At 71.4% G+C, this 55,281-nt stretch carries 55 protein-coding genes and 3 tRNA genes (2 of these 58 only partly in view); 23 read left to right on the top strand and 35 right to left on the bottom strand.

Annotated elements, in window-relative coordinates:
• From ACWAUO_RS11925 to radA, 7 genes are all read left to right on the top strand, one after another.
• On the top strand, nt 1-1,108 hold the 3' portion of the coding sequence (locus tag ACWAUO_RS11925) for an ABC transporter ATP-binding protein (RefSeq protein ID WP_460775660.1). It extends 425 nt beyond the left edge of the window; 1,108 of the gene's 1,533 nt are visible here — the last part of the coding sequence; its start codon lies off the left edge, out of view; its stop codon occupies nt 1,106-1,108.
• A complete protein-coding gene (locus tag ACWAUO_RS11920; protein ID WP_460775658.1) occupies nt 1,105-2,916 on the top strand; it encodes an adenine deaminase C-terminal domain-containing protein in 1,812 nt (603 codons plus the stop codon). Before ACWAUO_RS11925 ends, ACWAUO_RS11920 begins: the two co-directional genes overlap by 4 nt.
• Nucleotides 2,913-4,094: an ABC transporter permease gene (locus ACWAUO_RS11915; RefSeq protein WP_460775656.1), complete on the top strand. Its 1,182-nt coding sequence runs from the start codon at nt 2,913-2,915 to the stop codon at nt 4,092-4,094. Before ACWAUO_RS11920 ends, ACWAUO_RS11915 begins: the two co-directional genes overlap by 4 nt.
• On the top strand, nt 4,091-5,005 hold the full coding sequence (locus ACWAUO_RS11910; RefSeq protein ID WP_460775655.1) for an ABC transporter permease: 915 nt from the start codon (nt 4,091-4,093) through the stop codon (nt 5,003-5,005). Before ACWAUO_RS11915 ends, ACWAUO_RS11910 begins: the two co-directional genes overlap by 4 nt.
• Nucleotides 5,006-5,050: 45 nt before the next feature.
• Nucleotides 5,051-6,166, top strand: coding sequence for an acyl-CoA dehydrogenase family protein (locus tag ACWAUO_RS11905; protein ID WP_460775653.1), 1,116 nt, complete (start codon nt 5,051-5,053; stop codon nt 6,164-6,166).
• A 178-nt stretch (nt 6,167-6,344) separates the two neighbouring features.
• Entirely contained in the window at nt 6,345-7,706 is a 1,362-nt protein-coding gene (locus tag ACWAUO_RS11900; protein WP_460775651.1) for an amidohydrolase family protein, read from the top strand.
• 160 nt (nt 7,707-7,866) lie between these two features.
• Nucleotides 7,867-9,240: a DNA repair protein RadA gene (gene radA / locus ACWAUO_RS11895; protein WP_460775649.1), complete on the top strand. Its 1,374-nt coding sequence runs from the start codon at nt 7,867-7,869 to the stop codon at nt 9,238-9,240.
• A gap of 12 nt (nt 9,241-9,252) precedes the next feature.
• Here the strand turns inward: radA and ACWAUO_RS11890 are convergent, their stop codons facing one another.
• The 6 genes from ACWAUO_RS11890 to ACWAUO_RS11865 all read right to left on the bottom strand — a co-directional run bounded on the left by ACWAUO_RS11890 (nt 9,253) and on the right by ACWAUO_RS11865 (nt 14,847).
• Entirely contained in the window at nt 9,253-9,660 is a 408-nt protein-coding gene (locus ACWAUO_RS11890) for a dehydrogenase (protein ID WP_460775648.1), read from the bottom strand.
• 177 nt (nt 9,661-9,837) lie between these two features.
• Nucleotides 9,838-10,554: a FadR/GntR family transcriptional regulator gene (locus ACWAUO_RS11885; protein WP_460775646.1), complete on the bottom strand. Its 717-nt coding sequence runs from the start codon at nt 10,552-10,554 to the stop codon at nt 9,838-9,840.
• Nucleotides 10,555-10,589: 35 nt separating this feature from the next.
• On the bottom strand, nt 10,590-11,363 hold the full coding sequence (locus ACWAUO_RS11880) for a 3-oxoacyl-ACP reductase (RefSeq protein ID WP_460775644.1): 774 nt from the start codon (nt 11,361-11,363) through the stop codon (nt 10,590-10,592).
• A gap of 25 nt (nt 11,364-11,388) precedes the next feature.
• Complete coding sequence (locus ACWAUO_RS11875; protein WP_460775642.1) at nt 11,389-12,750, bottom strand: aldehyde dehydrogenase family protein; 1,362 nt, start codon at nt 12,748-12,750, stop codon at nt 11,389-11,391.
• Nucleotides 12,747-13,511 (bottom strand): gamma-glutamyl-gamma-aminobutyrate hydrolase family protein, encoded by a 765-nt coding sequence (locus ACWAUO_RS11870; RefSeq protein WP_460775640.1) that lies wholly within the window; start codon nt 13,509-13,511, stop codon nt 12,747-12,749. The genes ACWAUO_RS11875 and ACWAUO_RS11870 overlap by 4 nt, the downstream gene beginning before the upstream one ends.
• On the bottom strand, nt 13,492-14,847 hold the full coding sequence (locus ACWAUO_RS11865; RefSeq protein ID WP_460775638.1) for a glutamine synthetase family protein: 1,356 nt from the start codon (nt 14,845-14,847) through the stop codon (nt 13,492-13,494). The genes ACWAUO_RS11870 and ACWAUO_RS11865 overlap by 20 nt, the downstream gene beginning before the upstream one ends.
• 199 nt (nt 14,848-15,046) lie before the next feature.
• Between ACWAUO_RS11865 and ACWAUO_RS11860 the strand changes: the two genes are divergently transcribed.
• On the top strand, nt 15,047-16,606 hold the full coding sequence (locus tag ACWAUO_RS11860) for an amino acid permease (RefSeq protein ID WP_460775636.1): 1,560 nt from the start codon (nt 15,047-15,049) through the stop codon (nt 16,604-16,606).
• Here the strand turns inward: ACWAUO_RS11860 and ACWAUO_RS11855 are convergent.
• Genes ACWAUO_RS11855 through mftR form a run of 3 tightly spaced genes read right to left on the bottom strand, consistent with a single transcriptional unit; the run spans nt 16,600 to nt 19,447 of the window.
• Nucleotides 16,600-17,247 carry a hypothetical protein gene (locus tag ACWAUO_RS11855; protein WP_460775635.1) on the bottom strand — a complete coding sequence of 216 codons (648 nt, stop codon included), beginning with the start codon at nt 17,245-17,247 and terminating at the stop codon, nt 16,600-16,602. The two genes, ACWAUO_RS11860 and ACWAUO_RS11855, sit on opposite strands and share 7 nt — an antisense overlap.
• 59 nt (nt 17,248-17,306) lie before the next feature.
• Nucleotides 17,307-18,821 (bottom strand): mycofactocin dehydrogenase MftG, encoded by a 1,515-nt coding sequence (gene mftG, locus ACWAUO_RS11850; RefSeq protein WP_460775633.1) that lies wholly within the window; start codon nt 18,819-18,821, stop codon nt 17,307-17,309.
• Nucleotides 18,818-19,447 (bottom strand): mycofactocin system transcriptional regulator, encoded by a 630-nt coding sequence (gene mftR / locus ACWAUO_RS11845; RefSeq protein WP_460775631.1) that lies wholly within the window; start codon nt 19,445-19,447, stop codon nt 18,818-18,820. Before mftR ends, mftG begins: the two co-directional genes overlap by 4 nt.
• 136 nt (nt 19,448-19,583) lie before the next feature.
• Between mftR and mftA the strand changes: the two genes are divergently transcribed.
• The 6 genes from mftA to mftF all read left to right on the top strand — a co-directional run bounded on the left by mftA (nt 19,584) and on the right by mftF (nt 24,824).
• Complete coding sequence (gene mftA, locus ACWAUO_RS11840; protein ID WP_460775630.1) at nt 19,584-19,679, top strand: mycofactocin precursor MftA; 96 nt, start codon at nt 19,584-19,586, stop codon at nt 19,677-19,679.
• A gap of 19 nt (nt 19,680-19,698) precedes the next feature.
• Nucleotides 19,699-19,968: a mycofactocin biosynthesis chaperone MftB gene (mftB, locus tag ACWAUO_RS11835; RefSeq protein ID WP_460775628.1), complete on the top strand. Its 270-nt coding sequence runs from the start codon at nt 19,699-19,701 to the stop codon at nt 19,966-19,968.
• Nucleotides 19,965-21,296, top strand: coding sequence for a mycofactocin radical SAM maturase (gene mftC, locus ACWAUO_RS11830; protein WP_460775626.1), 1,332 nt, complete (start codon nt 19,965-19,967; stop codon nt 21,294-21,296). The genes mftB and mftC overlap by 4 nt, the downstream gene beginning before the upstream one ends.
• Before the next feature lie 84 nt (nt 21,297-21,380).
• Entirely contained in the window at nt 21,381-22,643 is a 1,263-nt protein-coding gene (gene mftD, locus ACWAUO_RS11825) for a pre-mycofactocin synthase MftD (RefSeq protein WP_460775624.1), read from the top strand.
• Between the two features lie 10 nt (nt 22,644-22,653).
• Complete coding sequence (gene mftE / locus ACWAUO_RS11820; protein ID WP_460775622.1) at nt 22,654-23,406, top strand: mycofactocin biosynthesis peptidyl-dipeptidase MftE; 753 nt, start codon at nt 22,654-22,656, stop codon at nt 23,404-23,406.
• A complete protein-coding gene (gene mftF, locus ACWAUO_RS11815; protein ID WP_460775620.1) occupies nt 23,403-24,824 on the top strand; it encodes a mycofactocin biosynthesis glycosyltransferase MftF in 1,422 nt (473 codons plus the stop codon). The genes mftE and mftF overlap by 4 nt, the downstream gene beginning before the upstream one ends.
• 9 nt (nt 24,825-24,833) lie before the next feature.
• On the opposite strand, the gene ACWAUO_RS11810 is transcribed toward mftF, so the two are convergent.
• From ACWAUO_RS11810 to ACWAUO_RS11785, 6 genes are all read right to left on the bottom strand, one after another.
• Nucleotides 24,834-25,337, bottom strand: a complete 504-nt coding sequence (locus ACWAUO_RS11810) for an amino-acid N-acetyltransferase (RefSeq protein WP_460775618.1) — start codon at nt 25,335-25,337, stop codon at nt 24,834-24,836.
• A gap of 102 nt (nt 25,338-25,439) precedes the next feature.
• On the bottom strand, nt 25,440-27,968 hold the full coding sequence (locus ACWAUO_RS11805) for an ATP-dependent Clp protease ATP-binding subunit (protein ID WP_460775616.1): 2,529 nt from the start codon (nt 27,966-27,968) through the stop codon (nt 25,440-25,442).
• 234 nt (nt 27,969-28,202) lie between these two features.
• Nucleotides 28,203-29,144: an endonuclease domain-containing protein gene (locus ACWAUO_RS11800; protein ID WP_460775615.1), complete on the bottom strand. Its 942-nt coding sequence runs from the start codon at nt 29,142-29,144 to the stop codon at nt 28,203-28,205.
• 175 nt (nt 29,145-29,319) lie between these two features.
• Nucleotides 29,320-30,048: a hypothetical protein gene (locus tag ACWAUO_RS11795; RefSeq protein WP_460775613.1), complete on the bottom strand. Its 729-nt coding sequence runs from the start codon at nt 30,046-30,048 to the stop codon at nt 29,320-29,322.
• An 86-nt stretch (nt 30,049-30,134) separates the two neighbouring features.
• Nucleotides 30,135-31,598, bottom strand: a complete 1,464-nt coding sequence (gene cls, locus ACWAUO_RS11790; RefSeq protein WP_460775796.1) for a cardiolipin synthase — start codon at nt 31,596-31,598, stop codon at nt 30,135-30,137.
• 81 nt (nt 31,599-31,679) lie between these two features.
• Nucleotides 31,680-31,871 (bottom strand): hypothetical protein, encoded by a 192-nt coding sequence (locus ACWAUO_RS11785; RefSeq protein ID WP_460775612.1) that lies wholly within the window; start codon nt 31,869-31,871, stop codon nt 31,680-31,682.
• 131 nt (nt 31,872-32,002) lie between these two features.
• On the opposite strand from ACWAUO_RS11785, the gene ACWAUO_RS11780 reads away from it, so the two are divergent.
• Nucleotides 32,003-33,130 (top strand): DUF4192 family protein, encoded by a 1,128-nt coding sequence (locus ACWAUO_RS11780; RefSeq protein ID WP_460775610.1) that lies wholly within the window; start codon nt 32,003-32,005, stop codon nt 33,128-33,130.
• Nucleotides 33,131-33,151: 21 nt separating this feature from the next.
• Here ACWAUO_RS11780 and lysS read toward each other — a convergent pair whose 3' ends face one another.
• The 13 genes from lysS to tilS form a co-directional block, all read right to left on the bottom strand.
• Nucleotides 33,152-34,690, bottom strand: coding sequence for a lysine--tRNA ligase (lysS, locus tag ACWAUO_RS11775; protein WP_460775609.1), 1,539 nt, complete (start codon nt 34,688-34,690; stop codon nt 33,152-33,154).
• A 47-nt stretch (nt 34,691-34,737) separates the two neighbouring features.
• Complete coding sequence (locus tag ACWAUO_RS11770) at nt 34,738-35,496, bottom strand: formylglycine-generating enzyme family protein (RefSeq protein ID WP_460775607.1); 759 nt, start codon at nt 35,494-35,496, stop codon at nt 34,738-34,740.
• Nucleotides 35,493-36,194, bottom strand: coding sequence for a DUF2520 domain-containing protein (locus ACWAUO_RS11765; protein ID WP_460775606.1), 702 nt, complete (start codon nt 36,192-36,194; stop codon nt 35,493-35,495). Before ACWAUO_RS11765 ends, ACWAUO_RS11770 begins: the two co-directional genes overlap by 4 nt.
• The gene (locus ACWAUO_RS11760) at nt 36,191-37,765 is read right to left on the bottom strand and encodes a PH domain-containing protein (RefSeq protein WP_460775604.1); all 1,575 of its coding nucleotides are present in this window, start codon (nt 37,763-37,765) and stop codon (nt 36,191-36,193) included. The genes ACWAUO_RS11765 and ACWAUO_RS11760 overlap by 4 nt, the downstream gene beginning before the upstream one ends.
• Nucleotides 37,762-38,352, bottom strand: a complete 591-nt coding sequence (locus tag ACWAUO_RS11755) for a PH domain-containing protein (protein ID WP_460775795.1) — start codon at nt 38,350-38,352, stop codon at nt 37,762-37,764. The genes ACWAUO_RS11760 and ACWAUO_RS11755 overlap by 4 nt, the downstream gene beginning before the upstream one ends.
• Nucleotides 38,297-38,794 carry a DUF3180 family protein gene (locus ACWAUO_RS11750; RefSeq protein WP_460775602.1) on the bottom strand — a complete coding sequence of 166 codons (498 nt, stop codon included), beginning with the start codon at nt 38,792-38,794 and terminating at the stop codon, nt 38,297-38,299. Before ACWAUO_RS11750 ends, ACWAUO_RS11755 begins: the two co-directional genes overlap by 56 nt.
• Nucleotides 38,791-39,297, bottom strand: a complete 507-nt coding sequence (gene folK / locus ACWAUO_RS11745; protein ID WP_460775601.1) for a 2-amino-4-hydroxy-6-hydroxymethyldihydropteridine diphosphokinase — start codon at nt 39,295-39,297, stop codon at nt 38,791-38,793. Before folK ends, ACWAUO_RS11750 begins: the two co-directional genes overlap by 4 nt.
• Nucleotides 39,294-39,656 carry a dihydroneopterin aldolase gene (gene folB, locus ACWAUO_RS11740; RefSeq protein WP_460775599.1) on the bottom strand — a complete coding sequence of 121 codons (363 nt, stop codon included), beginning with the start codon at nt 39,654-39,656 and terminating at the stop codon, nt 39,294-39,296. Before folB ends, folK begins: the two co-directional genes overlap by 4 nt.
• Entirely contained in the window at nt 39,653-40,453 is an 801-nt protein-coding gene (gene folP / locus ACWAUO_RS11735) for a dihydropteroate synthase (RefSeq protein WP_460775598.1), read from the bottom strand. Before folP ends, folB begins: the two co-directional genes overlap by 4 nt.
• Nucleotides 40,450-41,040, bottom strand: coding sequence for a GTP cyclohydrolase I (gene folE, locus ACWAUO_RS11730; protein WP_460775596.1), 591 nt, complete (start codon nt 41,038-41,040; stop codon nt 40,450-40,452). Before folE ends, folP begins: the two co-directional genes overlap by 4 nt.
• A 9-nt stretch (nt 41,041-41,049) precedes the next feature.
• Entirely contained in the window at nt 41,050-43,053 is a 2,004-nt protein-coding gene (gene ftsH, locus ACWAUO_RS11725; protein ID WP_460775594.1) for an ATP-dependent zinc metalloprotease FtsH, read from the bottom strand.
• A 124-nt stretch (nt 43,054-43,177) separates the two neighbouring features.
• Nucleotides 43,178-43,729, bottom strand: coding sequence for a hypoxanthine phosphoribosyltransferase (hpt, locus tag ACWAUO_RS11720; protein WP_460775593.1), 552 nt, complete (start codon nt 43,727-43,729; stop codon nt 43,178-43,180).
• A gap of 71 nt (nt 43,730-43,800) precedes the next feature.
• Entirely contained in the window at nt 43,801-44,787 is a 987-nt protein-coding gene (gene tilS, locus ACWAUO_RS11715) for a tRNA lysidine(34) synthetase TilS (RefSeq protein WP_460775592.1), read from the bottom strand.
• Between the two features lie 67 nt (nt 44,788-44,854).
• On the opposite strand from tilS, the gene ACWAUO_RS11710 reads away from it, so the two are divergent.
• Nucleotides 44,855-45,388 (top strand): inorganic diphosphatase, encoded by a 534-nt coding sequence (locus tag ACWAUO_RS11710; RefSeq protein WP_460775590.1) that lies wholly within the window; start codon nt 44,855-44,857, stop codon nt 45,386-45,388.
• A gap of 108 nt (nt 45,389-45,496) precedes the next feature.
• On the opposite strand, the gene ACWAUO_RS11705 is transcribed toward ACWAUO_RS11710, so the two are convergent.
• Nucleotides 45,497-46,897 (bottom strand): M23 family metallopeptidase, encoded by a 1,401-nt coding sequence (locus ACWAUO_RS11705; RefSeq protein WP_460775589.1) that lies wholly within the window; start codon nt 46,895-46,897, stop codon nt 45,497-45,499.
• A gap of 217 nt (nt 46,898-47,114) precedes the next feature.
• On the opposite strand from ACWAUO_RS11705, the gene ACWAUO_RS11700 reads away from it, so the two are divergent.
• From ACWAUO_RS11700 to ACWAUO_RS11690, 3 genes are all read left to right on the top strand, one after another.
• Nucleotides 47,115-47,187: transfer RNA gene (locus tag ACWAUO_RS11700), tRNA-Glu, on the top strand.
• Nucleotides 47,188-47,218: 31 nt separating this feature from the next.
• Nucleotides 47,219-47,292 (top strand) — tRNA-Asp (locus ACWAUO_RS11695).
• A gap of 82 nt (nt 47,293-47,374) precedes the next feature.
• Nucleotides 47,375-47,447: transfer RNA gene (locus tag ACWAUO_RS11690), tRNA-Phe, on the top strand.
• A 136-nt stretch (nt 47,448-47,583) separates the two neighbouring features.
• On the opposite strand, the gene ACWAUO_RS11685 is transcribed toward ACWAUO_RS11690, so the two are convergent.
• A complete protein-coding gene (locus tag ACWAUO_RS11685) occupies nt 47,584-47,958 on the bottom strand; it encodes a tyrosine-type recombinase/integrase (protein WP_460775793.1) in 375 nt (124 codons plus the stop codon).
• A 111-nt stretch (nt 47,959-48,069) separates the two neighbouring features.
• Here ACWAUO_RS11685 and ACWAUO_RS11680 point away from each other — a divergent pair, with 111 nt between their 5' ends.
• Nucleotides 48,070-48,621 (top strand): hypothetical protein, encoded by a 552-nt coding sequence (locus ACWAUO_RS11680; RefSeq protein WP_460775587.1) that lies wholly within the window; start codon nt 48,070-48,072, stop codon nt 48,619-48,621.
• A gap of 23 nt (nt 48,622-48,644) precedes the next feature.
• On the opposite strand, the gene ACWAUO_RS11675 is transcribed toward ACWAUO_RS11680, so the two are convergent.
• The 3 genes from ACWAUO_RS11675 to ACWAUO_RS11665 form a co-directional block, all read right to left on the bottom strand.
• A complete protein-coding gene (locus ACWAUO_RS11675) occupies nt 48,645-48,806 on the bottom strand; it encodes a hypothetical protein (protein ID WP_460775586.1) in 162 nt (53 codons plus the stop codon).
• Between the two features lie 446 nt (nt 48,807-49,252).
• Entirely contained in the window at nt 49,253-50,680 is a 1,428-nt protein-coding gene (locus ACWAUO_RS11670; RefSeq protein ID WP_460775584.1) for an MFS transporter, read from the bottom strand.
• Between the two features lie 1,192 nt (nt 50,681-51,872).
• The gene (locus ACWAUO_RS11665; protein ID WP_460775583.1) at nt 51,873-52,232 is read right to left on the bottom strand and encodes a hypothetical protein; all 360 of its coding nucleotides are present in this window, start codon (nt 52,230-52,232) and stop codon (nt 51,873-51,875) included.
• Nucleotides 52,233-52,304: 72 nt separating this feature from the next.
• Between ACWAUO_RS11665 and ACWAUO_RS11660 the strand changes: the two genes are divergently transcribed.
• The gene (locus ACWAUO_RS11660) at nt 52,305-52,799 is read left to right on the top strand and encodes a hypothetical protein (protein ID WP_460775581.1); all 495 of its coding nucleotides are present in this window, start codon (nt 52,305-52,307) and stop codon (nt 52,797-52,799) included.
• A gap of 178 nt (nt 52,800-52,977) precedes the next feature.
• Here the strand turns inward: ACWAUO_RS11660 and ACWAUO_RS11655 are convergent, their stop codons facing one another.
• The gene (locus ACWAUO_RS11655; RefSeq protein WP_460775580.1) at nt 52,978-53,262 is read right to left on the bottom strand and encodes a WXG100 family type VII secretion target; all 285 of its coding nucleotides are present in this window, start codon (nt 53,260-53,262) and stop codon (nt 52,978-52,980) included.
• Entirely contained in the window at nt 53,259-53,738 is a 480-nt protein-coding gene (locus tag ACWAUO_RS11650) for a hypothetical protein (protein ID WP_460775579.1), read from the bottom strand. The genes ACWAUO_RS11655 and ACWAUO_RS11650 overlap by 4 nt, the downstream gene beginning before the upstream one ends.
• Nucleotides 53,739-54,652: 914 nt before the next feature.
• On the opposite strand from ACWAUO_RS11650, the gene ACWAUO_RS11645 reads away from it, so the two are divergent.
• Nucleotides 54,653-55,048, top strand: a complete 396-nt coding sequence (locus ACWAUO_RS11645; RefSeq protein WP_460775577.1) for a hypothetical protein — start codon at nt 54,653-54,655, stop codon at nt 55,046-55,048.
• 109 nt (nt 55,049-55,157) lie between these two features.
• Nucleotides 55,158-55,281: the 5' portion of a hypothetical protein gene (locus ACWAUO_RS11640; protein WP_460775576.1), read on the top strand. Its footprint extends 50 nt past the window's final position; 124 of the gene's 174 nt are visible here — the first part of the coding sequence; it begins with the start codon at nt 55,158-55,160; its stop codon lies off the right edge, out of view.

The raw sequence follows: 55,281 nt of genomic DNA, 5'->3' as shown, positions 1-55,281 counted from the left end.
CGCGACCCTCAGCCAGGCGCACCGCCAACTCGGCGAGATCGTCGTCGCCCTCGCAGAGGGCGCGACCACCCTCATCCTGGACGAGCCCACCGCCAGCCTCGGCCCGATCGAGGTCGGCGGCCTGTTCGACCACCTCCGCGCCCTCTGCGACCTGGGTACGGCCATCGTCCTCATCACCCATCGCCTCGACGAGGTGCGTGCCGTCGCCGACGACGTCACCGTGCTCTCGCACGGGCGGATGGTGCACCACGGCCCGGCCCGAGGCCTCAGCGCTGCAGAGGTCGCCCGCCTCATGGTCGGCGAGTTGCCCGAACCTGCCGTCCGCGCGGCACGCGTCCGCGGCGAGGCGGTGCTGGAGCTGCGCGACGTGCGCGCCGCATCCGACCTCGACGCGGCGCTCGACGGCGTCTCGCTCGCGCTGCACGCGGGCGAGATCGTCGGGGTCGCCGGCGTCGCCGGCAGCGGCCAGAACACCCTGCTCGACGTGCTCGCCGGCGTCCGCGCCGCCGCATCCGGGTCCGTCGTGTTCGACGGCACCGCGTCGCCGAGCGCGGTCGACCTGCTCCGCGGCGGCGTCGCCTGGATCCCGGAGGAGCGCGCCGACGCCCTCGTACCCACAATGTCGCTCGGCGACACCCTCTCGCTCTACGACGCCGCCCGAGGTGCCCGACGGGTGAAGGGGACGACGTCGGATGCGGCCGCGCAGCTGCGCGCGTTCGACGTGCGCCCGCCCGTGCCCGCCCTCGCCGCCGGCGGCCTCTCCGGCGGCAACCAGCAGAAGCTGCTGGTCTCCCGCGAGCTCGGCCGGACCTGGCCCGGAACCCCGGCCGGCGCACCCCGGGTGGTGCTGGCGTACGGGCCCACCCAGGGCCTCGATCTGCGCGCCTCGCAGGCGATCCGGGAGCGGCTCGTCGCCGCGGCCGAGGCCGGCGCCGCGGTACTCGTGGCATCCCACGACCTCGAGGAGGTCCGCGACCTCGCCGACCGGGTCGTCGTGCTGTTCTCCGGCCGGGTGGTCGCCGACCTCCCCGCCGCCGAGGCCACGACCGCACGCGTCGGCGCCGCGATGGCCGGCCTCGACATCCCCGATGAGGAGACGACGACATGACCGAACTCACCGACCTGCTCCCCACGACGGCCGAGCTGGTGCGACTGCGAGCGGTGGCCGCGGGCCACGAGCGTCCCGACCTTATCGTGCGCGGCGGACTCGTGCAGTCCCCCGGCACGGAGGAATGGCTGGAGCGCGACGTCCTCATCGCCGGCCGCCACATCGCCACCCTCACCCCCTGGGGGCACGTCGCGGAGGCTGCGGCAGAGATCGACGCGAGCGGATGCCACGTCGTGCCCGGCTTCATCGACGCGCACCTGCACATCGAGTACACGAACCTCACCCCGGGCGAGCTCGCCCGACTCTCGGTGGCACGCGGCACCACGACCGTCCTCACCGACCCGAACGGTGCCGCGAACGTGTGGGGCGCACGCGGCATGGACTTCCTGCTGCAGACGAAGACCCCGCTGCACGTGTTCCAGCAGGTGTCGCCTACGACCCCCGGCTCCGCCGATCTCGAACTCGGTGGTGCCGTCATCCCCGAGGAGACCGTGCGGGCACGCCTGCACGACGACGTCACCGTCACCCTCGGCGAGAGCAACCCGTTCGACTACGGCGAGGTCTCCACCGGCCGCTTCCGCGAGGCCCTCGCCGCCGGCCGCCGCATCACCGGGCACACCGCCGCGCAGACCCACGAGTCGCTGTGGGGCTACCTCGCGGCCGGTGTCGGCGACGACCACAACGCCGCCACGGTCGACGAAGTGCTCGAGCGCACCCGGCTCGGCGCCATGATCACGATCATGGGGTCGTCGCTCACGGACAACACCGTCCCGCTGTTCGCCGACCCCGACGCGATCGCCCCGGCGCTGCGGCACCTGTGCTTCTGCGCCGACGACAAGCACGCCTTCGACCTGAGCTCGCAGGGGCACATCGACCACCACGTCCGCCAGGCGATCCGGTTCGGGGTCGACCCGCAGCTCGCGTACCGGATGGCGACCACGCAGCCCGCGCACTACTACCGGCTCGACCAGGTGCTGGGCCTGCTCGCCCCTTCCCGGCTCGCCGACCTGCAGATCATCCCCGACCTGGCCGAGGTGCGTCCGAGCACCGTCGTCGTCGCCGGCGAGGTCGTCGCCCGCGACGGCGTCTCACTGTTCGAGAACACCGACGAGGTGCCGGACTGGGTGCTCGGCACCGTGCACCTGCCCGAGACGCTGCCCGCCGACCTCTTCGCGGTCCCCGCACCCGAGGGCGTGGCGACCGTGCAGGCGCGGGCGATGGAGATGTACAACGGCTACTTCAAGCGCGCGTTCACCGCGACGCTGCCGGTCGTCGACGGAGTCGTCGCCGCCGACCCGTCGCAGGACGTGCTGAAGATCGCGGTCGTCGACCGCCACCACGGCCGCGCACTCACCGGCATCGGGTTCGTGCGCGGCTTCGGGCTGCGCACCGGCGCGATCGCGATCTCGATGAACTGCCCAAACATGAACATCTCGGTCGTCGGCGCGGACGACGCCGACATGCGCCTCGCGGTCGAGGAGCTCGGCCGCATGGGCGGCGGGTTCGTCACGGTGGCCGACGGCGAGGTGCTCGCCCGGGTGCCGCTCGAAGTGGGCGGCATGATGAGCGCGGCCCCGTTCGAGCAGACCGCCGCGGCGCTCGCCCACGGGCACGCGGTCACGGCCGAGCTCGGCTGCCCGATCGCCTCGCCCTACATCATCCTGTCGTTCGTCGGCCTCTACGCCGTGCCCGACCTCGGTCTCACCGAGCGCGGCCTCATCGACGCGTACACGCAGCGATTCGTCGACGTGCTGCTGCCCGGCCCGGTCGACGTGTGCGGCCACACCCACGACGAGGACACCCCGTGAGGCGGATCCGCCCGCGCACCGTCGTCGTGACCGCGGCGGTCGTGGTCGCGGTGCTCCTCGTCGCGACGGCGCTCATCCTGCTCGCCGGCGCCGACCCGGTCGTGGGCCTGCGCGGCCTCGTCGAGGGCGTGTCGAGTTCGCCCTACCGCGTGGGCGAGCTGCTCGTGGGCGCCGTGCCGATCGCGATCGTCGCACTCACCCTCATCCCGGCCCTGCGTGCGGGGATCTTCTCCGTCGGCGCCGAGGGCCAGGTGACGTTCGGCGCGATCGCCGCCACCGCCGTGATCCTGGGGCTGCGCGACCTCACCGGCGACACCGCCCCGGCCGCCCTGTACCTGCCGCTCGGCGCCCTCGCCGGCGCGGTCGGCGGTGCACTGTTCGCGCTGCTGCCCGCGTGGCTCGCCGCCCGGTGGCGGGTGAACGTCATCCTCTCCACCCTCCTGCTCAACTACGTCGCCACGGGCTTCCTCGGCTGGACCCTCCGCACCTGGCTCGCCACGCCCGAGACCACCGCGACGCCGCAGAGCGAGAAGCTGCCGGAGGCCTCCGCCCTTCCCGACCTCATCACCGGCACACGCGCGCACGTCGGCATCCTGCTCGTCCTCGTCGCCCTCGTGGTGTTCGAGTGGTGGCGCCGCACGCCGTCGGCCACCCGCGTCTCGGTGTTCGCCGAGCGTCCCGCGCTGGCGCTGCGGCTCGGCGCCACCCGCACCCGCACGCTGTACAGCACGATGCTCGTCTCGGGCGCCGGCGCCGGCCTCGTCGGCTGGATGCAGGTGGCGGGCGTGAACGACCGCCTCATGGGATCGGTCTCCGGCGGTGTCGGGTTCTCCGGCCTCGCGGTCGCCCTCCTGGGCGGGATGCTGCCGGTCGGGATCGTGCTCGCGGCGCTCTTCTTCTCCGCGCTCACCGTGGGCGCCGTCGGGATGCAGTCGGCCACCGGCACGATCCCCTCCTCGATCGCCGACGTGATCAAGGGCGTGCTGCTGCTCGGCGTCGCCGTCATCGCTGCGCTCCGTCCGGGCGTCGTCCCCTCCGCGCACCCCGCGCCCACGCCGGCCCCCGACGACGGCGCCTTCGCCCCGGACGAGCTGGCGCAGACCGCCGAGGACGCCCCCGCCCCGGACGAGGACGTCGTCGCCCCGGCCGGGTCCACCACCGAGGAGGCCACCCGATGACCCTCGAACTCTGGGCCTCGATCCTCGCCGGCGCGCTCGCGCTCGCGGCGCCCCTGGTCATCGCCGGCGTCGGCGAAGGCTTCGTGGAACGCGCCGGGCGCCTGAACCTCGGCATCGAGGGCATGATGATCCTCGGTGCACTGACCGGCGTGTTCGTCGCGAACGTCGCCGGTCCCGTCGTGGGCCTGCTCGCCGCCGGCGTCGTCGGTCTCGCACTCGCGGCGCTCATGAACGTGCTCGTGTACGCGCTGAAGGCGAACGAGATCGTCGTCGGCCTCGCGATCACGATGCTCGGCCTCGGCCTGTCCACGTTCCTGTACCAGCTGTGGATCCCGGCCGGCACGACGAACGTGAGCGTGCCGACCATCTCCAAGGTCGACCTGGGCGTCCTCACCGACATCCCGCTCGTCGGCCCCATGCTGTTCGGGCAGAGCCCGATCGTCTACGGCACCGTCGTGCTGCTCGTCGCCGCGTGGGCGGTCATGCGCTTCACCCGCTTCGGCCTGCAGGTGCGCGCCACCGGTGCCGACGCCGCATCCGCCGCCCTCCGCGGCGTCCGCCCGCGCCGCGTCGGCGAGCATGCGCTCCTCATCGGCGGCGTCCTCGCCGGCATCGCCGGCGGCACCGTCGCGCTCGCGGTGATCGGCTCGTTCACCCCCGGCATGACCGCGGGCCGCGGCTACATCGTGCTCGCGATCGTCATCATGGGGCGCATGAGCCCGATCGGCATCGCGCTCGGCGGGCTGCTGTTCGGCTTCCTGCAGAGCTTCTCGCTGCTGTCGCAGTCCACCAGCATCCAGCTGCCGAGCGAACTGTTCACGACGCTGCCGTACCTCGTCACGCTCATCGTGCTCGTCCTCACCTCCCGTGCCGAACTGCGCCGCCACGCGGCGCGGCTGCGGCTGTCCTGACCCGACCCACCCGGCCGACCCGAACGGCCCCCGAAAGGAGCCATCATGCTCACCCGTCCCTCCCCCGTCGCCGTCCCCGAGGCCGAGCAGCACTGGGTCGACACCGTCGCCGCGCTCGCGCCCGCCTTCGCCGAGACCGTCGCCGCCGACGACCGCGACGCGCGCCTGCCGATCGAGCACCTCCGCGCCCTGCAGGAGACCGGCCTGGATGCGGCGTTCCTCCCCCGCGAGCACGGCGGCGAAGGCCTGTCGTACGCCACGCTCGGCGCGGTCGTGCGCACGCTCGCCGCGGCCCACCCGGCCGTCGCCACCGTGTGGCTCATGCACCTGGGCGCCGCGCACGCGCTCGTGACCCTCTCCTCGCCCGAGGAGGCCGCGTTCTTCGCCGCCGAGCTGCGCGCCGGCAAGCGCTTCGCGAACGCGCTGTCCGAGCCTGCGGGCGGCAACTTCTTCCTCGCCTCGCAGCAGGACGCCGCGCCCGCGGGCGACGACTGGTCGCTCACCGGCCGCAAGGTCTTCGTCTCCGGCTCCGAGGCCGCGGACTACCTGTTCCTCAACACCCGCCTCGACGGGAACCCCGCGTTCTTCGGCGTGACGGTCGACGAGACGGTCTCGTTCCCGCCGATCGACGAGACCATGGGCATGCGCGCCACGCGCAGCCGCACGGTCCTGTTCGAGGGCACCCCGCTCCTGCGCTCGCGCCTGTGCGCCCCGCCGGCGCCGGAGTACGCGAACCTCATCACGGTCGGCTTCGCGTTCCTCTCCATCGGCATCGCCTCCGCCGCGATCGACGCGATCGCCGCCACCGCGAACAAGGAGAAGGGCGGCTCGAAGCTCGCCGACGTGCAGTGGGTGCGCCAGCAGACCGCCGCGGCATGGGCCGAGATCGAGGCCGCGCGCCTGCTCGCCGAGCGCACCACCTGGCTCGCCGACCAGCGCTCGCCCGAGGCGATGCTCGCCGCGACCGAGGCGAAGATGCACGCGAACGAGGTCGCCAAGCGCGCGGCCGAGGTCGCGGTGCGCATCGGCGGCGGCGGCGGCTACCTGCTCGCCTCGCCGATCCAGCGCATCTTCCGCGACGCGCAGGCCGGCGCCCTCATGGCGTACTCGGTGCCGTTCAGCCAGGACGTCGTCGGAGGCTGGGTGCTCGCCGCCTCCTGACCCCAGACGCCGGGGTCGGCGACGAGCCCCCAACCTTCCGTCGCCGGCCCCGGTCCAGCGCGGCCCGCGTTTCACGGTGCGGCATTCTTCATGCCCCGGAAACGCGGGCCGCGTCTTTTCGTCACGGCGACCCGGTCGAATGGTGGCGCCCCACCGTTCCACCCAGATTGGCCGCCCCATGCCCATCCAGCTCCTCACCGCCGACGTCGTGGTCCCCATGAACGACGCCCACGACGTGCTCACCGACGCCGGCGTCGCGATCGACGGCGACGTGATCGTCGCGGTCGGCCCCGCATCCGATCTCCGCGCCGCCCACCCGGACGCCGTGCACCGGCACCTCGCCGACCGCGTGCTCATGCCGGGGCTGATCAACGCGCACCACCACTCCGGCCTGCTGCGCGGCACGGCCGAGCACCTGCCGGTGTGGGAGTGGCTGCGGCTGCACATCGACCCGATGCACCGGGTGCTGCTGCCGGAGGACGCCGAGGCCGCCGCCTGGCTCTGCTACGCCGAGGGGCTCCTCTCCGGCACCACCACGGTCGTGGACATGTGGCGCTACATGGACGGCGCCGCCCGCGCCGCCGACGCCCTCGGCAACCGCGTCGTCACCGTGAACTACGTCGGCGAGCACCCCGACTACGACTACTTCGACACCCTCGACGACAACGAGCGGATGCTGACGGCCTGGGCCGGGCACGACCGCGTCATGCCGTGGGTCGGGCTGGAGCATCCGTTCTACGCCGACGACGCCGGGCAGCGGCGGGCGATCGCGCTCGCCCAGCAGTACGGCACCGGGCTGTACACGCACTGCAGCGAGTCCGAGCTCGACGTGCAGCTGTTCGCCGAACGCACCGGGGCGCGGCCGATGGTCGCCCTCGAGCGGCTCGGCTTCTTCGACACGCCGCGCACGATGATCGCGCACGCCGTATGGCTCGACGACGACGAGATCGCGCTCATGGCGCGCCGCGGGGTGAGCGTCTCGCACAACCCGGTGAGCAACATGAAGCTCGCGAGCGGCTTCGCGCCCGTCGCCGAGCTGCTCGCCGCCGGCGTCGCGGTCGGGCTCGGCACCGACGGCGAGAAGGAGAACAACAACCTCGACATGTTCGAGGAGATGAAGGTCGCGTCCCTCATGGGCAAGATCCGCAAGATGGACGCGGCCGCGATGGACTCGTGGCAGGTGCTCGGCATGGCCACCACCGGCGGCGCCCGCGCCATCGGGCAGGAGCACCGCCTCGGCTCGCTCGAGGTGGGCAAGCAGGCCGACCTCGTCGCGGTCCGCACCGACACCCCGCGCATGACGCCGCTGTTCCCCGCGGGCGGCTACGCGAACATCCACCACAACCTCGTGCACGCGGTGCGCGGGAGCGACGTCGACCTCACGATGGTCGCAGGGCGCGTGCTCGTCGACGGCGGCGAACTCGTGAGCGCCGACCTCGGCGACATCATCGAGCGGGCGCGCCGCCGCATCCCGGACCTCTTCGAGCGCCGCAGCGCCTACCTCGCCTCGGTCGCCGAGCCCGAGGGCCTCATGCGCTGAGCCGGGCGCGTTCGTCGCGCTGTGCAGAACTCAGGACATCCTGCGGCGGTCGCCGCCGTTCCGCGGGCTGCGGGGCGGGGTGCGCGGAATGTCCTGAGTTCTGCGCACGGCGGCGGGGGGCGGAACCGAGGATGTCGGGGGCGCCGCGTAGCCTGAGGGCATGGCCACGAAGCGTCCCGCCCCCGCCCCGTACCGGTGCACCGAGTGCGGCTGGACCACCGCCAAATGGGCCGGCCGCTGCGGCGAGTGCCAGCAGTGGGGCACGGTCGTCGAAGCCACCCAGCAGACCGGCGTCCTGCGCGGGTTCACGCCCGCCGCGCCGTCCGGCGAACGGCGGGCCCGGCCGATCACGCAGCTGTCCACGATCGACTCGCCGCGGCGGGCGACCGGCGTCGCCGAGTTCGACCGGGTGCTCGGCGGCGGCATCGTCCCCGGCGCCGCGGTGCTCCTGTCCGGCGAGCCCGGCGTCGGCAAGTCGACGCTGCTGCTCGAGGTCGCGGCCCGGGCGGCCCGCGACGGCTACCGCGTGCTGTACGTGAGCGCCGAGGAGTCCACCGCCCAGGTGCGGCTGCGGGCGGAGCGCACCGGCGCCCTGCACGACGAGCTCTACATCGCGAGCGAGACCGACCTCGCGGCGCTCGTCGGACAGGTCGACGAGGTCGATCCGGGCCTGCTCATCGTCGACAGCGTGCAGACCGTGTCGTCCGCCCTCAGTGAGGGGCTCGCCGGCCACCCCAGCCAGGTGCGCGAGGTCGCCGCCACGCTCGTCCGCGTCGCGAAGGAGCGCTCGCTCCCGGTGCTCATGGTCGGGCACGTGACGAAGGACGGCACGATCGCCGGCCCGCGCCTGCTCGAGCACCTCGTCGACGTGGTGTGCCACTTCGAAGGCGACCGGCAGACGTCGCTCCGGTTCGTCCGTGCGCTGAAGAACCGGTTCGGCCCGACCGACGAGGTCGGCTGCTTCGAGATGACCGGCGACGGCATCGCCGAGGTCCCCGACCCGTCGGGACTGTTCCTCAGCACCGGTTCCCCCGTCAGCGGCACGTGCGTCGCGATCGCCCTCGAGGGCAAGCGGGCGCTGCCGGTGGAGATCCAGGCGCTCGTGGTGCCCGCATCCGGTCCGAATCCGCGCCGGGTGGTAAACGGCGTCGAGTCGTCGCGCGTCGCGATGATCCTCGCGGTGCTCGAGCGCCGCGCGCGGCTGCGGCTCAGCGAGCGCGACGTGTACGTGTCGACGGTCGGCGGGGTGAAGCTCACCGAGCCCGCGACCGACCTCGCCATCGCGCTCGCGATCGCCAGCGCCGCGACCGACCAGCCGGTGCCGCACAAGGTCGCCGCGTTCGGCGAGCTGAGCCTCACCGGTGAGATCCGCGCCGTGACGCAGCTCTCGCAGCGGCGCACGGAGGCGAGGCGACTCGGCTACGACGAGCTCGTCGACGCGTCCATCCTCGACGTGACGAACGCACTCATGCTGCTGCAGGTCATCGCGCGGCAGACCGATCCGGAGCCGCCCGCGGCGGTCGCCGGGTTCTGACCCGGGCCGCGCTCAGGCCTCGATGGTGAGCGCGGCGATGATGTCGTCGGGGGTCGCCTGCATGGGATGCGGCCCGGCGATGTCGAAGAAGACGGTGGTGATCTCGTCGCGGTGCGCCCTGAGGAAGCGCAGCAGCGTCTGCGGGTCCTGCAGTGCGACCGCCGGCGGCAAGGTCTCGGGCTTGTGCAGCGCGTCGCTGAACAGGAGCAGCGCGACCTGGCCGGTGTTCGGGTCGCGGTAGGTCCACACCTCGCCCTGGTCGAGCGGGTTGTCCTTGGCGCCCGGGCGCATGAGCGGCACGACGGTCGGCCCGTGCCGGAGCGCGAAGGCGACCGCGGCCATGTCCTGCGTCTGCAGTGCGTCACCGAGCGCCGTGTTCCGGAACTCCGGCTGCGGCTTCTTCCGCTTCTTCCCCGCCATGCCTCCAGCGTATCGTCGGCGCCCGCGCCCCCTGCCGCGCCCGTCGCCGCCGCATCCCTCCGCCGCATACCGCACACCCACCCGCTCACCTGTCGCGAACTGCGGCGCGCAGCAGCACCAAGCGACAGGCGAGCCGGCCCACCGGCCGACCACCGGCGTGCGGACACGCGGGCGCGGTCAGGCGAGGAAGCCCCGCATGAGCGTCTCGGATGCGGCGAGGTGGTCGAGCATGGCCGCCTCGGCCGCATCCGCCCGCCCGGCGAGGATCGCCTGCACGATCCGCTCGTGCTGCGCCTCCGAGTGCTCGATGGCGCGCGGGAGCAGCGGGAACGCGTCGAGCCAGGTGTTCACGTGCGCCCGGTTCTCGGCGATGAGCGGGACGAGCGAGGGGATGCCGGCGGCCTCGGCGATCGTGAGGTGCAGCAGCGAGTCCAGGCGCCGGTACTCGGTGAGTCCCGCCTCGGCCGCGGTCGTGTGGCGGCGCCACAGGGCGTCCCGCTCCTCGGCCGTCATGGTGCGCTGCGCGGCCGCCCGCGCGGCACCGCCCTCGAGCACGCGCCGCATCCCGAGCACGTCGTCGATCTCGGCGGCGTCCACCTCGAGCGGGTCCTCGGGCCGGGGCAACGGGTCGGCGACGAACGTGCCGCCGTACCGGCCGCGCCGGGGCACGAGGAATCCGGTGTCGGCGAGCTCGCGGATCGCCTCGCGGACGGTGTCGCGGCTCACGCCGTACATCTCGGCCAGCGTCCGCTCGGGCGGGAGCGCCTCACCCGGGGCGACGATGCCGATGCGGATCGTCTGCGCGAGCCGCGAGACGGTGTCCTCGAGCGCGTTCGTGCGGCGGACCGGTCGGTAGACGGCGCGCCGCACGTCTTCCAGTCCCTCGGTCCCCATGCTCCCATTCTCCTCTGTGCGTCCCGCACCTCCCGCTACAGCGGGGTGACGTAGGCGTTCGAGATGCCGCCGTCGACGACGAAGGCGGTGGCGGTGATGAACGACGCGTCGTCCGACGCCAGGAACGCCACCGCGGCCGCCAGCTCCTCGGGCTCGGCGAACCGCCCCACCGGCACGTGCACGAGGCGGCGCTGCGCGCGCTCCGGGTCCTTCGCGAACAGCTCGCGAAGCAGCGGGGTGTTCACGGGTCCCGGGCACAGCGCGTTCACGCGGATGCCCTGCCGGGCGAACTGCACGCCGAGCTCCCGGCTGAGCGCGAGCACCCCGCCCTTGGATGCGGTGTAGGAGATCTGCGACGTGGCGGAACCGAGGAGCGCCACGAACGACGCGGTGTTGATGATCGAGCCGCGACCGGTGGGGACCATGTGACGCAGCGCCGCCCGCGAGCAGAGGTACACGCTCTTGAGGTTGACGTCCTGCACCCGCTGCCAGGCGGGAAGCTCCGTCGTCTCGATCGAGTCGTCGTCGGCGGGTGAGATGCCGGCGTTGTTGAAGGCGATGTCGAGCCGGCCGTGATCGGCCGCGACGCCGTCGAACAGGGCGTCGACGGATGCCTCGTCGGCGACGTCGACGGCACGGAACTCGCCCCCGACCTCGGCCGCCGCGCGCTCCCCCGCCCCGGGGTCGAGGTCGGCCACGACGACGCGTGCACCCTCGGCGGCGAAGCGTCGCGCGGTGGCGAGCCCGATGCCGGAGCCCGCGCCCGTGATGATCGCCACCCGGTCCTTCAGCCGCTGGGTCAGGTCCATGTGCGCTCTCCTTCTCTCGGGCCGCTCACGCGGGGTCGGTGGCGTAGAAGACGTTCTTCGTCTCGGTGAAGTGCTCGGCCGCATCCGGGCCGAGCTCGCGGCCGAGGCCCGACGCCTTCATGCCGCCGAAGGGCGTCCAGTAGCGAACGGAAGCGTGCGAGTTCACCGACAGCACGCCGCTCTTCACGGCGCGGGACACCCGCACCGCGCGGCCGAGGTTCTCGGTCCAGAGCGACCCGGCGAGCCCGTACACGGTGTCGTTGGCGAGGCGGATCGCGTCGGCCTCGTCGTCGAACGGCAGCACCGCGACCACCGGGCCGAACACCTCCTCCCGCGCGATCCGGTCACCGGGGCGCGCGAGCACGACCGCGGGCGCGAACCAGAACCCCTCCCCGTCGGGGGCGCTGCCGCGGAACGCGACGTCGGCGCCGTCGAGGAACCCGGCGACCCGCTCACGGTGCGCGGCGGAGATGAGCGGCCCCATGTCGGTGCCCTCCGCCGACGGGTCCCCGACCCGCCAGTCGCGCACGGCCGGCTCGAGCAGCTCCAGGAAGCGGTCGTACACGCGCCGCTCGACGAGCAGGCGGCTCCGGGCGCAGCAGTCCTGCCCCGCGTTGTCGAACACGGATGCGGGGACCGCCGCCGCGGCCCGCTCGAGGTCGGCGTCGGCGAAGACGATGTTCGCGCTCTTGCCGCCGAGCTCGAGGGTGACCGGTTTCAGCATCCGCGCGCAGTCGGCGGCCACCGAGACGCCGACATCGGTCGAGCCGGTGAACACGACCTTGCGCACCTCCGGGTGCGACACGAACCGCTGCCCGACGACCGATCCCGCACCGACGATCACCTGGAACAGCCCCTCGGGGAGCCCGGCCTCGAGCGCGAGCTCGCCGAGCCGGACCGCGGTCAGCGGGGTGAGCTCGGCGGGCTTGAGCACGACCGCGTTGCCGGCGGCGAGCGCCGGCGCGAACCCCCACGACGCGATCGTCATCGGGAAGTTCCACGGCACGATGACGCCGACGACGCCGTAGGGCTCGTGGTAGGTCACGTCGAGGCCACCCGGCACCGGGATCTGCGCTCCGATCAGGCGTTCCGGCGCCCCCGCGGAGTAGTTCAGCACCTGCGCGACGTGCTCCGCCTCCCACCGGGCCGACCCGATCGGGTGGCCGGAGTTGCGCACCTCCAGCCGCGCGAGCTCCTCGGCGTGCTCCCCGACCGTCCGGGCGAACGCACGCAGGGCGTCGGCGCGGGCACCGGGCGCGAGCGCGGCCCAGTCGCGCTGGGCGGCGACCGCGCGCGCGACCGCGGCATCGACGTCCGCCACGTCGGCGCGGGTGAGCGTCGTGATCGGTTGCGCGGTCGTGGGGTCGACGACGGTGAGCTCGGTCATGCCGGCACGCCCTTTCCTCGTGTGGATGCGGCCCGGTGCGCGGCCGCGGCGGCGACGAGCCCGAGGAACAGCCGCCGGTCCTCCGCGTTCTCCTCCGGGTGCCACTGGACGGCGACGAGGTAGTCGTCGCCGGGGAGCTCCAACGCCTGCACGAGGCCGTCGTCGCTGCGCGCGGTCACCGTGAGCCCGTCCGCCACCCGGTCGACGCCCTGGTGGTGGTAGCTGTGCACCGTCACCTCCCCGGCCCCGACGAGCCCCGCGAGCCGGGTGCCGTCATCGACCTTCACGGTGTTGCGGGCGAACACCCCGCGCCCCGGCTTGTACCGGTCGGAGCCGACGAGGTCCGGCAGGTGCTGGTGGAGCGTGCCGCCGTAAGCGACGTTGATGAGCTGCATCCCCCGGCAGATCCCGAACACGGGGATGCCGCGCTCGCGGGCACCACGCAGGAGTGCGAGCTCCCACGCGTCGCGGTCGGGTCTGGGTGCGTCCGTCGCCGGATCCGGGGCGGCACCGTACAGCTCCGGCTGCACGTCGACGCCGCCGGTGAGGATGAGCCCGTCGAGCCCGTCGAGCACCGCCTCGGCGGAGCGTTCGGGCGAAGCCTGCGGCGGCAGGAGCACCGCCGCGGCACCGGAGGCGGTCACGGATGCGACGTACTGTTCGGGCAGGAAGGAGGCGCGGACGTCCCACACGCCCTGCCTCGCACGTTCGAGGTAGGTCGTCAGCCCGACGACCGGGAGCTCAGAGTCGTTCGAAGCCACGGACCCGCTCCCACTCGGTCACGGCCGCCTCGTAGGCCTCGACCTCGATGCGTGCCTGGTTCAGATAGTGGGCGACGACCTCCTCGCCGAACGCGGCCCGCGCGATCCCGGACGCGGCGAACAGCTCGGCCGCATCCCGGAGGTTCGTGGGGAGCGTCTCGACGCCGGCGTCGTAGGCGTTTCCGGTGAGCGGATCGGGCAGGGCGAGTTCGTGCTCGATCCCGTGCAGTCCGCCCGCGATGATCGCCGAGATCGCGAGGTACGGGTTGACGTCGCCGCCGGGCACGCGGTTCTCCACCCGGAGCCCCGCACCGTGCCCCACGACCCGGAGTGCGCAGGTGCGGTTGTCCATCCCCCACGCGATGCCGGTGGGCGCGAAGGAGCCCTTCGCGAACCGTTTGTACGAGTTGATCGTCGGGGCGTAGAGGAGGGTGAACTCCCGCAGCGTCGCGAGCACACCGGCGATCCAGTGCTCCATGAGCGGACTGAACCCGTGGGGGCCATCGCCCGCCATGACCGCCTCGCCGTCGGCCGAGCGCACCGACAGGTGGATGTGGCAGCTGTTGCCCTCGCGCTCGTTGAACTTGGCCATGAAGGTGAGCGACTTGCCGTGCGCGTCGGCGATCTCCTTCGCGCCGTTCTTGAAGATCGTGTGCTGGTCGGCGGTCTCGCGCGCTTCGGCGTACCGGAACCCGATCTCCTGCTGCCCGAGGTTGCACTCCCCCTTCACGCCCTCGCAGTACAGCCCCGCGCCCTCCATACCGCGCCGGATGTCCCGGAGGAGCGGTTCGACCCGGGTGGTGGCGAGGAGGTTGTAGTCGACGTTGTAATCGGTCGACGGGGTGAGGTCGCGGTAGCCCTTCGCCCACGCGTCACGGAACGTGTCGTCGAACACGATGAATTCGAGCTCGGTCGCCGCGTACGCGACCAGGCCGCGGTCGGCGAGGCGGGCCCGCTGCCGGTCGAGCACGCTCCGCGGCGCCTGCGGCACCGCATCCCCGCTCTCCCACCGCAGGTCGCTCATGACCAGCGCGGTGGCGGGCTGCCACGGGATGCGGCGGAGCGTCGCGGTGTCGGGGACGAGCACCATGTCGCCGTACCCGGTCTCCCAGCCGGCCATCGCGTACCCGTCGACGGTGTTCATGTCGACGTCGACGGAGAGGAGGTAGTTGCAGGCCTCGGCGCCGTCGGCGGCGACGACGTCCTGCCACATGCGGCCGGAGACGCGCTTGCCGGCGAGCCTGCCCTGCGCGTCGGTGAAGGCGACGACGACCGTGTCGATCTCGCCCGAATCGATCGCCGCCGACAGTTCGGCGACCGTGAGATTGCCCGGCATGCGTCGTCCCTTCTCGTCCGGCGGATGCGGACGGACCTACCTTTCGCTCACCCTTGCGGCCGCGCTGGTGCCCCACTGTAACGAGAAAGTCATCCGTAAAGGTAGACGCGGCCTGCCATTAGCCGCCACAATCATCCGCAATGACGAGCGCGACGGCGCGCCCGCCCTGTTCGCACCACCGACGTTCAACGGAGGACGGATGTCTGACAGCAGTGCCTCGCGCAAGGTTTCCGGGGCGACGTACACGAGGGCCGGCAGCGACTACTTCCAGAAGCGCACCCTGAAGCGGTCCGCCGGCGTCTGGGGGCTGTGGGGCCTGGCGGTCGCCGCCGTCATCTCCGGCGACTTCTCCGGCTGGAACTTCGGCATCGACTTCGCCGGCTTCGGCGGCATGACGATCGCCTTCATCATCCTCGTGGCGATGTACTACGGGATGATCTTCTCGATCGGGGAGATGGCCGCCGCGATGCCCCACACCGGAGGTGCGTACTCGTTCGCCCGCACCGCGATGGGCCCGTGGGGCGGCCTCATCACCGGCGCCGCGGAGACGATCGAGTACGTCGCGACGACCGCGGTGATCGTCTACTTCTCGTCCGCCTACGCCGATGCGATCACCTCGGAGCTCCTCGGCTTCTCGATGCCGGCGTGGATCTGGTGGGTCATCCTCTACGCCGTGTTCATCGCCCTGAACGCCGCGGGTGCGAACATCTCGTTCCGGTTCGCGATTGTCGTGTCGGTCATCTCGATCGGCATCATCCTGGTGTTCTCCGCGATGGCGATCTTCTCCGGCGCGTTCAGCTGGGCGAACCTGTGGGACATCGCCCCCGACCCGGGCCAGACCGAGTTCCTGCCGCACGGCGTGCTGCCGATCCTGTTCGCCCTCCCGTTCGCGATGTGGTTCTTCCTCGGCATCGAGGAACTGCCGCTCGCGGCGGAGGAGTCGCACGACCCGGTGCGCGACATCCCGCGGGCCGGCTTCTGGGCCCGCGGGACGCTCATCGTCACCGGCATCCTCGTGCTCGTGCTGAACACCGGCGTGATCGGCGCCGAGGCCACCGGTGTCGCCGGCGAGCCGCTGCTCGACGGCTTCCGCGCGATCGTCGGCGACGGGCTGGCGGCGGTGCTCGCCCTGTTCGCGCTCGTCGGCCTTCTCGCCTCGTTGCAGGGGATCATGTTCGCGTACGGCCGCAACATGTACTCGCTCTCCCGCGCCGGGTACTACCCGCGGTGGCTGTCGTTGACCGGGAAACGCCAGACCCCGTGGGTGGCGCTCGTCGTCGGGGCGGTCATCGGCTTCATCGCGCTCGTGGTGCTCGACGGGCTCGCCGCCGTGAACGAGGACGTCGGCGCGGTCGCCGGCGCGATCGTCCTGAACATCGCGGTGTGGGGCGCGGTGCTCGCGTACTTCCTGCAGCTCGTGTCGTTCCTCATCCTGCGCCGGAAGTACCCGGACGTGCACCGGCCGTACCGGAGCCCGTGGGGCGTGCCGGGCGCCGTGATCGCGGCCGTCATCGCGGCGCTCATCTTCGTCGGGTTCCTCCTGAACCCCACGTATCTGCCCGCGATCATCGCGATCGTCGTGGTGTACGCGGTGATCCTCATCGGGTTCGCGGTCTTCTTCCGCCACCGGCTCGTGCTGTCCCCCGAGGAGGAGTACGCGCTCTCCGGCGGCGTCCACGGCGACCCGCAGGCCGAGGGCTACGACGCGATGGAGAAGGAGGTCTTCGACGAGAGGCCCCGGCCTCCCGCGGCTCAGTAGAGGAGGAACTGCGCCGTGCCGGCTGAGGTGATCCCGCCGATCGCGACCGCCAGGTGGTACGAGGCGCCGTCGGCGGGCGCCGCCTGCCGCGGGCCGTCGCACGAGTCGACCGAGGAGCGGGTCCGGTCCCAGACGACCGGGGAGGCGCTGGTCACGGTCTGGCCGGCGCCGATCGTGACGATCATGTCGCTCGGCTCGGTCTGACAATCGGTGGAGCGCCAGTAGCTCTCGCTGCCGCTGGTCACGATGAACGACTGCGTGCTGGTGCCGACGTTCATCCGGCAGTCGCCGCCGGAGTTGGTGAGGCGGATGAAGAACTCGGGGTACTCACCGGCGCCGTACGTCGCCTGATCGGTGACCGCCTCGACCGTGACGGTGCCCGGCGTGCACTCCGGCAGCGCGTCACCCGTCGCGGCAGGCGTGGTCTCGCTCGGCGACGTGCTGGGCGTCGGGAACGCGGTCGCCGTCGGCGTCGCGGTCGTCTCCGACGGGGTCGGCGCGGCCGTGTCGTCGCCGCGCCAGGGCTGCGCGACGAACAGCCAGATCAGGCCGACGACCAGGAGAAGAAGGATCAGCACGGCGAGGCGCCGCCGCCGGTACACGGCGGGGCTCGGCCGGCGTCGGGGGGCGGTGGAGCTCACCCTTCAAGGCTACGTTCTGCGCGCACCGGATCCGGACGCGACGGCGGCCGGATGCGGGGTCAGCGGCCGTCCCGGATGAGGCGACCGACGTGCTCGCCGAGGAACACCGCGGTGGCGAACGGACCGCGCGAGGGCACGTCGGGGAGCATCGACGTGTCGGCGACCCGGAGCCCGCGCACCCCGTGGACCCGGCCCGCCCCGTCGACGACCGGCCCCATGGGCGCGGTGCCGGACATGTGGATCGCGGTGCCGAGGTGCGACCGCATCCAGTCGTCCAGGCGGTCGTCGTCGCCGAGGGTGTCGTCGTCGAGCTCGGTGAGCCGGTCGAAGACGCCGTCGAAGGGGTCCGCCCGCAGCAGCGCGACGGCGGTGCGGATGCCGAAGCGCGCCCGCCGCCGGTCGTCGGACTCCTCCAGGTACCGGTAGTCGATCCGCGGCGCGACCAGCGGATCGGTCGACTGCAGGGTGATCGCGCCGCGGCCTTCGGGCCGCTGCAGCGCGACGATGAGCTGCAGGTCCTCGGCCTGCGCGAAGTGCTCGTTCGCCGCGACCGACGAGCCGGTCAGCAGGTGGCCCAGCGACTTCACCGACAGCAGCACCTCCAGGTCGCCCTGCGGGTGCCGGTCCGAGGAGGAGAGCTGCAGCGCCGTGGGGAACGCGAACCGTTCGGCCGGGTCGTCCAGCGACCGCGTCGGCCGCCAGCCGACGTTGAGGTCGGGGTGGTCGGAGAAGGCCTGGCCGACCGGGGAATCGACCACGACCGGCACCCCGACGGCCTCGAGGTGCGCTGCCGGGCCGACGCCCGAGGCGAGCAGCAGGTGCGCGGTGCCGATCGCGCCCGCGCACAGCACGACCTCGTCGGCGTCCAGCACACCCGCGGTCGTCTCGACCCCGACCGCCCGCGTCCCCCGGAAGCGCACCCGCAGCACACGCGTCTCGGGCAGGACGCGCAGGTTCGGCCGGGCGGCCAGGTCGGCCCGGTACGCCCGAGCCGTGCTGATCCGCTCCCCGTCGACGACGTTGCTCGGCACCGCCCCGACACCGGGGGCGCCGGCGGCGTTCTTGTCCGGCTCGGCCGGGAACCCCAGCATCCGTGCGGCCGCGGTGAACGCCCCGGCCAGCACGCCGTCCTGCGGCGGCCGGCCGATCGGCATCGGGCCCGACGAGCCGTGGCCCGGCCGGTCGCCGACGTCGCGGTCGTGCTCGAGCGCCGCCCACACCGGCCCGACCGCCTCCGGCGACCAGTCGGCGCCGCCGGCGCGCGCCCACCGGGCGAAGTCCTCCGGCCGGGAGCGGACGAAGTAGCCGCCGTTGATCGCGCTCGACCCGCCGAGCACCCGGCCGCGGGCCACCGTGTACGGCCGGTCGGGCGTGAGATGGCCGAGGTACGACCACGAGAACGGATGCCCGGGCATCGCCCCCTGCACGGACGTGCCGTCGCGGAGGTCGGCGGGATACTCCTCGGGGGCCGGCCCTGCCTCGACGAGGACGACCTCGCGGTCCGGGTCCTCACTGAGCCGCACCGCCAGCGGGATCCCGGCGGCCCCGCCGCCGACGACGATCGTCCGTGTCATCCGTGCTCCGTCCGGTAGGCGAGGGCGAGCTGCCGGAACGACTCGTCCAGGAGCGCGACGAGGTCGGCGTCCTCACGGGAGAGCCATTGCTCGTACGCGGCGAGGCAGAGCCCGAGGCACGACCAGGCCACGGCCTGCGGCACCAGTCCGTCCGCATCCTGCCCGATCCGCTCGGCGACGTACTCCGCGACGACCTGCCGCCACGCGGCGTAGCGGAGCGCCGAGTGCGCCACCAGGGTCGGCACCCGCAGCAGCAGCCGCATCCGCTCGCGGTGCAGACGCAACTCGGCCGCCGGGAAACGGTTGAACTCGACGATCGCGTGCCGCAGCGCGTCCATGAGCGGCAGGGTCGGGTCGAGCGAGGCGAGGTGCCCGCGCATGCGCTCGAGCATCTGGTCGAAGTCACCCCAGGGCAGGTCGTTCTTCGAGGCGTAGTAGCGGAAGAACGTGCGGCGCCCGATCCCTGCGGCGCGGACGATGTCGTCGACGGTCGTCTCCTCGAACCCCCGGTCGAGGAACAATTCCAGTGCGAGGTTGCTGAGCTCGCCGTGGGTCGTCGCAGGTGCGCGGCCGAGCCGCGGGCGCGCCTCGGTGACCGGTTCGGCGGCGTCGTCGCGAGTGGCCATCACCGCCTCCTCGCGGGTCCGGATGCCGGGGCTTTCCGTCAGACGGAAGGGCCTCCCCTGCGGCACTGGGTGTCATTAGTATCTGCGGAAAGCCGCGATCACGGAAGATCGCCCCGTTCCAACGAAGGAGCACACTATGGAACCGCAGCAGACCGCCGCAACCACCGATGTCGTCGAGGCCGACGCGCTCGTCGAGGAAGTGTCCATCGACGGCATGTGCGGCGTCTACTGACCCGGACACCCCCACTCGCATGAACCCCGACTCCGCCTGGCGGCTCCACCCGCAGGTCTCGGTGAGACCGGAGCCCTTCGGCGCCCTGCTGTACCACTTCGGCACCCGCAAGCTGTCGTTCCTCAAGGACCGCACGCTGCTCGCGATCGTCGAAGGCCTCGCCACCGCGCCGGACGTCGGCGCCGCATGCCAGGCGGCGGGCGTCCCCGCCGAGCGTCGCGCCCCGTACCTGCGCGCCCTCGGCACCCTCGCGGAGTCCCACATGATCACGGAACGGCCCAGCGCATGACCATCGCACTCGACGCCCCGGCGGCTGCGCCGTCCCGGCCCACCGCCACCCGACTCGTCGACCACTTCGAGCTCGGCCTCGACGCACCCATCTGCCTGACCTGGGAGCTCACGTACGCCTGCAACCTGTCGTGCGTGCACTGCCTGTCGAGCTCGGGCCGCCGCGATCCGCGCGAGCTGTCGACCGAGGAGTGCAAGGCCGTCATCGACGAGCTCGAGCGGATGCAGGTGTTCTACGTGAACATCGGCGGCGGCGAGCCGACGGTGCGCTCGGACTTCTGGGAGCTCCTCGAGTACGCCACCGCGCACCACGTCGGGGTGAAGTTCTCCACGAACGGGGTGAAGATCACCCCCGAGGTGGCCCGGGCCCTCGCCGCGAACGACTACGTCGACGTGCAGATTTCGCTCGACGGCGCCACCGCCGAAGTGAACGATGCGATCCGCGGCGGCCGGTCGTACGACATGGCGATCCGGGCGATGCAGAACCTCTCCGACGCCGGCATGAAGAACTTCAAGCTCTCGGTGGTCTGCACCCGCACGAACATCCCGCAGCTCGACGAGTTCAAGGCCATCGCCGACCGGTACGGCGCACAGCTCCGTCTCACCCGACTGCGCCCCTCCGGTCGCGGCGCGGACGTCTGGGACGAGCTGCACCCGACGCGGGAGCAGCAGCGCGAGCTCTACGACTGGCTCGTCGCGAACGGCGAGAACGTCCTCACCGGCGACTCCTTCTTCCACCTCTCCGCCTACGGTGAGGCGCTGCCCGGGCTGAACCTCTGCGGCGCGGGGCGCGTCGTCTGCCTCATCGACCCGGTCGGCGACGTGTACGCCTGCCCGTTCGCGATCCACGACGAGTTCCTCGCCGGCAACATCCGCCAGCCCGGCGGCTTCACCGAGGTGTGGCGGCGGTCCGACCTGTTCCAGCGACTGCGGCAGCCGCAGTCCGGCGGCGCCTGCTCGTCGTGCCAGTTCTTCGACACCTGCAAGGGCGGGTGCATGGCGGCGAAGTTCTTCACCGGCCTGCCCCTCGACGGCCCCGACCCGGAGTGCGTCCGCGGCTTCGGCGAGGAGGCCCTCGCGCGGCAGAAGGAGCAGGGGGGCATGATGATCCCCCAGCCCTCCGGCGACCACTCCCACCGGACGACGCCGCCGCGCCCGCGCGACGGCATGGGCCCGGTGCGCGTCACGCTCTCCCGCCGGGACGACCTGTCGCGGCCGCCGGTGAGCGCCTGCGAGGAGAGCCCGCTGGCCGGATTCGCCCCGACCGCCGGAGGAGGCGGATGCGGCGGCGGCTGCGCGTGCGGTTCCGCTGGCGGCGGGCACTGCTGACATCCGCCACCTCTCGCCGGGCGGAAACCGGCCTGAGATTCGGCACTCGGTGTCATTACGCTGACCCACGACGAGGAGGTCACCATGGGGAACGGCTGGTTCGAGACCGTCGCAGAGGCGCAGCGGCGCGCGAAGAAGCGTCTGCCGGGTTCGGTCTACAGCGCACTGCTGGCAGGTTCGGAGCGCGGCGTCACGTACGAGGACAACCTCCGCGCGTTCGCGGAGATCGGCGTCGCGCCGCACGTGGCGGGGCTCTCGGGCGAACGCTCGCTGTCGACGACGGTGATGGGGATCGACATCTCGTTCCCGGTGCTCATCTCGCCGACCGGCGTGCAGGCCGTGCACCCGGAGGGCGAGGTCGCGGTCGCCCGCGCCGCCGCCAACCGCGGCACGATCATGGGGCTGAGCTCCTTCGCGAGCAAACCCATCGAGGAGGTCGTCGCGGCGAACCCGAACACCTTCTACCAGATGTACTGGATGGGTACCCGGGACACGATGCTCGAGCGCATGGAGCGCGCCCGCGCCGCCGGCGCGAAGGGCATCATCGCGACGCTCGACTGGTCGTTCTCCAACGGTCGCGACTGGGGCAGCCCCTGGATCCCGGAGAAGCTGACCATGAAGGCGGCGATGCGCTTCGCGCCGCAGGCGATCGCGAAGCCGTCGTGGCTGCTCGGGTTCGCGAAGACCGGCCGGGTGCCCGACCTCACGGCGCCGAACCTCACCCCTCCCGGGCAGGAGTCGCCCACATTCTTCGGGGCGTACTACGAGTGGATGCAGACCCCGCCGCCCACGTGGGAGGACGTCGCCTGGCTGCGCGAGCAGTGGGGCGGCCCCTTCATGCTCAAGGGCGTCTCGCGACTCGACGACGCCCGCCGCGCCGTCGACGCCGGCGTCACCGCCATCTCGGTCTCGAACCACGGCGGCAACAACCTCGACTCCACCCCTGCCGCGATCCGGATGCTGCCGGGCATCGCGGAGGCGGTCGGCGACCAGGTGGAGGTGCTCCTGGACGGCGGTGTGCGCCGCGGCGGCGACGTCGCGAAGGCGCTCGCCCTCGGCGCGAAGGCCGTCATGATCGGCCGCGCGTACCTCTGGGGCCTGGCCGCGAACGGGCAGGCGGGCGTCGAGAACGTGCTCGACCTGCTGCGCGGCGGTCTCGACTCGGCGGTGCTCGGTCTCGGCCGCTCCTCGGTGCAGGAGCTCTGCCGCGACGACCTGTGGCTGCCCGAGGGCTTCACCCGCGACCTGGGCGTGCCGGCCGCGCCGCCTGCGGCGCGCAGCTCGCGCCCTGCGGTGCGGGACGACGCGTCGAAGCCCGTGGAGATGGTCGCCGGCGGCGCCGCCTGATCAGGACCGCATGCACGACGCGCACGATCCGTCCGCCGACCTCCTCGCCGCCCGCACGTGGCAGGAGGTCGGCGACGACGTGCTGCTCGTGCCGGTCGGCTCGACCGAGCAGCACGGCCCGCACCTGCCGCTGTCGACCGATGCGGACGTGGCGACCGCGGTGGCGCGCGAACTCGCCCGCCGGCACCGCGCGCACGGTCTCGGCACGGCGCACGTCGCCCCGACGCTCGCCTACGGCGCGAGCGGCGAACATCAGGGCTTCCCCGGCACGCTGTCGATCGGCACGGAGGCGCTCGCGTTCACGCTGTTGGAGCTCGGGCGCTCCGCATCCGCGTGGGCCCGCCGCATCCTGTTCGTGAACGGGCACGGCGGCAACGTCGAGGCGCTCCGCCGCGCGGTGCCCACGCTGCGGAGCGAGGACCGCGACGCAGCCTGGCTGCCGTGCGCGACGCCCGTGCCCGGCGACGCCCACGCCGGCCGCACCGAGACCTCGCTCCTGCTGCATCTCGCCCCCGCCGCGGTCCGTGCAGACCGGGTGGCGCCGGGGAACACCGCCCCGCTGTCCGAGCTCCTGCCCCGGATGCGGGAGGTTGGGGTCCGCGGTGTCTCGCCCGACGGCGTGCTCGGCGATCCCACGGGAGCGGCGGCCGACGAGGGCGACGCCTGGTTCCGCGGCATGTGCGACCTCGCCTGGACCCGCCTCGCCGGATGGACCCCCGACCCGCACGGGATGCTTGCCCGCCCCGTCGAGGAGGACGCATGACCACCCTGCCCGACTCGTTCACCGTCCGCCTCGGCCGCTACACCCGCGTCGTCGACGGCGGACAGGTGCTCATGGGCGGCTCCCCCACCCGCATCGCCCGGCTGAAGCCGCAGGTGGCCGGCAGCATCCGCGGGCGCGAACTCGTCGTCCGCGACGCACGCACGAAGGCGCTCGCGGCGCACCTCATGACCACCGGCCTCGGGGAGCCTGTCGCCCGGACCCTGCCGCCGATCCCGTTGACGGCGCTCACCGTCGTCATCCCGGTGCACGACCGGCCGGGGCAGCTCGACCGGCTGCTCGGAAGCCTGCCGACGGGCCTCGCCGGGGTCATCGTGGTGGACGACGCGTCCACGCGGTTGGACGAGATCGCCGCCGTCGTCGCACGCCACGAGGCCATGCTCGTCGCGCTCGAACGGAACGTCGGCGCCGCAGCCGCCCGGAACGCCGGCCTCGCGCAGGTCGCCACCCCCTTCGTGGCGTTCATCGACTCCGACGTCGTCGTCGAGCGGGACTGCCTCGAACTCCTGCTGCGCCACTTCGCCGACCCCGACCTGGCGATGGCGGCGCCGCGCGTGCTCGGCCTCGACGTCGGCGAGCCGAACTGGATCAACCGGTACGAGAACGCGCGCTCCTCGCTCGACCTCGGGGCGGATGCGGCGAGCGTGCGGCCCCGGAGTCCGGTCACCTGGGTGTCGAGCACCTGCCTCGTCGCCCGCGTCGCACACCTCGGCGACGGATTCGACGCGTCGATGCGGGTCGGCGAGGACGTCGACCTCGTGTGGCGGCTCGTCGAGGAGGGGTACCGCGTGCGGTTCGAGCCCGCCGCGGTGGTCCTGCACGAGCACCGCACCCGCCTGCGCACCTGGCTCGGCCGCAAGTTCTTCTACGGCACCGGCGCGCACCTGCTCTCGCTCCGGCATCCCGACGACGTCGCACCCGTCGTGCTCCCACGGTGGGGGGCGCTGACGCTCCTGCTGCTCCTCGCACAACGGGTGTGGTCGCTGCCCGCGGTCGCCCTCACCGGGGTCGTGGTGAGCGGACGGATCGTGCAGAAGCTCGGTCATGTCCGTCGACCCTGGCCGGTGGCGGCACGGCTCACCCTCACGGGCATGGTCGCGGCGCTCGGCCAGGGGTTCGCGCTGCTCCTGCGGCACTGGTGGCCGCTCACCGCCGTCCTCGTGATCGGGTCGCGCACCGTGCGGCGCGCGGCGCTCATCGCCGCGATCGCCGACGTCGCGTGGGAGTACCTCCGGGTGCGGCCCAGGCTCGACCCGATCCGGTTCGGGATCGCCCGCCGCCTCGACGACCTCGCCTACGGCGCCGGCGTGTGGTGGGGCGCGTTCCGCGGCCGGTCGGTCAAGGCGCTCCTCCCGTCGATCACCCGCGGCGGGTCGGGCGGGACGCGCCGGAAGGGCTGACCGTCGCGGTCAGAGGTGCTTCAGCATCCTGGTGTTGCCGAGCGTGTTCGGCTTCACGTGCGCGAGGTCGAGGAACTCCGCGACGCCCTGGTCGGGGCTGCGCACGAGCTGCGCGTACACGTCGGGGTCGACCACGTGCTCGCCGATGGGCTCGAACCCGCGGCGGGTGAAGAAGTCCACCTCGAACGTCAGGCAGAACAGGTGCCGCAGGCCGAGGGACCGGGCGTCCGCCTCGAGCGCCTCGACGATCGCGCGACCGACCCCGCGGTGCAGCCACTCGTCGGCGACGATGAGGGTGCGCACCTCGCCGAGGTCCTCCCACATGACGTGGAGCGCACCGCATCCGATGACGCGGCCGTCGGCGTCCTCCGCCACGACGAACTGCTGCACCGCCTCGTAGAGCACGACGATGTCCTTGCCGAGGAGGATGCGTCGCTGCACGTACGGCTCCAGCATCTCGTGGATGCTGCGCACGTCGGCGGTGCGGGCGTGCCGGACGGTGAACTCACTCACGCCCTCAGCCTACGCCCGGCGCCTCGACCGCCCCTGGGAACGCCGAAGGGGCGGCATCCGCGGGCATCAGCCCGGGACGCCGCCCCTCGCGGTCGTGGTCGATCAGTCGCCGGATGCGGCGATGTCGGGGGTCGCGGCGATCTCACCGGCCGCGCCGACACCCACCGCGACGCGCTCACCGCGCGGCGTGTTGGTGAAGGAGAACCTGCCGTCCTTGACGTCGACGACGATGTGGTCGCCCGACTCGAGGCGGCCGTGGAGGATCTCCTCGGACAGCTGGTCCTCGACCTCGCGCTGCATGGCGCGGCGCAGGGGCCGGGCACCGAGCGCCGGGTCGAACCCGATCTCGATGAGCTTGTCCTTCGCCTCGAGCGTCAGCTCGATGGTGAGGTCACGGTCGAGCAGACGCTCGCCCAGCCGCTTCGTGAACAGGTCGACGATCTGGCGCAGTTCGTCGCGGTTCAGCTGCGGGAAGACGATGATGTCGTCGACGCGGTTGAGGAACTCGGGCTTGAAGTGGCGCTTCAGCTCCTCGTCGACCTTGCCCTTCATCCGCTCGTAGGTGGTCTGCGTGTTGCCCTCCACCTGGAAGCCGACCGGGCCACCGGCGATCGCCGACGAACCGAGGTTCGTGGTCATGATGATCACGGTGTTCTTGAAGTCGACGACGCGGCCCTGACCGTCGGTCAGGCGACCCTCCTCGAGGATCTGCAGCAGCGAATTGAAGATGTCCGGGTGGGCCTTCTCGATCTCGTCGAACAACACGACCGAGAACGGCTTGCGGCGCACCTTCTCGGTGAGCTGGCCGCCCTCCTCGAACCCGACGAACCCGGGAGGGGCACCGAACAGGCGCGAGACCGTGTGCTTCTCACCGAACTCGCTCATGTCGAGCGAGATCAGCGCGGTCTCGTCGTCGAAGAGGAACTCGGCGAGCGCCTTGGCGAGCTCGGTCTTCCCGACGCCGGTGGGGCCGGCGAAGATGAACGAGCCGTTGGGACGCTTCGGGTCCTTCAGGCCTGCACGCTGGCGACGGATCGTGCGCGAGAGCGCCGCGATCGCCTCCTCCTGGCCGATGACGCGCTGGTGCAGCGCCTTCTCCATGAAGACCAGGCGGCTGGACTCCTCCTCGGTGAGCTTGAACACCGGGATGCCGGTGGCCTGTGCGAGCACCTCGGCGATCAGGCCCTCGTCCACCACCGCGGTGGTGGCGACGTCGCCCGAACGCCACTGCTTCTCCAGACGTAGCCGCTCGGCGAGCAGCGACTTCTCCTCGTCGCGCAGGGCGGCGGCCTTCTCGAAGTCCTGCTCCTCGGAGGCGGCCTCCTTCTGCTCGCGCACCTTGGCGATCTTGTCGTCGAACTCGCGAAGCTCCGGCGGGCTCGACAGGATGCTGAGGCGCAGGCGCGCCCCGGCCTCGTCGATCAGGTCGATGGCCTTATCCGGCAGGAAGCGGTCGGAGATGTACCGGTCGGCGAGATTCGCCGCGGCAACGATGGCGCCGTCGGTGATCTGCACCTTGTGGTGCGCCTCGTAGCGGTCGCGCAGCCCCTTCAGGATGTTGATCGCGTGGGGCAGGCTGGGCTCGGCCACCTGGATCGGCTGGAACCGGCGCTCGAGCGCAGCATCCTTCTCGAAGTGCTTGCGGTACTCGTCGAGGGTCGTGGCACCGATGGTCTGGAGCTCGCCGCGGGCCAGCAGCGGCTTCAGGATGCTGGCGGCGTCGATCGCGCCCTCGGCGGCGCCCGCACCGACGAGGGTGTGGATCTCGTCGATGAAGACGATGATGTCGCCGCGGGTGCGGATCTCCTTGGTGACCTTCTTCAGGCGCTCCTCGAAGTCGCCGCGGTAGCGGGAGCCCGCGATGAGCGAGCCGAGGTCGAGCGAGTAGACCTGCTTGTCCTTCAGCGTCTCGGGTACCTCGCCCTTGACGATGGCCTGCGCGAGTCCCTCGACGACGGCGGTCTTGCCGACGCCGGGCTCCCCGATGAGGACCGGGTTGTTCTTGGAGCGGCGCGAGAGGATCTGCATGACCCGCTCGATCTCCTTCTCGCGGCCGATCACCGGGTCGAGCTTGTTGTCGCGCGCGGCCTGCGTGAGGTTGCGGCCGAACTGGTCGAGCACGGCCGACCCGCCCTGGGTGGCCTGCGACGACTGCTCGCCGGCACCGGCGGCGACGCCCGCGGTCTCCTTGCCCTGGTAGCCCGAGAGCAGCTGGATGACCTGCTGGCGCACCTTGTTGAGGTCTGCGCCGAGCTTGACGAGCACCTGCGCCGCGACACCCTCGCCCTCGCGGATGAGGCCGAGCAGGATGTGCTCGGTGCCGATGTAGTTGTGACCGAGCTGCAGCGCCTCGCGCAGCGACAGCTCGAGCACCTTCTTGGCGCGCGGCGTGAACGGGATGTGGCCGGTCGGCTGCTGCTGACCCTGGCCGATGATGTCCTGGACCTGCTCGCGCACCGCGTCGAGCGAGATGCCGAGCGACTCCAGTGCCTTCGCCGCAACGCCCTCACCCTCATGGATGAGACCCAGCAGGATGTGCTCCGTGCCGATGTAGTTGTGGTTGAGCATCTTCGCCTCTTCCTGGGCGAGGACGACCACGCGACGGGCTCGGTCCGTGAATCTCTCGAACATGTCGACTCCTCCGGGCGCACTGGTGGCGCCGTACATCGAGGCTAACCAGCATCCGTCGCACCGGAGGTCGTGTTCGCCGTAGGCGGATGCGCCCCCTCCCCCCTTGACGCCCGCCCCGCGCGCGCGTCGCGCCGTGCGCGCCCGTGCGCCCGTGCGCCCGTGCGCCCCGGTTCACCCGTCGCGAATGTGGGGTGTTGTGGCGCTCGACCCTGCATTTGCGACGGGCGAACACGCTCAGCGGGCGGCGAGCGCGCGACGAACCCGCGCGATGAGGTCGCCGGGATGCTGGAAGAGCGCGTCCTTCGACACCCTGACGACATGCCACCCGGCGGCGGCCAGCCGCTCGTACCGTCGGAGATCGTATGCCCACTGGGCGGGGTCGAGCAGATGGTGCTCCCCCTCGTATTCGAGCGCCACCCGCTCGGCCGGGTAGCCCGCGTCGACCCGCGCGAGCCAGCGGCCGGCGGCGTCGAAGACGTCGTGGTTCAGCAGCGGCTCCGGCAGGCGGGCGTCGACGACCGTGAGCCGCATCCAGGTCTCGGGCCGGGACGCGGCGCGATCCCGGATGCGGGGCAGCGCCGCCCGCAGCGCGTTCACCCCGACGCGGCGACCGGCGTCGACGGCCGCGCCCAGGTCGTCGAGGGTCGCGAGCGCCGTCGGGTCCGCGGAGACGAAGGGCACCCGCACGATGGCGTCGCCGACCGCGACCAGATCGTACGGATGCCGCAGCACCGGGGCGAGCATCGCCCACGTCGTCGCGGGATCGGTGACCTGGAACCCCGTCCTCGGTTCCGTGACGACCACGGCCAGCCGCGGGTCGACCTCACGCCCGCGGACGCCTCGGCCCCGCGGGGCGCGGCGTGGGGAGCGGACCGCGACATGGACTCGCGGATCGTCGAGCACGCGGAGCGGCAACGGCAACCCCCACAGCACCGCGGCGGTGACACCGCAGAAGAACTCGTGCGCCGTCATGCGGTGCGCGTATGCGGCGGCGGCGGACCGCATCCGCTCCTTCGGGTCAGCCGACGCCGGCGCCCCGTCGCGGAGGCGACGGACACCGTGAAACGGGGCGTCCAGGTCGGCGGCACCGAGCCGCGAGGCCGGCACGCCCAGACCGCGGGCCGCCCGCGACGCGAACAGGTGGCCGAGCTCGGGTGGGAGGTCTGCGCGCCGCATCCGTCCACGCTCGCGCGGCACGGCTCAGCCCACGCCCTCCCCGGCGCACCGGTGGACTCTGCCCCGTGGCTCCCTGGCTGGGGAGGAGCCATCCCTCCGCTTCATCCGTCGCAAATGTGCCATCTTGCCGGCACGGACCCTGCATTTGCGACGGATGAACCGGCCCGCGCGGGCGTCAGGCGCCGAGGATGCGGACGGGCACCGCGTCGAAGCCGTCGCCGGTCAGCACGAGCTCGGCGCCGGGGGTCGGCGCGAGCTCCGGCGCCTCGACGAGACCGGCGCGGGGGGCCATGTCCATCGTGCACATGCGGTCGGGGTCGGGCTCCTGGAAGGCGACCGTCACCTGCGCCTCGCCGGTGAGCTGCACGTCCTGGACGAGCGGCACGCAGGTCGATGACCCCCACGTGAGGTAGACGATCATGCCGGGGGTCGAGGTCCAGCCGGCGCTCGGGGCGTAGTCGGTCGGGGTGCCGGGGGCGGCGGCGTCGGCGAGACCGGGCAGCTCGGTCGTGCCGCTCCCGGCGCCGAGCGTCACGGACACCGGATGCGGCTGGGAGGCGTCGACGCCCTCGGGAACGCCCACGACGGTCACCCGCGCGCGGTAGTCCTCGGTGCAGGGGCGCTCGGGCTCGAGCTCCGCCGGGTCGGCGAGCACGACCTCGATCGTGCCGTCGTCGGCGAGCGTCGCCCCGCCGTCGCCGGGGACGCAGGTCGACGAGCCCCAGGTCACGACGCCGATGAACCGCCCCGCGTCGAGCCAGGCGGCGTCGACCTCCATCTCGACCGGCTCGGCGGGTGCGGTGACGGTCCCCTCTGGGATGGAGCCGGACGCGCAGCCGGCGAGCGCGAGGCCGAACGCAGAGATCGCACCGACGGCGGCGAGGAGCGGGAGTGCACGGGTCATGCCCCCATCATCCCGACCCGTCCTGGGGGTTCGCCAGAGGGTGCGATGACGAGCGGGTCACGGATGCGGTGAGCGGCCGCATCCGGTCACTGCAGCGCCGAGGTGAGTCGGGCGAGGTTGTCGAGCACGGTGGAGCGCAGCGGCTGCTTCTGCCACTCCTCGAGGGTGAGCTCCCGCGAGAGGCTGCGGTACTTCTCCTCGACCCCACGCATCTCCTCGACGAACTCGGTGCCGCGCACGAGGAGCGAGATCTCCATGTTCAGACCGAACGAACGCATGTCCATGTTGCTGGAACCGATCACGGCGACGTCGTCGTCGATCGTGAACGCCTTCGTGTGGAGGATGTAGGGCTTGCGGTACATCCAGATCTTCACGCCGGCGCGCAGCAGCGCCTCGTAGTAGCTGCGCTGCGCGTGGTAGACCATCGCCTGGTCGCCCTCCTCGGAGACGAACAGCTCCACCTCGACCCCGCGGTGGGTGGCGGTGGTGATGGCGAGGAGCATCGCCTCGTCGGGCACGAAGTACGGGCTGATGAGCACGATCCTCCGCTGGGCGGCGTAGAGCAGGCCCAGGAACAGGCGGAGGTTGTTCTCGAACTCGAACCCGGGACCCGAGGGCACCACCTGGCAGTCGAGCGAGCCCGTCGCATCCGCGATGTCGAACGCGTCGACCTCGCCGGAGAGGATCTCGTCGGTCTCGCTGTACCAGTCCGAGAGGAAGACGGCGTTGACGCTCGCGACGACCGGGCCTTCGAGCCGCACCATCAGGTCGACCCAGTGCAGGCCCCGCTTGATGTTCTTCTTCAGGTTGTACGTCGAGTCGGTGACGTTCTGCGACCCCATGTACGCCAGGTCGCCGTCGATGACGAGGAGCTTGCGGTGGTTGCGCAGGTCGGGCCGCTGGTACTTGCCCTTCAGCGGCTGCACCGGGAGCATCAGGTGCCACTGCGCGCCCATGGCGTCGAGCCGCGCCAGCGTGCGCTTGTAGTACGGCTTGCCCCGGTTCGCCCAGTGGTCGAGCAGCACCCGCACGGTCACGCCGCGGGCCGACACCTCCTCGAGGGCACGGAAGAAGCCGTCCGTCGACGCATCGGACTGGAGGATGTAGAACTCGACGTGCACGTACCGCTTCGCGGTGCGGATGGCGTCGGCCATCTCGTCGAGGCTGGTCTGGTAGTCCGAGACGAGGTGCGCCGCGTTGTCGCCGGAGAGCGGCATGGCGCCGAGATTGCGGTTGAGCCGTACGAGGGAGTCGAACCACGGCTGGGCGCCGGGCTGCGTGGTGCCGAAGTCGAGCCCGGCGCTGGTGTCCTCGATGTAGTCGTTGATGGCCTGCTGCTTGCGGCGGCGCTTGCGCGGCAGCCGCGGTGTGCCGATGAGCAGGAACAGCAGCACCCCGACGACGGGGATGAAGTAGATGGCGAGCAGCCACGCCATCGCCGCGGTGGGGCGGCGGTTCCGGGGCACGATGATCACCGCGGCCACGCGGACGACGATGTCGAACACGAAGACGAAGACGATCCACCACGTCGCGTGGAACTCGATCTGGATCACGCACACTCCCCGGGTCGGATCCAGCGTAGTGGGCGCACCGGACGTCCCCGGGTCACGGGGAGCCGGGGACGCCCGGGGTCAGCGCTCGGCGGGGTCGCCGCCGGCGGGGGCGAGGCCGCGCTTGCGACGCTCCTCCGCCTCGACCTTGGCGTACGCGCGGCGCTCGTTGCGGTCCATGTGGACGATCGCGCGGAAGATGTAGAAGAACACGACGACACCGGCGATCGTCGGGAGGATCGACCACAGTGCGGCGACCCAGAAGCTGTCCATACCTCCATCGTACGCCGCCCGGCTGAGCGGGTGCCGATCACCTCTCCTCCCCAGCGTCGTAGGCGCGCTCGCCCGTCGACGGATGCGGCGGGCACCGGTCGCGGCGTCGCCGCGCCGCGCACGCTCGAGGCATGACGAGCATCGTGAAGGCCACCGATCCGGCCCACTTCCTGTCCCTCGTGCCGCGCATGTTCGGGTTCACCCCCGTCCGCAGCGTGGTCGTCGTGCCGTTCATCCGGGGCCGCAGCGCCGGCGGGATGCGGGTGGACCTGCCGCCGGGCGAGCACGCCGACGCGGTCGCCGCGACCGTCGTCGGCATGGCGTGCCGGGTGGAGGGCGCGGACGCCCTCATGATCGTCGTCTACGAGGACGCCGATCCGGACGACACCGGTTCGCCCGGGCACCGGATCACGGCGGCGCTCCGCACCCGCGCGGACGCCTGCGGGCTCGGGGTGGTGGACGCGCTGCTGGTGGGTCCGACCCGTTGGGCGTCGGTCCTGGACTCCCGCACCGGCGGCGAGGTGGCCGGGCTCACCGCCACGGACGCCCCCGGCGAGCCGCCTGCGGGCGACCAGCGCTCCGGCGCCGACCTCGACCCCGCCGACCCGGCGGCGTGCGCCGACACGGCGACCGCGCTGCGCGAGCTCGAGCACGCCCTGCACCTGCTGGCCGGCGTCCCGACGGATGCGGACGACGTCGCGGCAGGCTGCCGGGTCGATCCGGCGGCGCTGACCGCGTCGACCCTGCTCGACGACGTGCCGCTGTTCTTCGAGGGCTGCATCGCCGATCTGTCCGAACACCCCGACGCGCGGCATCCGGACGTGCCCGAGCCGTACCTGCACGCCGCGCTCATCTGGTGCCTCACACGTCCGTCGCTCCGCGACATCGGCCTGATGACCTGGCTCGGCGGGCTGGACACGGGCGACGCCGCCGTCGAGGGGCAGCTCGGCTGGGAGGACGGCGCGGACTACCCCGCCGACATCGCCTCCCGCATGTGGGGCGAGGGGCCGCGGCCGGATGCGGAACGCCTGCTCGCCGCGCTGGAGCGCTGCCGCGAGGCGGCCGCACTGGCGGCGCCCGAGCATCGCGCCGGTCCCCTCGCCGCGTGCGCGTGGCTCTCGTGGGCGCTCGGACGGCTCACGCACGCCGAGCAGTACGCCCGGCGTGCGTGCGAGGACGAGGAGCGGCACGGGCTCGCGACGATCGTGCTGACGTTCGTCGCGGCCGGGCACCTGCCGGACTGGGCGTTCCGCCGCTGACGGCGCCCCGGCCGGTGTCCGCTACTTGACGAGTGGGAAGAGGATCGTCTCGCGGATGCCGAGGCCGGTGATGGCCATGAGCAGCCGGTCGATGCCCATGCCCATGCCGCCGGTCGGGGGCATGCCGTGCTCCATCGCGCGCAGGAACTCCTCGTCGATGCGCATGGCCTCGTCGTCGCCGCGGGCGGCGAGCTTGGCCTGCTCGACGAAGCGCTCGCGCTGGACGACCGGGTCGATGAGCTCGGAGTATCCGGTGGCCAGCTCGAAGCCGCGCACGTACAGGTCCCACTTCTCCACGACGCCCGGGATGCTGCGGTGCTCGCGCACGAGCGGGCTGGTGTCGACCGGGAAGTCCATGACGAAGGTCGGCCGCTCCAGGCCGCCCTTCACGAAGTGCTCCCACAGCTCCTCGATGTACTTGCCGTGCGTGGCGTGCGGCGGCTCGTCGACTCCGTTCGCGGCGGCGAACGCGGCGAGCTCCTCCACGGGGGTCTGCGGGGTGAACCGCGGCGAACCCTCGAGTCCGGCGATCGCCTCGTTCAGCGAGTCGTACATCGAGATGCGGTCCCACTCGCCGCCGAGGTCGTACTCGGTGCCGTCGGCCCAGGTCACGGTGGTGGAGCCGGCGACCGCGACCGCCGCGTTCTGGATGAGCTCCTGCGTGAGGTCGGCGATGCCGTTGTAGTCGCTGTACGCCTGGTACGCCTCGAGCATCGCGAACTCGGGGCTGTGGGTCGAGTCGGCGCCCTCGTTGCGGAAGTTGCGGTTGATCTCGAAGACCCGGTCGAGCCCGCCGACCACGGCGCGCTTGAGGAAGAGCTCCGGTGCGATGCGCAGGTACAGCTCCGTGTCGAACGCGTTCGAGTGGGTGACGAACGGCCGGGCCGAGGCGCCGCCGTGCTGCACCTGCAGCATCGGCGTCTCCACCTCGATGAACTCGTGGTCGGCGAAGGTGCGCCGCAGCGACGCGTTGACGGTCGCGCGGGCGCGGACGGTGTCACGGGCGGTGTCGCGCACGATGAGGTCGAGGAAGCGCGAGCGGACGCGGCTCTCCTCGCTGAGCTCGGTGTAGAGGTTCGGCAGCGGGAGCAGCGCCTTGGCCGCGATCGCCCAGTCGGTCACCATGATCGACAGCTCACCGCGGCGGCTGGAGATGACCTGACCCGACACGAAGACGTGGTCGCCGAGGTCGACGAGCTCCTTCCAGCGCTGCAGCGAGTCCTCGCCCACCTCGGCGAGGGAGACCATGGCCTGGATGCGGCTGCCGTCCCCGGCCTGGAGCGAGGCGAAGCAGAGCTTGCCGGTGTTGCGGCTGAACACCACCCGGCCGGCGACGCCCGCGGTGACGCCGGTCTCGGCGCCGGCCTCGAGGTCCGCGTAGCGGGCGCGGAGGGCGGGGATCGTGTCGGTGACGGGCACGGCCACCGGGTACGCGCCGCCGGCGGCGTCCTCCCGCTCGGCGATCAGCCGCTCGCGCTTGGCCAGTCGCACCGCCTTCTGCTCGAAGACGTCGTCCTCGGTGGGTTCGGCGGGCGCAGCGGGGTCGGGCTGAGAGGTCATGGGTGGGGATGCTCCGGTCGCTGAGCGGGTCTGGGGTCCCTTCCAGTCTACCGAGGGCGTGACGGGCGCCGCGGGGTCCAGCCGGCGGGGATGGGGGCGTCCATCGCGGCGCGTTCCCGGTCGACCGCGGCGGACCATCCCTGGGCGGCGTCACGCCCGTCGAAGGCGCCGCGGGCGACCCGGAAGCCGATGTCGTCCTGGCGCAGCGTGGGCGCACCGCCGCGACGGACGCCGGCGCGGACGCTCCACGCGTCGTCCGCGAACCCGCCCCCGCGGAAGACGCGGTACTCGTCGTACCTGGCGGGGTCGAGGAGGTCCCAGCACCACTCCCACACGTTGCCGAGCATGTCGAAGAGCCCGTTGAGGTTCGGCATCCGGGCGCCGACCTCCTGCGGGGTTCGCACGCCGTCGGCCGCGGTCCACGCGATCTCGGGGAGCGGGCCGTACTGGGCCGCGGCGGAGCCGGCACGGCACGCGAACTCCCATTCGGCCTCGGTCGGCAGCCGGAAGCCGTCGGAGGTGACGTCCCAGGTCACCTCGTCGCCGTCGACCCGGTACGCCGGCTCCAGCCCCTCCCATTCGGATGCGGCGTTGCAGAACCGCACCGCGCGCTGCCAGCTCACCTCGACGGCGGGGCGGCGCGGATGCCGCGCAGTGACGCCGAGGATCTCCGCGAGCTGCTCCTCGGTCACCGGGAACACCCCGATCTCGAACGGTTCCAGCGTGACGGTGCGGCGGGTCTTCGTGCGGGCGTCGGCGAGCACGACGGCGCCGCCGGCGATGCGGGCGAGCTCGAGATCGCTCACAGGCCCGGTGCGTCCTCGTCGGGGGCGGCGCCGTCGGCGAGCGCCTGGTCGACGGTGGAGCGGACGAGCGCGGACAGGTAGGCGCCCGGGTTCTCGACCCCGATGTCGGCGAGCAGACCGGTCGACTGCCGCACGATCGAGCGGCTGAATTCGGTCGCGGTGGCGATCGCCTCGGCGTACGCGGCACGGTCCGCCTCGGCGACGACGACCGGCTCGCACCCCATCTCGACGGCGAGCGCCTGCGCGATCGGCAGGACGGCGGGCGGCGCGGTGACGGCCGCATAGGAGGCGGCGAGCTGACGCAGGTCGATGCTCGTGCCGGTGAACGAGATGGCGGGGTGCACGGCGAGCGGGATGGCACCGGCCGCCGCCGCGGGGGCGAGCACGCCGATCCCGTACGCCGGGTCGGTGTGCAGCACGAGCTGACCGAGCTGCCAGGCGCCGACCTCGGCGAGCCCCGCGACGAGCCCCGGGAGTTCGTCGTGCGGGACGGCGAGCACCACGAGTTCGCTGCGGCGCACCACTTCGGGGGCGTCCAGCACCGGGAGGCCCGGCAGCATGGCGTCGACCCGGTCGTCGTCCGATCCGCTCGTGATCCCGACCAGTGCGTGGCCGGCACCGGCGAGCGCCGCCCCGATCACGGGGCCGACGCGGCCGGCGCCGATGACGCCGACGCCGAGGCGTCCGTCGCGGTTCATGGCTCCTCCTCCGTAGTCGTGTCGTCAGCGGGTTCGGTATCCGCCCACCGGTGCGTCCGGTCCGCGGATGCGGCGGCCACGGCCGCAGCCGCCACACCGTCCCAGAGCCAGACCGCGTCGTCGCGGTCGAGCGCACCGATCGAGGCGACGACGGGGCCCTTCACGGTGTGTGCGTCGATGCTCGCCGCACCGAACGCCCGCGTCAGCGGCCCCTGCCGCACGGCGACGCTCTGCAGCCGTGCGAGCGGCACCAGCACGAGCGTCCGCCAGACGAGCCCCTTGCGGACGGCGAGCACGCCGTCCGCAAGGAGGGCCCCGTTGCGCCGCCACGTGATCGGGCGGAGCAGCCGCGCACGGCGGGGCGTCGTGGCGAAGGGGTCGTCGTCCACCGACGGCGCGAGCCCCGTCTCCAGCAGGCGGCGGCGGACGTCCTCGGCCATCCCGGGCAGCAGGAGGTCGAGCACCCGGTCGACCTCGTCGAGGGTGCCGACCAGGAGCACGGTCGTGAGCTGGTCCGCGCCGGTGTCGCTCGCCTCGCGGCCGCTGAGGCGGTTGATCTTCACCGTCCACCAGCCGGCGGGTCGCCACAGCAGCGGCTGCACGAGCTGCACCGCGTGGACCCGGCCGGGTGGCAGGATCTCGGTGACCGAGGTGAGCAGCCCGAACGCGACGCGGACGCCGTCCGGGGTGGGGGCGATGCTGTAGCGCAGGAACCGCAGCACCTGGCGGACCTGGTAGCCGAGCAGTGCGAGCGCCGCGGGGACCGCGAGGAACAGCACCCACGGCGGGCCGAAGACCGCGACGACCCCGCCCGCCACGAGCAGGCACACCGCACCCACCGTGGCGGTGTCGAGCAGCTGCGCGAGGATGAGCCGGCCGGCGGGCAAGTCGACGACCGACGCGGACTCGACCCGCGCCTCGTCGCCGTCGACGAGGCCGGTGATGCCGCGGGCGACGTTCTCGCGCAGGCCGGGCGCGGCCGCATCCGTCCCGGGCGAGAGCGTGAGCCCGGAGGCGAGGCGGAGGATGTCGGCACGAACGGTCTCGGCGTCGTGGAGCCTCAGGTATTCGAGCTTGACGTTGCCGGAGGTGCCCGCGCCGAGCACCTCGAGCTTGGCCAACCCGAGGAAGCGTGCGACGAACGGGCGGGTGAGGTTGACGCCCTGCACCCGGTCGAGCGGGGCGCGCCGGTGGCTGCGGAAGAGCACCCCGGAACGCACCTCGACGTCGTCGCCGGTGATGCGGAACGTGTGGAACCGCCACGCGAGCGTGAAGCCGAGCACGAGGAGCGCGATGACGGCGAGCACCGCGGAGGCCGCGACCACGGACAGGTCGTTCGCGAGCACCCAGTCCACCGGGTCGCGCGGCTGCTCCCAGTCGACGTCGTCCGGCCGGAACCACGGCAGCACCATCGCGACGAGCCGTTCCCGGAGGTTCGCGACGACGACGCCGGCGACCACGAGCAAAGCCAGCCCGCCGCGCAGGAGCGGCGTGAGCGGATGCGGCCGGTGCCACGCGCCGTCGCTCAGCGGCGAACGGACGAGGGCAGGGGCGGGTGCGGGTGCGGTCACAGTCCCGTGCGGCGGTGCTCGGCGACCTCGACGAGGTGATCGCGCAGCGCGTCGGCCGCGTCCTGGTCGAGCCCAGGGATGCTGACGGCGCTCGTGGCCGCCGCGGTCACGAGCTTCAGCTGGGCGATGCGGAACCTGCGGTCGAGGGGCCCGTGGGTGATGTCGACGAGCTGCATGCGCCCGTAGGGCACGGCGACGACACGCTGCCACAGGATGCCGCGACGCACCACGAGGTCGTCGGCTCGGAGCCGGTAGCCGATCGCACGGGCCTGCCGCGGGACGAGGGCGAGCATGATCGCGAGGAGCAGGACGGCGAGCCCGCCCGGGATGAGCGGCCACGACTGCCCCAGCACGAGGGTGCCGACGGTGACGCCCGCGGCGACGAGCACGAGCAGCAGGCCGTGGCCGAGCAGCTGCACGTCGCGGTAGCGGCGCGACACCTGGTGCCATCCGTGGCCGAGGTCGATCCGGCGCGGGGAGCGGGGTTGGACGAGTCCGTCGAACGTGTCGACGTCGAGGACCGCCGGCCACTCAGTGGTGGGAGGGGGTGACGCCTGGTCCGGGGTCGTCGGGTCCGGGTTCGTGATCGTCGTCGTCCTTCCGGATCGTGCACAGGTGTTCGGCGATGAGCGCCGCCACGACCAACCAGACCGCGGCGACGATGGTCGCGATGATGGTCGACATCGATGCTACCGACGGCACGACGGGCCGGGTCGTGAGGAAGAGCACGAACCCGACGGCGACGCCCCCGACGACCGATCCGAGGATGCTGCCGGCCTTCGCGAGCACGACCACCCGCATGGCCCGGAACGGGTCGATCCGGGCGGTGGACCGCCCCTGCGTGACGCGCCGGATCGGGATCGCGAAGGCGAGCACGACGACGCCGACGAGCGCGAGCACGACCGGCAGCGCCACCCCCGGCGTGAACGTCGACCCGCCCGCCGACGTCAGCAGCTGGTCGATGAGGAACCCGACACCGGCGCCGAGGACGGCGCAGATGACGAGGACGCCCGGGTTCGTCCGTCTCACGACGCGTCCTCCAGGCGCGCGAGGAGCTCCGACACGCGGCCGGAGCCCGGGAGCTTCGCCTCCGGGTCGATGCTGAGCCAGGGCCGCAGCACGAAGTCACGCTCGGCCGCGCGCGGGTGCGGCACCTGCAGGGCGGGGTCGTCGCTGACGACGTCGCCGTAGGCGATGAGGTCGAGGTCGAGGGTGCGGTCGCCCCAGCGTTCCACCCGGACCCGGCCGTGCCGGGCCTCGATGTCGTGGAGGAGCCGGAGGAGTGTCGACGGTGCGAGCCGGGTGCGCACGAGGGCGACCGTGTTCAGGTAGGCGGGAGCGTCCGTATCCGGTCCGTCGAGCTTCACGGCGACGGAGTCGACCGGCTCGGCGAGGAGGAGGGAGTCGACGAGCGGGTGGGCGCGGAGCTCCTCGGCCGCCTGCACGATCGTGGCCTCCCGGTCGCCGAGGTTCGCACCGAACGCGACGACGGCGGTCTGCGGGCGGATCCCCTGCGCGAGCCGACGGCTCACGGCCGGCTCCGCTCGATCGAGACGGTCACGTCGGTGAACGGCACCGTGATGGGGGCGCCGGGCTTGTGCACCGTCACGCGCACCGCGTCGACGCGGCGGTCGGCGAGCACGGCGTCGGCGATGCGTGCCGCGAGGGTCTCGATGAGGTCGACCGGCTCCCCCTCGATGACCGCGACGACGGCTTCGGCGAGTTCGCCGTAGTGCACGGTGTCGGCGACGTCGTCGCTCGCCGCGGCGGGTCGCAGGTCGAGGCTGAGCTCGACGTCGACGACGAAGTCCTGTCCCTCGCGCTTCTCGTGCTCGTAGACGCCGTGGTATCCGAAGCCGCGGAGGCCGGTGAGGATTATGCGGTCGGTCATGCGCCCACCCGCCAGGCGGCCTCGACGCGGATCGCGTCGCGGGACGCGGCGACGTCGTGCACGCGCACCGCCCAGGCGCCGTCGCGGGCGGCGAGGGCGCTCGTCACGGCGGTGGCGAGGTCGCGACGGTCCAGGTCGGCGTCCTCCCCGAGGACGTCGCCGAGGAAGCGCTTGCGGCTCGTCCCGACGAGCACGCGGGGACCGAGCCCGGTCAGGTGCGGCAGGGCGCGGAGCGTGTCCCAGTTCTGGGCGCCGCGCTTGCCGAACCCGATGTTCGGGTCGATGATCACCCGCGACGGGGCGATCCCCGCGGCGGCGGCCGCGTCGATCCGGCCGAGCAGTTCGGCGGTCACCTCGCGGACCACGTCGGTGTAGACCGCGTCGCGGTACATCTCGCGGGAGTGCCCGCGCCAGTGCCCGAGCACGATCTCCGCGTCGGTCTCGGCGACCGCGGCGAGCAGGTCGGGGTCGGCGAGTCCACCCGAGACGTCGTTGACGATCCGGGCGCCCGCGGCGACCGCGGCGACCGCGGTGGCGGCGTTCATGGTGTCGATGCTCACGACCGCGCCCCGCGCGGCGAGGGCGGCGACGACCGGGAGGACACGGGCCTGCTCCTCCTCGACGCCGACCCGCTCCGCACCCGGACGCGTCGACTCGCCCCCGACGTCCAGGATGTCGGCGCCGTCGGAGCTCAGGCGCAGCCCGTGCGCGATCGCGGTGTGGTGGTCGAGGTACCGGCCGCCGTCGCTGAACGAGTCGGGGGTGACGTTGACGACCCCCATGATGAGACAGCTCATGCGGTCCCCGTCCGGATGAGCGCGATGAGTTCCGCGCGGGCGGCGGGCTCGGCGAGATCCCCGCGCGCGGCGACCGTGACGGTCGTCGCCTCGGGCTGGCGGCCGCCGCGCATCGTGACGCACTCGTGCGAGGCGTCGAGCACGACCAGCACGCCGCGGGCGTCGAGCGCCTCGGCGATGGCGTCGGCGATCTGCTCTCCCAGCCGTTCCTGCACCTGCGGGCGGGCGGCGAGGAGGTCGACCGTCCGCGGGATCGCGCCGAGGCCGACGACCTGCTCGCCCGGCAGGTACGCGATGTGCGCACGGCCGCGGAACGGCAGCAGGTGGTGCTCGCACATCGACCGGAACAGCACGTCCCGCAGCACGACCGCACCGGACGGCAGCGTGTCGGGCGCGGGGCCCCGCGACACCGAGATGGTGTGGCGCAGCGGCTCGCCCGCATCCGTCCCCACCCCGGCGAAGAACTCGGCGTACGCGTCGGCGACGCGCGTCGGCGTCTGGGTCAGGCCGGGACGATCGGGATCCTCACCGATCGCCTCGAGCAACTCCCGTACCGCCGCGACGACGCGGTCCTTGTCGACAGCCACGCGACGAGCCTACGCGGTCGCGGGTCGGGCCTGCCCCGTGCTGGGACGCCGGCGTGCGGGGGCGGCGTCGGCCGCCTCGGCCTCGGCCTGCGCGACGACGTCCACGTCCGCGCGACGCGGCACCTCGACCGGCGGCAGCGGCGACACGGGGCGCTCGGAGCTCGACAGCCACTGCGGCCGCGGGGGCAGACGCTTGACGTCCTTGAAGATGTCCTCGAGCTCGATGTGGTCGAGGGTCTCCTTCTCGAGGAGCGCCAGCGCGAGCTTGTCGAGGATGTCGCGGTTGTCGTTGAGCACCTGGTAGGCCTCGTTGTGCGCCTGCTCGATGAGCGCGCGCACCTGCTCGTCGACCCGCTCCGCGAGCTCGTCGGAGTAGTCGCGGCCGTGGCCCATGTCGCGGCCGAGGAACATCTCGCCGGACGAACCGCCGAGCTTGACCGGGCCGATGTCGGTGGTCATGCCGTACTCGGTGACCATCTTGCGGGCGATGTTCGTCGCCTTCTCGATGTCGTTGGAGGCACCGGTGGTGGGGTCGTGGAAGACGATCTCCTCGGCGACGCGGCCGCCCATCGCGTAGGTGAGCTGGTCCTGCAGCTCGTTGCGGGTGACGGAGTACTTGTCGTCGAGCGGGAGCACCATGGTGTACCCGAGGGCCTTGCCGCGCGGCAGGATCGTGATCTTCGTGACCGGGTCGGTGTGGTTCATCGCCGCCGCGGCGAGGGCGTGACCGCCCTCGTGGTACGCGGTGATGAGCTTCTCCTTGTCCTTCATCACACGGGTGCGACGCTGCGGGCCGGCGATGACGCGGTCGATGGCCTCGTCGAGCGCGCGGTTGTCGATGAGCTGCGCGTGCGAGCGGGCGGTGAGCAGCGCCGCCTCGTTGAGGACGTTCGCGAGGTCGGCACCGGTGAACCCGGGGGTCTTGCGGGCGACGACCTCGAGGTCGACCGAGTCGGCGAGCGGCTTGCCGCGGCCGTGCACCTCGAGGATCTGCAGTCGGCCCTTCAGGTCGGGCGCGTCCACGCCGATCTGGCGGTCGAAGCGGCCCGGGCGCAGCAGCGCCGGGTCGAGGATGTCGGGACGGTTGGTCGCCGCGATGACGATGACGTTCGCCTTGGGGTCGAAGCCGTCCATCTCGACGAGCATCTGGTTCAGGGTCTGCTCGCGCTCGTCGTGACCGCCGCCCATGCCGGCGCCGCGGTGGCGGCCGACGGCGTCGATCTCGTCGATGAAGATGATGGCGGGCGCCGACTCCTTGGCCTGGTTGAACAGGTCGCGCACGCGGCTCGCGCCGACGCCGACGAACATCTCGACGAAGTCCGACCCGGAGATCGAGTAGAACGGCACCCCGGCCTCGCCGGCGACGGCACGTGCGAGGAGGGTCTTACCGGTGCCGGGAGGGCCGTACAGCAGCACGCCCTTGGGGATGCGGGCGCCGAGCGCCTGGAAGCGCGTCGGGTCCTTCAGGAAGTCCTTGATCTCCTGCATCTCCTCGATCGCCTCGTCGGCGCCGGCGACGTCGGCGAACGTGACGGTCGGGGTCTCCTTGGTGACGAGCTTCGCCCGGGACTTGCCGAACTGCATGACCTTGCCCCCGCCGCCCTGGGCGCTGGAGAGGAGGAACCAGAAGATGAGGCCGAGCAGGAGCACCGGGATCATGAGCGACAGCAGGCCGTCGAGCCAGGTCGCCTGCGGCACCACGTCGTTGAAGCCGTCCTTCAGGTCGGCGGCGTTGATCGCCTCGACGACCTCGTCGGCACGCGCCTCGACGTAGTAGAACTGCACGTTCGTCGAGCCCTCGTACTCCTCGGAGAGGGTCAGGTCGACGCGCTGATCACCGTCGGTGTTGGTCACCTCGGTGACGGTGCTGCCCTGCAGCAGTTCCAGACCCTGCTGGGTCGTGATCTGCTTGGCCGCGCCGAGACTCGAGATGAGGGAGAAGCCCACGATGAGCAGCAGGCCGATCAACAGCACGTAGATGATCGGATTGCGACTGATCTTCTTGAAGTTCATTGTGCGGGGCGAACCCCGGCCCTTTCGTCGACGAAACCCGCGCCCGGCGAGTCGTTTCAGGGTAGCGCGCGCCCTCCGGGGCGGACTGTGCATTCGCCCACGGCGTACAGCCCGGGTGCGCGGTTCAGGAGTAGACGTGCGGTGCGAGCACGGCGACGTCGCGCAGGTTGCGGTACTTCTCCGCGTAGTCCAGCCCGTATCCGACGACGAACTCGTTCGGGATGTCGAAGCCGACGTACTTGCAGTCGACCTGCACCTTGGCGGCCTCCGGCTTGCGGAACAGCGCGAACACCTCGACGGATGCGGCGCCGCGGGCCTCGAAGTTCTCGAGCAGCCAGCTGAGGGTCAGCCCGGAGTCGATGATGTCCTCGACGATGAGCACGTGCTTGTCGTGGATGTCGGTGTCGAGGTCCTTGCGGATCTGCACCACACCGCTGGACTTCGTGCCGGTGCCGTAGGAGGAGACGGCCATCCAGTCCATCGGGGCGAGCATCGGCAGCGCGCGGCTGAAGTCGGCCATGACCATGATCGCGCCCTTGAGCACACCCACGAGCACGAGGTCCTTGCCCTCGTAGTCGGACGCCACCTGCGCGGCGATCTCCTCCAGTTTCGCGAGGATCTCCTCCTCGGTGGCCAGGACGTCGGTCAGGTCATCGGCGAGGTCGGCGGCGCGCATGCCACCACCGTAGCGCCCGGCATCCCGGTCACGCTGGGAAACCGCTCGGCCCGGGGAGGCCGGAAGGACCATCAGGATGCGGCGGTGATCTCGACGCGGCCGGCGGCGCGGCGTGCGCGGCACCCGGGGAGGTCGATGGGGCCCTGCCCGCTCCAGTCGGTGACGAGTCGGGCGACCTCGACCGTCTGCGCCCGGGTGAGCGCGACGTGGAACTCGCTGGCCACGACGTGCCGGATGATGCGGTGCCGGAGCGCCGGCGGGTTCGCGGCGAGCGCGGCCACCGAGATCGCGATACCGGCCTCGGCCGGCTCCACGATGTCCTCGATGGTCTCCTCGATCATCTCCTCGAACGCGGCGGCGTCCTCCCGGAGCTGCACCGCGGTTCGGGCGAGGGCCTCCGCGATCCCGGGGCCCAGCTCCGCCTCCAGCACGGGCAGCACGCGCGTGCGCACCCGGACGCGCGCATAGGCCGGGTCGTCGTTGTGCGGGTCGTGCCACGGCTCGAGCCCCTCCGCCTCGCAGGCGGCGTGCGTCGTCGCTCGGTGCACGCCGAGGAGCGGGCGGATCCAGCGCATGTCGTCGTCCGGACGGTCGGGCGCCATGCCGGCGAGACTCGTCGCGCCGGCGCCGCGGGCGAGTCCGAGGAGCACGGTCTCGGCCTGGTCGTCGAGGGTGTGTGCGAGCAGGACCGCCGCAGCCCCCGCCTCGGTCGCGGCGTCGCGGAGCGCGGCGTACCGGGCCTCGCGCGCCGCGGCCTCGGGTCCGCCTGCGGTGCCCACCTCGACGCGGATCACGCGGGCGTCGGCGCCGCGGTCGCGGGCGGCGGATGCGGCGGCCTCCGCAACCTGGGCGGAACCGTCCTGCAGGCCGTGGTCGACGGTGACGGCGAGCACCCGCATCCCGCGCTTGGGCGCCTCGAAGGCGGTGGCGGCCATGAGCGCCAGCGAGTCGGCGCCGCCGGAGAGCGCGACCACGACGAGGTCGCCGTCCAGACGGTCGAGCGATTCACGCACGTGTCGGCGGACCTCGGCGACGGCGGGGTGCAGGGGCGGTCGCATGGGTTTCACGGTACCGGCCGGACTAGGCTTGTCCGCGGCATTCCCATCTTTCAGAAGGAGCACACGCATGGGCGCTTACGAGGCCGTCATCGAGATCCCGCGCGGCAGCCGCGTGAAGTACGAGGTCGACCACGGCACCGGGCGGGTCTTCCTCGACCGCATCCTGTACACGGTCTTCGGCTACCCCACCAACTACGGGTTCTTTGAGAACACGCTCGGCGAGGACGGCGACCCGCTCGACGTGCTCGTGCTGCTCGACCGCGAACTGCACCCCGGCATCATCGCCAAGGTGCGCCCCGTCGCCGTGCTGAAGATGAGCGACGAGGCCGGCGGCGACGACAAGGTCGTCGCGGTCATCAGCAAGGACCCGCGCTGGGACCACATCCAGGACGTCGACGACATCGACGAGTGGACGAAGAAGGAGATCTCGCACTTCTTCGAGCACTACAAGGACCTCGAGCCGAACAAGTGGGTCAAGGTCGACGAGTGGGCCGGCGCCGCCGAGGCGGAGCGCCTGGTGTCCGAGGCGTTCACCCGCTTCGAGGAGCACGAGGCGCAGACCCGCACCCAGGGTGAGGGCGAAGCGCCCCGCACCGTCTGACGACACGTACCGGACCGGCGGGTCCGCACGGCCGGCACCTTCGGGTGCCCCGAGCGGATGCCGCCGGTTCGTCGTTTCCGGTGCGCGCCGGTGCTGCTGCTGGGGGCGTCAGACGGAGATGCCGCGCGCGGCCATGAACGGCACCGGGTCCACGGTGGAGCCGTTCACGTAGACCTCGAAGTGGAGGTGGCAGCCGAACGAGTTGCCGGTGTTGCCGACGGCCGCGATGACCTGGCCGGCGTTGACCCACTGACCGGACCGCACGTAGATGCCGCCGTTGACGATGTGGGCGTAGCCGGTGCCGATGCCGCCGCCGTGGTTGATCTTGACGTAGTTGCCGTAGCCGCCGTTGTACCCGGCGTACTGCACGGTGCCGCTGTAGGCCGCGTAGATGTTGCTCCAGCATCCGGGGGCGAGATCGACACCCGCGTGGAGGCTCGAGGAGCAGTAGCTCGGCGTGCACTGCGTGGTGCGCCAGCCGTAGCCCGAGCTTCGGGAGCCGGCCGACGGGCGGACCCATCCGCTGCCGGCAGGGGCACTGCCACCGCCGCCTCCGCCGCCACCGCCGCCGCCCTGTTGGTTCTTGGCGGCCTCGGCGGCTGCCGCTGCGGCCGCCGCCGCTGCGGCAGCGCGGGCGGCTTCGGCGGCCTTGCGGGCCTCCTCCTCGCGGCGGCGCTGCTCGGCGACACCGGCCTGGTAGTCGGCGACCGTCTTGGCGGTCGTGTCCTTCAGCGCGGCGAGCTGCGCCTGCAGGGTGTCGAGGTTGTTGTTCTGCTCCTCGAGCGCGGCCTGCGCGGCGTCCGCCGCGGCCTGCGACTCCTGCATGGCCTTGTCGGCCTCCTGCTGGAGCCGGTCCCGCTCGTCGCGGGCCACCTTGGCCTGGTCGGTGAGCGACTGCGCCGCGTTCCGGGCTGCGACCGCATCCGCGTAGACGGCCTGGTTGCGCTCGAGCAGCTTGTCCATCGTGCCGAGTCGGGCGAGGAGGTCGTCGGCGCCCGCGGCCGACCCGGCGAGGAAGAGCTGGAGCGACGTGTTGTCGCCGCCGCTGCGGTACAGCTGGCCGGCAACGCGGCCGGCCTTGTTCGCCGCCTCGAGGGCCTTCGCCGACTGCTCGTCGGCCTGAGCCTGCAGCTGATCGGCGTTGAAGGCCGCCTCGAAGAACTTCTGCTGCGCCTCGTAGAACTCCTGGGCCTTCTGCTCGGCGATCGCCTGCTTGTTGGCGACGTCGGCCTGCAGCTCGGCGATGAGCCGCTCGATCCTGCTGATCTCGCCAGCCTTGGCGGACTCGTTCGCCTTCGCACGCTGCACGTCGTCCCAGGACGGGTAGCCCTCGATGGCCAGCGCACCGGAGGCGGAGAAGGTGGCGCCTGCGACGCCCGCGAGTGAGAGCGCGCCGATGGCACCGACCCCGAGCGCGCCGCGCCGGTTCATCTCCGGCCAGAGCAGGCGGCGCTCACGGGCGGTGGGTGCGCAGTCGCACTCTTCGGCCTCGTCGACCCGCTTCCACATGGAAGTCACCTTCCGTCCACAACTCGGACCACAGTAGCAACAGGGGTCACATCAGTAACAGGGCTGTGCATGAGAAACACACACGTCGGCCCCATCCTCCCTGATGAGCAGCGGTTTCCACGGAGGACGCGCGGACGGTTCGGGACTCGATTTCGCAGAACGGGCAATCGTCACGTATAGTCGATTGTCGGTAAGCGTGAGCCCACCGGGTTCGCTCGGCCCCATCGTTTAGCGGCCTAGGACGCCGCCCTTTCACGGCGGTAGCACGGGTTCGAATCCCGTTGGGGTCACTGATTCCGAAACCTATAATTGAACAAGCATGGCCCTGTAGCGCAGTTGGTTAGCGTGCCGCCCTGTCACGGCGGAGGTCGCGGGTTCAAGTCCCGTCAGGGTCGCTCCGAGCGACGGGCCCTTTTCTTGAAGAGGGCCTTTCGTCTAGGACGTGGCACCACGTCGTTCGCGATACGAGTGCCGCGCGGCTCTGTAGCTCAGTTGGTAGAGCGTTCGACTGAAAATCGAAAGGTCACCGGATCGATGCCGGTCGGAGCCACTAGAACCCCTGCGTAGCTTCTACATCGCAGGGGTTCTTTTTGCGCTTTAGCTGGCGTTCTGGGGAGCGCGAGCGCCGAGAGCGCGGGACCCGACGAAGAACTTTCAGTCGAAGGCCCCGCACTTACTCCGCATTTTCAAATCAGTCCCGCAAGCGCATCATCGAGGATGGCAGCAGCGGCTGTGGACCCCTTCAAGGTGTTCATGTACACGTCCTGCGTCATGCTGGGGTTCTCGTGGCCCAAATAGTCCGCTATCTCGGTGGCCGAGAGCCCTGCCCGATCGAGAATCGTCGCGGCTGTCTTTCTGAAGGCATGCGTTGACAGTTCCGGATAGCCGAGTAGATCTCTTCGCTCCCGCAACTCGCGCTGCGTGTTCGATGGATCCCGAGTGCTAGCTCCACGGCGTTCGGGTCCGTCAACTCTCGAAGCCCCATGGAAGAAACGTAGTTCAGTTCCGGAAGGTCCTGTGGCTACCGAAGGCGCTGAAGTCGCGCCGCACGCTGCGCCGATAGATCAGATAAGGGGGAATGAAGTGGGTATCTGTCCGACCCCTTGAAGTGAGATGGGGCTGAGTCGTTGAGCGGGGTCGATAGCCTCGATGCACCGAACGAGAGCGTGGGCATGACGACCGAGGACACCGACCGGGAGACCGTGCTCGCGCTCCAGCTGACGATGAGCATCGAGACTCCGGACGACATCCTCGAGACGTGGGAGGCGCGTGTGCTGCGCGTCGACGCGGAAGACGGCCAAGAGATCGGCTCTGTCGCGCGCGCGACCATCTACCGGGCCCACCTCGAGCGAGGCTGGTTCGACCTGATGGACTCGATCGACAGCGATGTGGCCGGCGTAGCGGAAGCGTTCCTCGACAACGACGCCGTCGGCGAGGCCGACGAGGACTCAGTGTTCGCCGTTGCGCTGAGCATCATCGACTACGTCGAGGTCGACGAGGAGGCACGCGGCGAGAAGATCAGCCACGAGCTGGTCCGGCTCTACGCCAGCGTCTTCAGGACGGACGCCATCGCACTGCGGCCGGCCAACCTGTCGACGGGGTCTGACGGCGAGTACGTGGTCGACGAGCTGAAGCACCGCGCGCTCACGCGCCACTGGAAGGAGATGGGATTCGTCCCGATCCCCACCTACGACGTGATGCTGCTACCGCTGGGCGCGCGGTAGATCAGCTGGCGCCAGCGGTCAGATCAGCTCGGCGACGACGCCGGCGAGGCGGTACCGCGCCGACCCGTCGCCTCACCGGTCAGGGCGATCTGCTCGTCCATGAGCGCGCGACCGGCAGGTGAGCTGAACGGGTCGGCGCTACGCACCACGGTCTCTGCGATACCGAGCGCACCCAGTACCGCCATGACGGAGTCAGTCGCGGCGAGCCGGTGCCGTTGCTGACCGCCTTGACGACTGCCGCACTATCCCGCATTTATCCCGCAGATTCCGTAGCAACGGGTGCAACTTGCCGCGACGCGACAAAGAGTGAGGACGCGGGAGCCGCCACCACTCCCTCCCACGAACCGTTACCGCTGCGTTACCACTGAATCCGCCGACGCACGAGAAAACCCCCGCGATCCCAGTGTTTCAAGGGATCTGCGGGGGTTTCACATGGCGGTGACGGTGGGATTTGAACCCTTATCCCCGACGGCTATTGGCGAAGACCTACCCGGTTTCGCGTGGATTTGCCGCGTTCGCGTACGTTCAGGACTCCGTTCGCGGACGCCGGAAGTCGTTCGGATCTTCTCAATTTGTCCTCACGAATTCGGCGAGCGTGGTGGGTGAATACGAGAGGAAACGGGGCGTAGCGTCAAGCCTCCAGCTGGCTTCGCTTGGTGAAGACGAGGGTAAGCGCGGCTGCGGCGGCGAACGAGGAGGTGATGAAAGCTGCGATCGCCTCGTTCAGGATCGATGCGGGTCCACCCGGTAGGGCCACGAACAGGGCCGACAGGATCCCGATGCCGACGGCGGTCCCGGCTCGCTGGGCGACGGTGACGAGTGCGCTGGCAACGCCGGCGTCCCGTCCTTCGGTCTGCACGAACGATGCGTTGGTGTTGGGGCCGACGAAAAGTCCCACCCCCAGGCCTGTGATCAGCAGGGGAAGCAGCATCACGAGGAACGTCAGCGCGTCGGCGGGGAGCGAGAGCACCAGGACGCCCACCGCGGCGAGTCCAACCGTAATCATCGTGAGTCCCGCAATGATCACGCGGGTCCCGTACCGTGCGGTGAGCGCGCGGGTCGATAGTGCGCTGGCTACGCTGCCCAGCGCGAACGGAGTGACAAGCAGCCCCGCCGCGAGAGCATCGTGGCCGAGTGCCTCTTCCCAGAGAAGCGCGAGGACGAGGAAAGATGCGGTGAATCCAGCGAAGCCAAGGAACGTGCTCACGATCCCGATAGGAAGCGCGCGCTGCCGGAACAGCCGCGGCGACACCACCGCGAACCGGTCCTTCCGTTCGCGGGCTTTGATCCACAGTGCGAAGAGCACGAGCAGCGCGGCTCCGGCGGCGAGCATGATTGCAGACGGGGGCGTGAAACCTTCACCCAGCGAGAACGGCAGAATCGCAAGGCCGACCCCGGCCGTGAACAGCAGCATTCCGATGGGATCGGTGCCCCGTACGCCGAGCGGTGCGGTCGCGGGGATCACGGCGACGCCCAGGATGACGGCCAGCAGCCCGAAGGGCACATTCACGAGGAAGGTCAGGCGCCACCCGAGGTCGCCGCCGAAGTGGATGAGCAAGCCGCCCAGCAGTGGGCCCGCGGCGCTCGAAGCACCGAAGACCGCCCCCATGATGCCGAACGGGCGTGCACGCTCCGGCCCCTTGTAGAGCAGCTGGATCAGAGCAGTCACCGGCGTCATCGCGAGCCCACCGCCGATGCCCGCGAGCGCGCGCCCGAGAACCAGCTGCGTCGCATCCGGCGCGAAGCCGCACCACACGTTCGCGATCGTGAAGATCGCGACGCCGGCGATGAAGACCTTCTTGTGGCCGAACTGGTCGCCCAGACGCCCCGCGGGGAGCAGAACGAGTGCGAATACAAGCGCGTACGCGGTGAGCACGAGTGTCTGCTGCGTCGTGTCGGCTCCCACCCCCTCACGGATGGCGGGAAGCGCGACGTTCACGCTCGTCACACTCAGCAGCGTGAGCGCTGCAGGGATCAGCAGAACAGTGAGGGCGAGCCAGCGGCCGCGGCCGCCTGCAGCGTGCAAGTGTGCCGAACGCGTCGAGTGCGTATCGCTCATGGGGTTCCTCCGTCGGGAGGCTCTCGCGGCCGGGATCCCGGGGTGCGACAGCCTGCCCGGTCATGGATCGGTTGCAAAGGCTGCCGCGGCGTAGGTAGTTCCCGTGCCATGTAGTGGGTGGCGGTACCCGAACCTGTCCAAGCGAACCAGCAGGACAACCTCATGGCTTTTCGGCACCGCCATTCTACGCGCGGGAAACTGTGGGCGAGCCGGGTGCCGCTCCGCGCGCATGCATAACACGTGGCCGCCCGTGGAGATGTGCGCCCCGAGTATCTCCCGGCGATAAACGCCGAGCGCTGTCATCGACCCGCAACGACACCCGAACGCCGTCGTGCCCGCGGAAGTCCCCGACAGCATTCAGACGTTCAACTCGTCAGTGGTGGACGCGGCACCGCAACCGAACCCGCAGCACTGAGCCGATGCGACTGCGAGCCGTCAGCCCACGCATCCCCTGGGGCGCGTGGGGTCCGGACCTACGGTGGGTCAGTTACCCACCGCAGGGAGCACGCCCCACCTATCGAGGGCGGGGCAGCACCGCAGATTTCCGCGTGTCGAGCTGACCAGATTCGGGTTTCGAGCGGGCACAAACACGTGGCCGCCACCGCTGTGATCGGGGCTCTCATGACCGACGGGCATCTCGGATTCATCCTCTGCACGGGCGTCGGCGCCATCGTGCTCGTCATCTTCGGTGTCGCGCGCTCAGCACTCAAGCTCGCCCCGTACCCGTCCTACTGGTGGTAGCCAGCGCTTGAAGTGGTAGCCCTCAGAGGCGACCGCCTCGGTCTCGGATCGACTCGGCGACGACGCTGGCGAGACGGTACCGCGCCCATCCGTCACCGTTCGGGGCATCCCACTGGAGGCTCCGTTCTGCACGGTTCAGCAGGGCGTGCTCTTCGGGAGTGACCCAGCACTTGACAAGCATCCGGTCGAAGATCTCGAGCAGGTGCTCGCGAACGTCACGGTGTGCGCTGCGTCGAGCGGGGTGAGCATGGTGCGAAGCCTGGTCGGGTAGCCCTGCGAGCCCTTGGTCCAGAGCCGTGCGCCGGCGGCGACCGCGGGGCGGACTTCCCGCTCGATGAGGTCGTACGCCTCGGTCGCGATCCGAAGGCGGCGGTCTGTCGGGGCGGCGGTGCTCACGGGCTCGATACTGGCACGGCGGCGTGGATCCGACGACCGCAGGCGCGACGCGCCGTCAGTCGACGTACGCGAACGACGTCGCCGCGGCGAACACCTCACGGGTGGCCGTGACCGGCTCGTCCTCCCGCAGCACCTTCGCCGGCGCCCGGTCGCCGAGGGTGGGGTTCATGCCCAGGAACCACGTCGACACCGTTGTGCCCCCGAAGCGATCGACGATGACGACCGCCGCGCGGTATGCGTCACGGAGACGCTGCTGAATCTGCTCGTCCGGGACTGCTGCGCCCTCCACCCAGGCCATCACGATGCTGGTCCGCGTGACACCGCCGATGTAGGCCGTGAGGCGGGCGCCGAGGTTCTCGCGGAGCCACGAGACGACCTCACGGAATGGCAGCGCGGTCTCGGTGGTCTCGCTCATGGCGCCAGCATAGGAGGCCGCGCGGCACGCCCACGACCGAGGGCTGTCCGCGGCGCCCGGTAGCCTGCCGGGATGACACAGCCGCCCCTCGGGTCCTCTGTCCGTCTCGTCGCCAGCATCACCGGTGTGCTCGCGCTCGCGGCCGTCACTGTCGGGTGTAGCGCCTCGAGCACCGAAGCAGCGTCGACGCCGGCGCCGACCGTGACGGTCACCGTCACCGAGCCGAACCCCGAGGTCACGGATGCGGAGTCATGCGAGCAGTTCGCCGACGTGGTCACGGTGGTGTCCAACGTCCGGGTGGACGCGATGGACGGCCGGATGTCGGAGCAGGAGGCGAGGGGCTGGAACAGCCTGGCGACGCGCATGCTCGACCGGATCCCCACCCGCGGTGAAGGCGCAGTCAGCGACGAGATCGCGGCGCTGAAAGAGCTGAGCCCCGCGGTCCCCTCCGGGGCGAAGGGGGACACGATCATCGGCACCGACGAGTGGTTCGGGTCGGGCGACCTCGCAAACGCCTGCGAGGAAGCGGGCGCCCCCTACAGCATCCTCATGTTCACCGGCGGGTGAGATGGCCGAGCACGGTCGTGTCGGTCAGCGGCAGCGTGCACACCGGTGATCATCGCCTCGTAGGTCTGCCGGTCTTCTGCCGTCATGACGTCTCTGCCGTGCTCGGTGAAGAACGCTGCGGCCGCGGCAGCGTGGGCCTGCCAGCCCTTGTGCTCGGCGCGCTCTGTCACGGTCCGGCTCAGCTCCAGATCGCGCGAGCGGCCTTCTCCGCGGCGCCGAGCGCGAGGCCCGCGACCTCTGCGCCACCCTCCGCTTCGGCGAGGATGCTGCGCATCGAGGACATCGCGGCGGTCCATCGCGCCTGCGCGTCGTCGTACGCCGCACGCGCTGCGCCGTCCCAGCCTGAGCGGAGGCGGCCTGCATCGGACTCGAGGCGATCGAGCACGTCACCGATGGCTGTGGTTGCCTCGGTGAGCGATCCGATCAGCGCCTCGTGGCGGCCGCTGTCGAAGCTGATGGTCACGCCAGGTCCGCCTCGGTGAGGTCGTGCGGACGGAGCTCGTACTGGGACGGCACCGTGCCGGTGTCGTAGTAGGCCAGGAATATCTCGGTGGCCTCCTCTAACGCGAAGACCTCGTCGGGGTATACCTCGGTCTCGTGCGCACCGCCGTCGAAGGCGATTGCGACGTCGGGTTGTCCAGCCCGGTCGCCGCCGCGGCCGAGCGTGTACAGGCGGAACTCACCGTCGTCGTCGCGCTTGCGGATCTCGATCGTCATCGCCTCGGTGGTCCCGGCGCACTGCAGGAATGCGTCGTTGCCCCCGGCATGCACGTACTCCACGAAGTCCGCGCCTTCGGGGAGCTCTGACAGCACGAAGGTGGAGTGGTGCTCGGGGGTGAGCATCCCGAGGAGGCGAACGAGCTGCTGCCTGGGCGAACGGGTCGGCGCCCACAGGCGCATCATGCTGCCGTCGGTCGCGTAGTAGAACTCACGTGTCATGGGACCACCTTGATCTCGACTCTGACGATAGTGACCCGCTCGCCGTTGACGACGGCTGTTGCGGGATTGCTCTAGCAATCATTCGACGTCGACGCATCCGGATCGGGAGGCGCTGCAGGGAAAGCAGCCAGCAGCGCTGTACACAGCGGCCGCGTGTACTCGCTTTCGTAGAACCCGACCCATCTCCCAACGGCGCGTGCAAGCAATTCAGGTGGGCTACCCCCGCGATCCTGTAGCTCGGCAATGACCGGTCGCGTGTCGGTGGCGAACCTGCTTCGGGAACAGACCGCCGAGAGTTCGATATCGAGGAGGGTGTCAGCGTTCACACGCTGACGCTACTTGTGCCCTCCGACCATGCTTGGATCGCGCCGGCGGGCGCCCGGCCCGTCGCGAGCGGTTCTCGACCGGACGTCATCGATTGTTCCCACCCTCCTGGGGGGGCGCAGCGTCGCCAACTGATCCCACCCCCGAACGGCACAACGTCACCAACTGATCCCACCTGGGGTCGCAAGAGCACCACCATCCCGCACTCTTCTGTCACTAATTGATCCCACGTTCACGCCGCGTTCACCCCGCTGAGGAGTGCGCCGCCTGGATCGAGATCCCGCATCAACCCCGCACATTCCACAGTAAGGGATGGAAATCGCCAGCAATCCAAATCAATTCTGACCTGGGATAAACGAAGCTGGCGGGAGTCAGCAGAAACCCCCGATACCGCATCACTCTTAATCGAAAGGTCACCGGATCGATGCCGGTCGGAGCCACAAGGCTGATCGTTACAATCGGCCCAGAAACCCTCGCGTAGCTTCTACATCGCGGGGGTTTTGCCTTTCCCGCGGCACGGGCACCGCCGGTGACCGCTTCCGTTCGTCGCGCAGCGCGAGTACGGTCGTCGGAACCGTGAGGGGGCTGCCATGACGCGGTACGCGATCGACGCGGCGACCGCGCTGCGGATCATCCGGGACGACCCGCAGCTCGGCGAACGCCACGCCCTCGTCGGACCAGGCGTGCTCCGCAGCGACGTGCTGGCCGACCTCTACCGGCAGGTGCGTGCGGGCCGACTCGACGAACGCACCGCCAAGACCGAACTCGATGCCCTCGCGACCCTGCGCATCCGCCTGCTCGGCGACCGGGTGTCGCGGATGACGGCCTTCCGCCTCGCCCGACGTTTCGACGAACCCGAGATCGGTTCGCTCGAATACCTGGCCGTCGCGACCCTGCAGGCCGACGCACTCGTCTGCGAGGACACCGTCCTCGCCGCACGCGCCGAGGGGCTCGTGCCGGTCGTCCCCTACGACGTCCTCCGCTGACGCCGATCGGCACTCTCGGACTCGGCCGTCAACCCCGCGACGGCCCCGGCCCTTCGGACGGATGCTGGGCGGACCCCGCATCCGGGGACCACAGACGAAGGAGCGCGACATGACCGACACCGGACTGCCCGGCGACAACACCAAGGACGCCGAGAACGACCCCAAGGACGCCCGCGAGTCCGACAACGTGCTGGAGAAGGTGGGCGACGCGGTCGGTTCGGTCATCGGCGGCG

Source organism: Microbacterium sp. GXF7504, assembly GCF_054798235.1.
Note: the sequence above shows the minus strand (reverse complement) of the source record. Positions and strands in the feature narration are given on the sequence as shown.

Bases quoted from the DNA above. Each gene is read 5' to 3' on its own strand.
- ACWAUO_RS11920 (WP_460775658.1), top strand. From the start codon at position 1,105: ATGACCGAACTCACCGACCTGCTCCCCACGACGGCCGAGCTGGTGCGA.
- ACWAUO_RS11910 (WP_460775655.1), top strand. From the start codon at position 4,091: ATGACCCTCGAACTCTGGGCCTCGATCCTCGCCGGCGCGCTCGCGCTC.
- ACWAUO_RS11905 (WP_460775653.1), top strand. From the start codon at position 5,051: ATGCTCACCCGTCCCTCCCCCGTCGCCGTCCCCGAGGCCGAGCAGCAC.
- ACWAUO_RS11900 (WP_460775651.1), top strand. From the start codon at position 6,345: ATGCCCATCCAGCTCCTCACCGCCGACGTCGTGGTCCCCATGAACGAC.
- radA (WP_460775649.1), top strand. From the start codon at position 7,867: ATGGCCACGAAGCGTCCCGCCCCCGCCCCGTACCGGTGCACCGAGTGC.
- ACWAUO_RS11890 (WP_460775648.1), bottom strand. From the start codon at position 9,660: ATGGCGGGGAAGAAGCGGAAGAAGCCGCAGCCGGAGTTCCGGAACACG.
- ACWAUO_RS11885 (WP_460775646.1), bottom strand. From the start codon at position 10,554: ATGGGGACCGAGGGACTGGAAGACGTGCGGCGCGCCGTCTACCGACCG.
- ACWAUO_RS11880 (WP_460775644.1), bottom strand. From the start codon at position 11,363: ATGGACCTGACCCAGCGGCTGAAGGACCGGGTGGCGATCATCACGGGC.
- ACWAUO_RS11875 (WP_460775642.1), bottom strand. From the start codon at position 12,750: ATGACCGAGCTCACCGTCGTCGACCCCACGACCGCGCAACCGATCACG.
- ACWAUO_RS11865 (WP_460775638.1), bottom strand. From the start codon at position 14,847: ATGCCGGGCAATCTCACGGTCGCCGAACTGTCGGCGGCGATCGATTCG.
- ACWAUO_RS11860 (WP_460775636.1), top strand. From the start codon at position 15,047: ATGTCTGACAGCAGTGCCTCGCGCAAGGTTTCCGGGGCGACGTACACG.
- mftG (WP_460775633.1), bottom strand. From the start codon at position 18,821: ATGACACGGACGATCGTCGTCGGCGGCGGGGCCGCCGGGATCCCGCTG.
- mftR (WP_460775631.1), bottom strand. From the start codon at position 19,447: ATGGCCACTCGCGACGACGCCGCCGAACCGGTCACCGAGGCGCGCCCG.
- mftA (WP_460775630.1), top strand. From the start codon at position 19,584: ATGGAACCGCAGCAGACCGCCGCAACCACCGATGTCGTCGAGGCCGAC.
- mftB (WP_460775628.1), top strand. From the start codon at position 19,699: ATGAACCCCGACTCCGCCTGGCGGCTCCACCCGCAGGTCTCGGTGAGA.
- mftC (WP_460775626.1), top strand. From the start codon at position 19,965: ATGACCATCGCACTCGACGCCCCGGCGGCTGCGCCGTCCCGGCCCACC.
- mftD (WP_460775624.1), top strand. From the start codon at position 21,381: ATGGGGAACGGCTGGTTCGAGACCGTCGCAGAGGCGCAGCGGCGCGCG.
- mftE (WP_460775622.1), top strand. From the start codon at position 22,654: ATGCACGACGCGCACGATCCGTCCGCCGACCTCCTCGCCGCCCGCACG.
- mftF (WP_460775620.1), top strand. From the start codon at position 23,403: ATGACCACCCTGCCCGACTCGTTCACCGTCCGCCTCGGCCGCTACACC.
- ACWAUO_RS11805 (WP_460775616.1), bottom strand. From the start codon at position 27,968: ATGTTCGAGAGATTCACGGACCGAGCCCGTCGCGTGGTCGTCCTCGCC.
- ACWAUO_RS11800 (WP_460775615.1), bottom strand. From the start codon at position 29,144: ATGCGGCGCGCAGACCTCCCACCCGAGCTCGGCCACCTGTTCGCGTCG.
- ACWAUO_RS11795 (WP_460775613.1), bottom strand. From the start codon at position 30,048: ATGACCCGTGCACTCCCGCTCCTCGCCGCCGTCGGTGCGATCTCTGCG.
- ACWAUO_RS11785 (WP_460775612.1), bottom strand. From the start codon at position 31,871: ATGGACAGCTTCTGGGTCGCCGCACTGTGGTCGATCCTCCCGACGATC.
- ACWAUO_RS11780 (WP_460775610.1), top strand. From the start codon at position 32,003: ATGACGAGCATCGTGAAGGCCACCGATCCGGCCCACTTCCTGTCCCTC.
- lysS (WP_460775609.1), bottom strand. From the start codon at position 34,690: ATGACCTCTCAGCCCGACCCCGCTGCGCCCGCCGAACCCACCGAGGAC.
- ACWAUO_RS11765 (WP_460775606.1), bottom strand. From the start codon at position 36,194: ATGAACCGCGACGGACGCCTCGGCGTCGGCGTCATCGGCGCCGGCCGC.
- folB (WP_460775599.1), bottom strand. From the start codon at position 39,656: ATGACCGACCGCATAATCCTCACCGGCCTCCGCGGCTTCGGATACCAC.
- folP (WP_460775598.1), bottom strand. From the start codon at position 40,453: ATGAGCTGTCTCATCATGGGGGTCGTCAACGTCACCCCCGACTCGTTC.
- ftsH (WP_460775594.1), bottom strand. From the start codon at position 43,053: ATGAACTTCAAGAAGATCAGTCGCAATCCGATCATCTACGTGCTGTTG.
- hpt (WP_460775593.1), bottom strand. From the start codon at position 43,729: ATGCGCGCCGCCGACCTCGCCGATGACCTGACCGACGTCCTGGCCACC.
- tilS (WP_460775592.1), bottom strand. From the start codon at position 44,787: ATGCGACCGCCCCTGCACCCCGCCGTCGCCGAGGTCCGCCGACACGTG.
- ACWAUO_RS11710 (WP_460775590.1), top strand. From the start codon at position 44,855: ATGGGCGCTTACGAGGCCGTCATCGAGATCCCGCGCGGCAGCCGCGTG.
- ACWAUO_RS11705 (WP_460775589.1), bottom strand. From the start codon at position 46,897: ATGTGGAAGCGGGTCGACGAGGCCGAAGAGTGCGACTGCGCACCCACC.
- ACWAUO_RS11680 (WP_460775587.1), top strand. From the start codon at position 48,070: ATGACGACCGAGGACACCGACCGGGAGACCGTGCTCGCGCTCCAGCTG.
- ACWAUO_RS11675 (WP_460775586.1), bottom strand. From the start codon at position 48,806: ATGGCGGTACTGGGTGCGCTCGGTATCGCAGAGACCGTGGTGCGTAGC.
- ACWAUO_RS11670 (WP_460775584.1), bottom strand. From the start codon at position 50,680: ATGAGCGATACGCACTCGACGCGTTCGGCACACTTGCACGCTGCAGGC.
- ACWAUO_RS11665 (WP_460775583.1), bottom strand. From the start codon at position 52,232: ATGAGCGAGACCACCGAGACCGCGCTGCCATTCCGTGAGGTCGTCTCG.
- ACWAUO_RS11660 (WP_460775581.1), top strand. From the start codon at position 52,305: ATGACACAGCCGCCCCTCGGGTCCTCTGTCCGTCTCGTCGCCAGCATC.
- ACWAUO_RS11650 (WP_460775579.1), bottom strand. From the start codon at position 53,738: ATGACACGTGAGTTCTACTACGCGACCGACGGCAGCATGATGCGCCTG.
- ACWAUO_RS11645 (WP_460775577.1), top strand. From the start codon at position 54,653: ATGACGCGGTACGCGATCGACGCGGCGACCGCGCTGCGGATCATCCGG.